This window comes from Pseudomonas viridiflava (assembly GCF_003702045.1).
GTDB classification, from domain to species: Bacteria; Pseudomonadota; Gammaproteobacteria; order Pseudomonadales; family Pseudomonadaceae; genus Aquipseudomonas; species Aquipseudomonas viridiflava_C.
The window spans coordinates 57,672-105,025 of record NZ_RBTP01000043.1 but is presented as its reverse complement, the minus strand read 5'-3'; the positions used below and the strand labels follow the sequence as shown (position 1 = coordinate 105,025).

The 47,354-nt window shown below is 58.0% G+C and carries 46 protein-coding genes and 2 pseudogenes (1 of these 48 only partly in view); 21 read left to right on the top strand and 27 right to left on the bottom strand.

Translation table 11 applies throughout. The features are described from left to right. The 7 genes and pseudogenes from ALP40_RS25665 to ALP40_RS15075 form a co-directional block, all read right to left on the bottom strand. Positions 1-432: pseudogene (locus ALP40_RS25665) on the bottom strand (hypothetical protein); the annotation flags it as partial. After that, positions 422-3,901 (bottom strand): toxin VasX, encoded by a 3,480-nt coding sequence (locus ALP40_RS15100; protein ID WP_122209040.1) that lies wholly within the window; start codon positions 3,899-3,901, stop codon positions 422-424. The gene ALP40_RS15100 and the pseudogene ALP40_RS25665, both read right to left, overlap by 11 nt. Beyond that, the gene (locus ALP40_RS15095; RefSeq protein ID WP_122209039.1) at positions 3,898-4,776 is read right to left on the bottom strand and encodes a DUF4123 domain-containing protein; all 879 of its coding nucleotides are present in this window, start codon (positions 4,774-4,776) and stop codon (positions 3,898-3,900) included. The genes ALP40_RS15100 and ALP40_RS15095 overlap by 4 nt, the downstream gene beginning before the upstream one ends. A gap of 200 nt (positions 4,777-4,976) precedes the next feature. Next, positions 4,977-6,344: an imelysin family protein gene (locus tag ALP40_RS15090; protein WP_122209038.1), complete on the bottom strand. Its 1,368-nt coding sequence runs from the start codon at positions 6,342-6,344 to the stop codon at positions 4,977-4,979. A gap of 192 nt (positions 6,345-6,536) precedes the next feature. Next, on the bottom strand, positions 6,537-8,588 hold the full coding sequence (locus ALP40_RS15085; RefSeq protein ID WP_122209037.1) for a bifunctional diguanylate cyclase/phosphodiesterase: 2,052 nt from the start codon (positions 8,586-8,588) through the stop codon (positions 6,537-6,539). Positions 8,589-8,971: 383 nt separating this feature from the next. Beyond that, on the bottom strand, positions 8,972-9,553 hold the full coding sequence (locus tag ALP40_RS15080) for a superoxide dismutase (protein ID WP_122209036.1): 582 nt from the start codon (positions 9,551-9,553) through the stop codon (positions 8,972-8,974). A 194-nt stretch (positions 9,554-9,747) separates the two neighbouring features. Continuing rightward, positions 9,748-10,350 carry a LysE/ArgO family amino acid transporter gene (locus ALP40_RS15075; RefSeq protein WP_122209045.1) on the bottom strand — a complete coding sequence of 201 codons (603 nt, stop codon included), beginning with the start codon at positions 10,348-10,350 and terminating at the stop codon, positions 9,748-9,750. A 95-nt stretch (positions 10,351-10,445) separates the two neighbouring features. On the opposite strand from ALP40_RS15075, the gene ALP40_RS15070 reads away from it, so the two are divergent. The 4 genes from ALP40_RS15070 (at position 10,446) to ALP40_RS15055 (ending at position 14,202) form a co-directional block, all read left to right on the top strand. Then, positions 10,446-11,345, top strand: a complete 900-nt coding sequence (locus ALP40_RS15070) for a LysR family transcriptional regulator ArgP (RefSeq protein WP_122209035.1) — start codon at positions 10,446-10,448, stop codon at positions 11,343-11,345. Between the two features lie 76 nt (positions 11,346-11,421). Beyond that, the gene (locus tag ALP40_RS15065) at positions 11,422-12,414 is read left to right on the top strand and encodes an NAD(P)-dependent oxidoreductase (RefSeq protein ID WP_122209034.1); all 993 of its coding nucleotides are present in this window, start codon (positions 11,422-11,424) and stop codon (positions 12,412-12,414) included. Between the two features lie 85 nt (positions 12,415-12,499). Next, positions 12,500-13,351: an ATPase gene (locus tag ALP40_RS15060; RefSeq protein ID WP_122209033.1), complete on the top strand. Its 852-nt coding sequence runs from the start codon at positions 12,500-12,502 to the stop codon at positions 13,349-13,351. Positions 13,352-13,497: 146 nt separating this feature from the next. Then, positions 13,498-14,202, top strand: a complete 705-nt coding sequence (locus ALP40_RS15055) for a hypothetical protein (protein ID WP_122209032.1) — start codon at positions 13,498-13,500, stop codon at positions 14,200-14,202. A 72-nt stretch (positions 14,203-14,274) separates the two neighbouring features. Here the strand turns inward: ALP40_RS15055 and ALP40_RS15050 are convergent, their stop codons facing one another. The 3 genes from ALP40_RS15050 to ALP40_RS15040 are packed head-to-tail and all read right to left on the bottom strand — an operon-like array spanning position 14,275 to position 16,856. Next, positions 14,275-15,324 carry an alkene reductase gene (locus ALP40_RS15050; RefSeq protein WP_122209031.1) on the bottom strand — a complete coding sequence of 350 codons (1,050 nt, stop codon included), beginning with the start codon at positions 15,322-15,324 and terminating at the stop codon, positions 14,275-14,277. Between the two features lie 21 nt (positions 15,325-15,345). Then, complete coding sequence (locus ALP40_RS15045) at positions 15,346-16,512, bottom strand: MFS transporter (protein ID WP_122209030.1); 1,167 nt, start codon at positions 16,510-16,512, stop codon at positions 15,346-15,348. 29 nt (positions 16,513-16,541) lie between these two features. Next, positions 16,542-16,856, bottom strand: a complete 315-nt coding sequence (locus tag ALP40_RS15040; protein WP_122209029.1) for a helix-turn-helix transcriptional regulator — start codon at positions 16,854-16,856, stop codon at positions 16,542-16,544. Between the two features lie 164 nt (positions 16,857-17,020). On the opposite strand from ALP40_RS15040, the gene ALP40_RS15035 reads away from it, so the two are divergent. After that, positions 17,021-17,647: an ACP phosphodiesterase gene (locus tag ALP40_RS15035; RefSeq protein WP_122209028.1), complete on the top strand. Its 627-nt coding sequence runs from the start codon at positions 17,021-17,023 to the stop codon at positions 17,645-17,647. Here the strand turns inward: ALP40_RS15035 and ALP40_RS15030 are convergent. Then, positions 17,578-18,369 (bottom strand): lysophospholipid acyltransferase family protein, encoded by a 792-nt coding sequence (locus ALP40_RS15030; RefSeq protein WP_122209027.1) that lies wholly within the window; start codon positions 18,367-18,369, stop codon positions 17,578-17,580. The genes ALP40_RS15035 and ALP40_RS15030 overlap by 70 nt on opposite strands. Beyond that, entirely contained in the window at positions 18,369-19,124 is a 756-nt protein-coding gene (gene olsB, locus ALP40_RS15025; RefSeq protein ID WP_122209026.1) for an L-ornithine N(alpha)-acyltransferase, read from the bottom strand. Before olsB ends, ALP40_RS15030 begins: the two co-directional genes overlap by 1 nt. 292 nt (positions 19,125-19,416) lie before the next feature. On the opposite strand from olsB, the gene ALP40_RS15020 reads away from it, so the two are divergent. The 4 genes from ALP40_RS15020 (at position 19,417) to ALP40_RS15005 (ending at position 22,680) form a co-directional block, all read left to right on the top strand. Further along, positions 19,417-20,523: a serine hydrolase gene (locus ALP40_RS15020; RefSeq protein ID WP_122209025.1), complete on the top strand. Its 1,107-nt coding sequence runs from the start codon at positions 19,417-19,419 to the stop codon at positions 20,521-20,523. Next, positions 20,520-20,858: an amidase gene (locus ALP40_RS15015; protein WP_122209024.1), complete on the top strand. Its 339-nt coding sequence runs from the start codon at positions 20,520-20,522 to the stop codon at positions 20,856-20,858. The genes ALP40_RS15020 and ALP40_RS15015 overlap by 4 nt, the downstream gene beginning before the upstream one ends. A gap of 81 nt (positions 20,859-20,939) precedes the next feature. After that, the gene (locus tag ALP40_RS15010; protein ID WP_122209023.1) at positions 20,940-21,521 is read left to right on the top strand and encodes a YceI family protein; all 582 of its coding nucleotides are present in this window, start codon (positions 20,940-20,942) and stop codon (positions 21,519-21,521) included. Between the two features lies 1 nt (position 21,522). Then, complete coding sequence (locus ALP40_RS15005; protein WP_122209022.1) at positions 21,523-22,680, top strand: phosphatidylserine/phosphatidylglycerophosphate/cardiolipin synthase family protein; 1,158 nt, start codon at positions 21,523-21,525, stop codon at positions 22,678-22,680. Between the two features lie 40 nt (positions 22,681-22,720). Here the strand turns inward: ALP40_RS15005 and ALP40_RS15000 are convergent, their stop codons facing one another. Beyond that, on the bottom strand, positions 22,721-22,954 hold the full coding sequence (locus ALP40_RS15000; RefSeq protein ID WP_122209021.1) for a DUF6124 family protein: 234 nt from the start codon (positions 22,952-22,954) through the stop codon (positions 22,721-22,723). Positions 22,955-23,586: 632 nt separating this feature from the next. Here ALP40_RS15000 and ALP40_RS14995 point away from each other — a divergent pair. Together ALP40_RS14995 and chrA are read left to right on the top strand one after the other, a co-directional pair. Beyond that, positions 23,587-24,531, top strand: a complete 945-nt coding sequence (locus ALP40_RS14995) for a chromate resistance protein ChrB domain-containing protein (RefSeq protein ID WP_122209020.1) — start codon at positions 23,587-23,589, stop codon at positions 24,529-24,531. Continuing rightward, on the top strand, positions 24,524-25,882 hold the full coding sequence (gene chrA / locus ALP40_RS14990) for a chromate efflux transporter (protein WP_122209019.1): 1,359 nt from the start codon (positions 24,524-24,526) through the stop codon (positions 25,880-25,882). The genes ALP40_RS14995 and chrA overlap by 8 nt, the downstream gene beginning before the upstream one ends. A gap of 105 nt (positions 25,883-25,987) precedes the next feature. Here chrA and ALP40_RS14985 read toward each other — a convergent pair whose 3' ends face one another. Continuing rightward, on the bottom strand, positions 25,988-26,140 hold the full coding sequence (locus tag ALP40_RS14985; protein WP_223656464.1) for a YHYH domain-containing protein: 153 nt from the start codon (positions 26,138-26,140) through the stop codon (positions 25,988-25,990). Positions 26,141-26,395: 255 nt separating this feature from the next. Between ALP40_RS14985 and ALP40_RS14980 the strand changes: the two genes are divergently transcribed. Then, the gene (locus ALP40_RS14980; protein WP_122209018.1) at positions 26,396-27,706 is read left to right on the top strand and encodes an MFS transporter; all 1,311 of its coding nucleotides are present in this window, start codon (positions 26,396-26,398) and stop codon (positions 27,704-27,706) included. A 39-nt stretch (positions 27,707-27,745) separates the two neighbouring features. On the opposite strand, the gene ALP40_RS14975 is transcribed toward ALP40_RS14980, so the two are convergent. Genes ALP40_RS14975 through ALP40_RS14960 form a run of 4 tightly spaced genes read right to left on the bottom strand, consistent with a single transcriptional unit; the run spans position 27,746 to position 30,370 of the window. Continuing rightward, positions 27,746-28,492, bottom strand: a complete 747-nt coding sequence (locus ALP40_RS14975) for a conjugal transfer protein TraX (protein WP_259640710.1) — start codon at positions 28,490-28,492, stop codon at positions 27,746-27,748. Further along, positions 28,489-28,926: a YqaA family protein gene (locus ALP40_RS14970; RefSeq protein ID WP_122209017.1), complete on the bottom strand. Its 438-nt coding sequence runs from the start codon at positions 28,924-28,926 to the stop codon at positions 28,489-28,491. The genes ALP40_RS14975 and ALP40_RS14970 overlap by 4 nt, the downstream gene beginning before the upstream one ends. Positions 28,927-28,938: 12 nt before the next feature. Beyond that, positions 28,939-30,069, bottom strand: coding sequence for a nickel/cobalt efflux transporter (locus tag ALP40_RS14965; protein ID WP_122209016.1), 1,131 nt, complete (start codon positions 30,067-30,069; stop codon positions 28,939-28,941). Between the two features lie 7 nt (positions 30,070-30,076). Further along, positions 30,077-30,370 carry a metal-sensing transcriptional repressor gene (locus ALP40_RS14960; RefSeq protein WP_122209015.1) on the bottom strand — a complete coding sequence of 98 codons (294 nt, stop codon included), beginning with the start codon at positions 30,368-30,370 and terminating at the stop codon, positions 30,077-30,079. Between the two features lie 513 nt (positions 30,371-30,883). On the opposite strand from ALP40_RS14960, the gene ALP40_RS14950 reads away from it, so the two are divergent. The 3 genes from ALP40_RS14950 to ALP40_RS25870 all read left to right on the top strand — a co-directional run bounded on the left by ALP40_RS14950 (position 30,884) and on the right by ALP40_RS25870 (position 32,497). Further along, on the top strand, positions 30,884-31,621 hold the full coding sequence (locus ALP40_RS14950) for a HupE/UreJ family protein (protein WP_122209014.1): 738 nt from the start codon (positions 30,884-30,886) through the stop codon (positions 31,619-31,621). 12 nt (positions 31,622-31,633) lie between these two features. Next, entirely contained in the window at positions 31,634-32,275 is a 642-nt protein-coding gene (locus ALP40_RS14945; protein WP_122209013.1) for a transmembrane anchor protein, read from the top strand. Positions 32,276-32,368: 93 nt separating this feature from the next. Then, positions 32,369-32,497, top strand: a complete 129-nt coding sequence (locus tag ALP40_RS25870; protein ID WP_259640709.1) for a hypothetical protein — start codon at positions 32,369-32,371, stop codon at positions 32,495-32,497. A 209-nt stretch (positions 32,498-32,706) separates the two neighbouring features. Here ALP40_RS25870 and ALP40_RS14940 read toward each other — a convergent pair whose 3' ends face one another. Then, complete coding sequence (locus ALP40_RS14940; RefSeq protein WP_122209012.1) at positions 32,707-33,033, bottom strand: barstar family protein; 327 nt, start codon at positions 33,031-33,033, stop codon at positions 32,707-32,709. Positions 33,034-33,514: 481 nt separating this feature from the next. On the opposite strand from ALP40_RS14940, the gene ALP40_RS14930 reads away from it, so the two are divergent. Then, positions 33,515-33,979 carry a hypothetical protein gene (locus ALP40_RS14930; protein ID WP_122209010.1) on the top strand — a complete coding sequence of 155 codons (465 nt, stop codon included), beginning with the start codon at positions 33,515-33,517 and terminating at the stop codon, positions 33,977-33,979. Positions 33,980-34,260: 281 nt separating this feature from the next. Here the strand turns inward: ALP40_RS14930 and ALP40_RS14925 are convergent, their stop codons facing one another. Next, positions 34,261-34,677 carry an Imm50 family immunity protein gene (locus tag ALP40_RS14925; protein ID WP_183136047.1) on the bottom strand — a complete coding sequence of 139 codons (417 nt, stop codon included), beginning with the start codon at positions 34,675-34,677 and terminating at the stop codon, positions 34,261-34,263. A 179-nt stretch (positions 34,678-34,856) separates the two neighbouring features. On the opposite strand from ALP40_RS14925, the pseudogene ALP40_RS14920 reads away from it, so the two are divergent. Then, positions 34,857-35,359, top strand: a pseudogene (locus ALP40_RS14920) (AAA family ATPase); the annotation flags it as partial. Between the two features lie 85 nt (positions 35,360-35,444). On the opposite strand, the gene ALP40_RS14915 reads toward ALP40_RS14920, so the two are convergent. The 3 genes from ALP40_RS14915 to ALP40_RS14905 all read right to left on the bottom strand — a co-directional run bounded on the left by ALP40_RS14915 (position 35,445) and on the right by ALP40_RS14905 (position 38,623). Beyond that, complete coding sequence (locus ALP40_RS14915; protein ID WP_122209008.1) at positions 35,445-36,404, bottom strand: LLM class oxidoreductase; 960 nt, start codon at positions 36,402-36,404, stop codon at positions 35,445-35,447. 162 nt (positions 36,405-36,566) lie between these two features. Next, the gene (locus ALP40_RS14910) at positions 36,567-37,463 is read right to left on the bottom strand and encodes a LysR family transcriptional regulator (protein ID WP_122209007.1); all 897 of its coding nucleotides are present in this window, start codon (positions 37,461-37,463) and stop codon (positions 36,567-36,569) included. Between the two features lie 167 nt (positions 37,464-37,630). Then, positions 37,631-38,623, bottom strand: coding sequence for a zinc-dependent alcohol dehydrogenase family protein (locus tag ALP40_RS14905; RefSeq protein ID WP_122209006.1), 993 nt, complete (start codon positions 38,621-38,623; stop codon positions 37,631-37,633). 902 nt (positions 38,624-39,525) lie between these two features. Here ALP40_RS14905 and ALP40_RS14895 point away from each other — a divergent pair. Then, complete coding sequence (locus ALP40_RS14895) at positions 39,526-40,170, top strand: hypothetical protein (RefSeq protein WP_122209005.1); 645 nt, start codon at positions 39,526-39,528, stop codon at positions 40,168-40,170. A 66-nt stretch (positions 40,171-40,236) separates the two neighbouring features. Here ALP40_RS14895 and ALP40_RS14890 read toward each other — a convergent pair whose 3' ends face one another. Continuing rightward, positions 40,237-41,760 (bottom strand): fumarate hydratase, encoded by a 1,524-nt coding sequence (locus tag ALP40_RS14890; RefSeq protein WP_122209004.1) that lies wholly within the window; start codon positions 41,758-41,760, stop codon positions 40,237-40,239. 179 nt (positions 41,761-41,939) lie between these two features. Here ALP40_RS14890 and ALP40_RS14885 point away from each other — a divergent pair, with 179 nt between their 5' ends. Next, a complete protein-coding gene (locus ALP40_RS14885) occupies positions 41,940-42,878 on the top strand; it encodes an iron-sulfur-binding ferredoxin reductase (protein WP_122209003.1) in 939 nt (312 codons plus the stop codon). A gap of 308 nt (positions 42,879-43,186) precedes the next feature. Here the strand turns inward: ALP40_RS14885 and pyk are convergent, their stop codons facing one another. Continuing rightward, positions 43,187-44,638 carry a pyruvate kinase gene (pyk, locus tag ALP40_RS14880; protein WP_122209002.1) on the bottom strand — a complete coding sequence of 484 codons (1,452 nt, stop codon included), beginning with the start codon at positions 44,636-44,638 and terminating at the stop codon, positions 43,187-43,189. Positions 44,639-44,814: 176 nt separating this feature from the next. On the opposite strand from pyk, the gene ALP40_RS14875 reads away from it, so the two are divergent. Both ALP40_RS14875 and ALP40_RS14870 read left to right on the top strand, forming a co-directional pair. Continuing rightward, positions 44,815-45,189 (top strand): tol-pal system YbgF family protein, encoded by a 375-nt coding sequence (locus tag ALP40_RS14875; protein WP_122209001.1) that lies wholly within the window; start codon positions 44,815-44,817, stop codon positions 45,187-45,189. Between the two features lie 194 nt (positions 45,190-45,383). Beyond that, a complete protein-coding gene (locus ALP40_RS14870; RefSeq protein WP_122209000.1) occupies positions 45,384-45,743 on the top strand; it encodes a PilZ domain-containing protein in 360 nt (119 codons plus the stop codon). Positions 45,744-45,766: 23 nt separating this feature from the next. On the opposite strand, the gene ALP40_RS14865 is transcribed toward ALP40_RS14870, so the two are convergent. Next, entirely contained in the window at positions 45,767-47,110 is a 1,344-nt protein-coding gene (locus ALP40_RS14865) for a DUF58 domain-containing protein (RefSeq protein WP_122208999.1), read from the bottom strand. Beyond that, a protein-coding gene (locus tag ALP40_RS14860; protein ID WP_122208998.1) for a MoxR family ATPase crosses the window boundary here: on the bottom strand, positions 47,107-47,354 show its end. It continues 796 nt past the right edge of the window; 248 of the gene's 1,044 nt are visible here — the last part of the coding sequence; the start codon falls outside the window, past its right edge — the gene reads right to left on this strand; it ends in the stop codon at positions 47,107-47,109. Before ALP40_RS14860 ends, ALP40_RS14865 begins: the two co-directional genes overlap by 4 nt.

The following is a 47,354-nucleotide window of genomic DNA, read 5'->3' as shown; positions in this document are numbered from 1 at the left end:
GCGGTTGAAGCGGGTGGGGGGGATGTTGGAGTGCGGGTAGACGGCTTGAGCGAAACAGTAGATATACATCAGAGCCAAACCACCCACGAACCCCCAAAGATAATAATTTGGCAGAAATAAAGTCAGGAAAATTTCAAAAACGGGTGCTCCAAATCGGAAGTGATCATCAATGCCCAACCCTATTGATATTAGAATAAATAAAATTACGAAGGACATGACCGATCCTATGTAACAGCGCACTGCAAACTCTACTGTTGCGCAACTTAGTCCAAAATCTAGGTAGGTGTCATTAGCATATTGATGAAGACTACGCGAACTGAAGGCTGCTACACCCGTTGGTACTGGCCAAGGTGCGAGGTAAAATACCTCAGTGCCGGGGTCATTCTCCGTATCACCGGCTTTTGGTAGTCGGTCATATTTGTCAGATGTCATTCAAACGTTCCCTTGTAATCTGTGTTGCTGGAAGTTGGCGGTTCTCTGCAGGTTCGTCGGTCGATGCGTTGACAGGTTTGCTCACTATGTCCATGCCAAGCGGAATGCGGTAAGTCAGGTAGCCTTCAGCGGCTTTCAGGTAAGTTGTTACCAATGAAGGTTTGACCGCCAAGCGTAGAAGCAACTGCGCGTGATGGCTTTGCCAGCTGTTCGGAACTTCCAGTGCAAGAATCAAGGGAGATGCCACGACTATCGAGAGCCCTTGGCGGAGGACCTCGCTGACATCCTGTTTATCGGACAGGTTACGCAACTCGGCCGACCATCGTAATGAAGTGTCGTCGAAGCTGGCCCAGGTCAGACCGGGCAATACCAATTGCAGGCTGCGCACAGATTCGCCATCAATCTCGCGACGAATCATGCCCTTGTCGATGAAAGTGGGGCGCAAGTTAGCCTCAGCGAGCTTTTGCGCATGAGCGGGCCAATCCCAGCCCTCAGTTTCCTTGCCCCAGAGAGAGCTGAGCAACCAGCGCTGCTGATCATCCAGGTTGAAATAGTTATAAAGCGATTCACCGCCCAATTGCAGCGCGGTGAAGAGGAGTCCCCACGGATTGGTGCTCATCCAAAAACGCAGAAAGCGTGGGCCTCGTGTTGCCCAAGCCAGGCTGGCGACCAACGTTCGCTCTGCTAAAGGTGCTGCTCTGACTTCTCTAAAGAGGCCATATAGTTCAATGCCGGCATGGCCAGTTAGTATCGAGTTAACAGCGGTAGATCCGATATCGCCTACCAGCGCCATCCCGGCACCGGATTGTTCCCCCGTTGTGCCAAGATCCAGCGCTGTGTTCCATTTTTCCCAGTTGTTCAATGTTGTGCCTACGGCACCCAACAGGCTGAGTGGCGCGATGAAAGCACCCAAACCCAGACCTAGTTTCCCCAGCTGGACCGCAAATAATCCCCCCGCCGTTCCGGCAGGGTTTCGTGCCAGTCCCTGTAATACGTTGTCGACCAACGCGATATGAACTGATTGGTAAACTGAAATCGCTGCTGCTGTGGGGGCTGATAAAGTCCCCGATACTATTGCCAGGTCTCTGATAGACCTATCGCCTCCCGTCCTATGCCAAACAGCCCAAGCCTCCCCCAAATTCCTAATCTGCAACGTCACCGCCAACAACGGAAACCAGCTGCCTTTAAAGGCGTTCCAAGCGGCTCCCGAAGTGCCATAACCTCTAATCGGTCCGGTCCTAAGACGCGCAATCTCATCGTCCAGAACCCGCAACTGCGCATCGCTGATGTTCAACTTCACCCCGATTGACCCATTGATGGGCCTGCCCGTCGGGGTTATGGCGCGCTCGAGTTCATGGCGGACGGCGGCTAGCTCGTTGCGTGTCTGTAGCAACTGCTGCTGGTTGTATTGTCTGTCGTACACAAGCGCGTTGCGTTGGGCGGAAGTCAGTGAGCGTTTGCTGATCAGTTTGCTCAGACGGGTTCGCTCGCGGATCAGATCGTTCTCGGCCGCGATCAGGTGGTTGAGGCGCACGAACGCGTCACGGTATTTCTGTACGTCTGTTTCATTGGCAACGCTCAGCGTGACGGCTTCCTGCTGCATGGCCACCAGCGCGCCCAGGCGTTGCGCCCGATTGTTCTGCTTCGAAAATGTGTTCAGATGCTGACGTACTTCCGTGTCGTTGAGCCTGCTGTGCATTTCCTCCAGCCAGTGGTTCATGCGCAGGGCGATGGAAGGGATGTAGCTGGCGATCACCGCCTGATGCAGCGGCCGTGCAACGGCAGGCAGATTGAGGCTGTTGGTCCAGTGGTAGCCCATGATGTGGCTGACCTTGGTGATACGGTCCTGAGCATCAACGAGGGCAGCGCCAAAGTTTCTGACGTCATCCAGCCACTTGATCAGGTCGCCAGACTTGGAGCGCAGGAAATCCAGATTCAGGCGTCCGTAAAACACCGGCAGGACGTAATGCGGGTTGTCGTGAAAATAGTCGCTGACTTTCTGCAGGCTTTCTTCGGTGCGGCAAAGATCGCGCGTGCAGTTGAGCTCCATCGCCAGTGCGCTTTTCAACTGGTCGGGATGATCCGGGTCGAAGTACCAGGCACTTCGGTAAAACTCGCCCTGAGTGAACAGCCTGCCCCGGTCGTGAGTGATGTCATCCAGTCGTTGCGTCCAGCGCTTGAGGTGCGAACGCTCCTGCGACAGATAGCGTTGCATTTCGTCATGACGAATCAGATCGTTGATGCCCCGTGACCCCAGCCCGACGCCGTTCAACAGGCCCTGGCTGTGTTCATCGAGGGCCTTGATGTCGTCCTCCAGTTCCCCATGCAGTTTGTCGCCCAGCGACGACGCCATTTGCGACTGTTTGTTATCCATGTCCAGTCTGGCAAATCGGGTTTGGGGTCGCTCTTGATAGACGTCGCCTCGCATGGACGAGTACTGGCCGGGTGTGTTGGCGACCTGTTCGGGCCCTAGACTTTTCTCCCGACGCCACTGATTGCGAGCGTTGAGGTAGTCGTAAATGTGCGAGCGCTGTTGTGACGTAGTCTTTTTCAGCAGCGTTGAGTCGGGCTTGACCTGTCGGGCATTGGTGTCGCCCACAGTCATCAGCGTGTCGATATAGGTGGCGGTGAGAAAGCGCGTTTCGTTGTCGTTTCGCTCACGCCATTCTTCAATCCATCCGACGATGGTGTCCTGCTCTTCGGCCAGATCGCGCAGGATGCCGATGCTGTCGTCGAGTACCAAATACAGATGGCTTTTTTCGTAAGTCGCGTTGAGCGCGTGTTTAAGCTCGCCGATGTGGGCTTCCCGAAACAACGGCAAGTGCTCCCAAGCGTAATCGCGCTGCTCTTCGTCGGGCATGTCCGGTATCAAGCATTGCGGTGCAGGCAGTTCTGCCAGCTCGGCGAGCTGTTCGCGGATCTGTTTTTCGACCCGCAGATGAACGCCGCCTTCAAGGCAGTCGGCTTCGGCCAGATCCACTTTCTGCATGAAGTAGAAACGGTCCGCCGCACTGCCCAGTACATGAGCGCATTTGGCGGCGGTCCATTGCAGTTCCGAGTAGGCGACATACAGGGTGGTGTCTTTGGCAAAGATCAGTGCGTGTTCTCCCGTGGTGTTTTGCCGGATGTCCTGAACCACCTCGGGGCCTTGCCAGAGCAGCTTGGTGGGTACGCCTTGCTCGACCCGATACTCGTGCAGATAGCCGCTGCTTTCATCAATGACATACAGGTAACCATCCCGAAGCAAACGCAGGCCCAAAGGGCGCTTGAGGCCTGTGTAAAGCGCCGAGTCGTGCTGACTCTGAAGCCGTTCCACCCGACCGTAACGCAGCGGCAGCAACTGGATGTTGTGGGTTGGGGGCGGGCAGGTGTTGGCGTTACTGCGCGTATCGACATGGCTTTTGTCTCTGGACTCCCAGAAGGCTTTATCCATCGCAGCGAGTCTTTTGGGACTTTCTTCCGGGTTCATTGCGCACCCTCTTCCTGCTCGCGAGTGCGCTGCACCACGAGCCAGTTGGCCTGTTCGATACGCTGCGAAGGGGGGAGCGCAGAGGTGTTTGACAGGAGTGCTCTGATATCGGGATGCGAATCGTCCGGCTGGGTGGCGAGAAAGCCCATTACGTTGGCGTAATGGAAGACGTCGGCTTCGCTTTTAAAACCGTTGTCGTAAGCGGTATTGGCCAACGCGAGCACCTGTTCGTGACGCGATTTCAAGGGCGCGTCAGGCAGGTAGCCCGGGAAAAAACGAAGCAGATGCCGGTCGAGGTTGATGACGACCTGGCGAAAGGCAACATTCCGCAGCGCGTCGATCTGCTCGGTGCTCAAGCGATACGGAACGGTGAATGCAGGAGGCACCGCTTCGCCGCGTCGCGAGTGGGCGTGCCAGCGTTTGGTCGTCTTGTCGGCAGCGTGCAGTTGATCGATTGGACCGAACAGACGGTGGTCAGCGTCGTCCAGACCGAACAGGGCGTTGGCCACCGGCGGGTCTGAAAGGTTCAGGTAACAGGACCTTCCGCTCGGCTGATCGACGAACATCAGCCAGCGCAAATGATGAATGAGCGTCTTTCGGTCGACGTTGCTGAACAGCAGCAGTCCCCATTCATCGCGAGCGTGGGCCAGAAAGTGCGCAAGCATCGGATCGTGAGGACCATCAATCTGGATCAGTGCCGGAGAGCAGTCCAGAAGCCCGCTGAATCGGGTCTGCAGAAACAGCATCGTGCTGGCTTCACTGACCTCCCACTCACAGATTTTCCTCCTCAAGTCGGGGGCGTTGATCGCGTTGAGCAGCAGGTAAGCGTGTTTCGACCACGGCAGACCGTGACGGTCGATTTCAAATTCGAGCATGAGCGCGCCTGGGCGGGGGCAAGAGGCGCGGATAGTCGTCTCTGCCACGAGCCCAATCAATACGCTAAACAGCGTTTAGGAAAGGCCCTACAGGTAGCGCTGAAAAGTCATTGGCAGGCCCCGCTATTCACATCGGCCAGACAAAAAAATGCCGGTCAGTGAGACCGGCATTTCTATCGTGCATCAAACGCAGTCGCGTATCAGAACTCGTGGTCGGCGTTGTCCGGGTTCAGATCGGTGATGCCCAGCTTGCCTGCGGCCTGCTCGATGGCGCCGGTCTGTTTGACCAGTGCGGCGATGGCGTCGCGGACAACCTCGTTGCCAGCGGTATTGCCTGCGGCGATCAACTGATCGAAGTGCTCACCTTTGTTGGCGTGGTCGACGATGGCTTGCAACTTGGCCTGGGTGTCGTCCAGGTCGGCGCGCAGGGTGGCGTCGGTTGCAGGGTCGGCCTTGGCGACCAGCGATGAGAGGCTCGGGCCGCTGATCTTTGTGCCGTCGGTGCGGGTGTACTCGCCCAGGTAAACGTTGCGAATGCCTTTGCCGTTGTAGAAGTGTGAGTTGTGCGTGTTGTCGCTGAAGCAGTCGTGCTCGTCTTCGCTGGAGTTGGCTTCCAGCGCCACTTTCATGCGCTCGCCAGCCAGTTCACCCAACGACAGGCTACCCATGCCAAACAGCATCTTGCGCAGGCCATCCACGCCGGACTCGGCTTCCAGGGTGGCGCGGTAGTTGTCCGCGACACCGGCTTTCCAGTTGCCGGACATCTCTTCAAGATCGCTCACCAGCAGATCGGTAACGGCTTTCAGGTACGCGCGACGACGGTCGTTGTGGCCGCCAGTAGCGCCTGCGCCTTCAAGGTAATCGCTGGCTGGACGATTGCCTGCGCCAGGGCCGGTGCCGTTCAGGTCCTGGCCCCATAGCAGGAATTCGATGGCGTGGTAGCCGGTCGCCACGTTGGCTTCCGAACCGCCCAGTTCGTTCAGGCTGGCGAGTTTCTCGGAGGTGATGTCCTTGACGTCGACCTTGTCTTCGCCGACCTGGATTTCAGTGTTGGCGATGATGTTGGCGGTCGCGCCTGGGTTGCCCAGGGCATGCTGGTAATCCTTGGCGACGTAGTCGATCAGGCCTTCGTCCAGTGGCCAGGCGTTCACCTGTCCTTCCCAGTCGTCGATGATGGTGTTGCCGAAGCGGAACACTTCGCTCTGCATGTAAGGTACGCGTGCAGCGACCCAGGCGTCACGGGCGGCCTTCAGCGTTTCGTCGTTCGGCTTGGCCAGAAACGCATCGACTGCCGTGCTCAGTTTCTTCGCACCGGCCTCGGCATCGCTGAAGACGGCGGAAACCATGTTGGCGTAGTTCGCCACGACCGCTTTGGCCGCTGCGTCGTCAGTCTGGGTCGCTGCAGACGTGGCAGGCGCGGCGGGTGTCGCCGGTGCCGCAGCAGTAGCGGGAGCGGCCGGGGTCGCGGCGGGTGCCGGGGCTGCGGCCTTGTCCTTGCCTTCGCCACAACCGGCGAGAGAGATAGCGATGGCCAGCAGACTGGCGGTAGCCAGAGGCATACGAATCATGACGGAATCCTGCGTCTATAGGGTTTATGGCGGCGAGCGCCCAGAAAATCTGCGACATAATGCGAAAGATTTGCATTCGGTGTAAAGGCAAAACGCCCGTCGCGTCGTGATCAGCTACCCGGCAGCGTGTAACAGTCGGTTTCAAGATCCCCGGCAGGCGGCATTACGAGCTGTACACGCGATAGAAAGGGCTCAATGAATCGCCGCGTGATTGCGCTGGTCCTGCTTCAGGTACGCGAGCAGATCGCGGGCAGGCAGCGGCTTGCTATAGAAGTAGCCTTGGCCTTCATGGCAGCCCTCGGAAATCACGTACGCCTCCTGCTCGACGGTTTCGACACCCTCGGCAATCACCTGCATGCCCAGACTCTTACCCAACTGGATGATGGCGCGCACGATGGTCGCGTCATCGTCGTCGTCGATCAGGTCCTGCACAAAGCTCTTGTCGATCTTGATCTTGTCCAGCGGCAGGCTCTTCAGGTAGCTCAATGAGGAGTAGCCAGTCCCGAAATCATCGATGGCGATCAGCGCGCCGGAGCGACGCAGGCTGAGCAGATGCTGGGCGGCAGTGGTGATGTCTTCCATCAGGCCTGTCTCAGTGACCTCCAGTTCCAGGCTGCGCGGTGGCAGGCGATAGATTTGCAGCAGGTTGTTCACCACCCGTGGCAGCTCGGCGTGGTGCAGCTGCACGGTGGACAGGTTGACGGCCATGCGCAGCTCGGTGAAGCCCTGATCGTGCCATTCACGCAATTGGCGGCAGGCCTGATCCAGCACCCATTCGCCGAGCGTGATGATGGTGCCGTTCTGTTCGGCCAGCGGGATGAACACATCCGGCGGCACCAGACCGTGCTCGGGGTGTTGCCAGCGGATCAAGGCTTCCACGCCCACGATCTGGTTATCGCGATAGCTGATCTGTGGCTGATAGACCAGGTACAGCTGATCGCGGGGCAGCGCCTCGCGCAGGTCTTTCTCCAGCTCGCGGCGTCGACGCATCTCGCAGTCAATACTGGCGACGTAGAACTGATAGCGATTGCGTGAGCGTGCCTTGGCCAGGGTCATGGTCTGTTCGGCTTTCTGCAACAGCTTCTCGGGGCTATCACCGTCTTCCGGGAACAGCGTGATGCCGATGGTGGCGCGCAGCCGAATGGCTTGCCCGTCCAGGTCAAAAGGCGCTTCCAGTTCGTCGAGTATCTTCTGCGCCAACTCCGCGGCTTGGTAAGGCTGCTGAATATCGGCCTGCACCAGCGCGAACTGATCACCGCCCAGGCGCGCCAATGCACCCAGGCGGCCACTGTGGGCGCGTAATCGATCCGCCAGGGCCAGCAGCAGTTGGTCGCCTGCCTGATAGCTGAATTGTTCGTTGATGCCCTTGAAGTCATCCAGGCCGACACACAGCACGGCGACCCGGTGCTGCTGTCGTCCGGCGTTCTCCAGAATGTTGTCCAGGCGCATCTGCAACTGCACACGGTTGGGCAGCCCGGTCAGAAAATCGTACTGCGCCATACGCTGAAGATTGCTTTCCGCTTCATGGCGCAGGTAGGTGTTGCGCTCGATCGAGGCCAGCAGTTGATTGGCAGTGTTGACCCAAATGCCCAGCTCGTTTTTCTCGTGGCCCTTGAGCAGGGGCAACTGGTGTTCACTGGGGCGGTCGGGGTTGATGGCCGTGAGGTGCTCAATGATTTTGGAAAGAGGTTTGGTCAGTAACCAGTGATAGACCAGATACAGCACCAGGCCCATCGCCAGCGCACGCAGCACGCCGGAAATGAAAATGATCACGGCATTGATGATGAAGCCTTCGCCGTAGTTGGCCGTATCCAGCGTGATCCGCAGATCACCGTAGTATTCGCTGTACGGGCTGCGTCCCACCAGTTGCGTGGTAAAGCTGCGCTCTTGACCGAGAATGAGGTCTGTCAGCCAGCGTGTCGATGAGGCCTTGAGCGGTCGGTCTTTTTCGGCCAGCAACGTTTCGTTTGGATGCCCGATGGAGGCCATGCGCACGGCATTGTCCTGAAACAGGCCCTCGATGACCTGCATGCCCATCTCACGGTCCAGGCTGTAGACGGCTTGAGTGGACGGATCCCGGAACATGTCCAGGATGCGTTCGGCATCGCTCGCCACTGCCTGGTGGGTCTTGTAGGCGTCGTAAACGATCTGTGCGCAACTCAATACCACGCCGACGAAAAACGCCGAGAGCAGCACCACGCGCAGCAACTTAACCGACAAGCTGTTCTTGAGTTCCAGCTTCAATGGCCGTTCCTTAATTCAAGTCGCAGACGTATCGCCCAGTCACCCTTGAAAACGGGTGATAAAGACGGCCGTACCCGATTGATCCCTCTTCCCCTGCGCTGCCGCCTGACTGACGGACCTGTGCGATCCCTGTGTGTCGGACGGTTGCGGGTGTTACTTGAGCGCAACGCTGTAAAAGAACTGTTTCGTGATATTAGTCAGCTAACGTTTTCTGGCAATACCACACATTACGGTTATACGTGAAAAACTGCTGCATTCACGCATTTGAGTGGCTTAATGACGAGACGTCGATGGTATTGCGGGTATCAAGCTCCAAGGGCAGAGCGCTTAACGGCGGCAATAAAAAACCCGGCACAGGGCCGGGTTTTTGATGAGGCTGGAAATCAGGCAGCGTATTGCTTGGCCACGAAGTCCCAGTTCACCAGGTTCCAGAACGCTTCTACATACTTCGGACGCAGGTTGCGGTAGTCGATGTAGTAGGCGTGTTCCCAGACGTCGCAGGTCAGCAGAGGCGTGTCACCGCTGGTCATCGGGTTGCCGGCACCGATGGTGCTTGCCAGTGCCAGGGAACCGTCCGCTTTCTTCACCAGCCAGCCCCAGCCGGAGCCGAAGGTGCCGATGGAAGTCTTGCTGAACTCTTCCTTGAATTTGTCGAACGAACCGAACGCAGCATTGATGGCGTCAGCCAGTGCGCCGGTCGGTTGGCCGCCAGCGTTTGGCGCCAGGCATTCCCAGTAGAAGGTGTGGTTCCAGACTTGAGCGGCGTTGTTGAAGATACCGCCCGAGGAGGTCTTGATGATCTCTTCCAGGGTTTTGCCTTCGAACTCGGTGCCAGGCACCAGGTTGTTCAGGTTCACGACGTAGGTGTTGTGGTGCTTGTCGTGGTGATATTCCAGTGTCTCCGCGGAAATGTGCGGTGCCAGAGCGTCTTTGGCGTAGGGCAGTGGCGGCAATTCAAAAGCCATGGTTTATCTCCTTTCAGGTCAATTGCGGTAATCGCACGGCCGATCACGGGCGGCCAGATACAGCATGCACCGGGAGTTTTACTCTTTTGCGGCGCAGACCCCGGACTATAGCACCGGGCCTGCGGCATAACCACGCAACAACTGTGTGGGAAAGAGGTTCCAGCTTTGTTGATCCGATGGTCACCAAAAGCGTTTTATGCACCACGAATCAGCTGGATCGCGACGGCAAACATCATGACGGCGACCATCACGTCCAGCAGGCGCCAAGTGGCAGGGCGGGCCAGCCAGGGCGCCAGCCACGCCGCGCCGATTGCCAGGCTTGAGAACCACAAGAACGAGGCGCTGGCCGCGCCAACCACGTAGGCTTGCGGCACCGCCTGCTGCGCGCCCAGCGAACCGATCAGCAGTACCGTGTCCAGATAGACATGCGGATTGAGCAGCGTCACGGCCAGCGCGCTGAGCAAAACGGCGCGCCGCGAGCGTACGCCGACGACCGCGCTGTTTTCTAGACCTTGCGACGAGCAGGCACGACGCAGCGCTTGAAATCCATACCAGCTCAGAAAGATCACACCCCCCCAGCGCGCAATGGCCAGCAGGGTCGGGTTCTGGGCCAGCACGTTGGCGAGACCGAACACCCCGGCGGCGATCAGTATCGCGTCACAGACGATGCAGAGCAGCGCCACCTGAACGTGATGCTCACGGCGCAGACCTTGTGCCAGCACGAATGCGTTTTGCGTGCCGATGGCCATGATCAATCCCGCTGCTACCAGCAGACCGTTGAGATAGCTTTGCCACATGAAGTGAGCTCCGAAATTCAGGTTCAGGTGGCGATTCTGGGGCTGGACGCTGTATAAGGAAAACCAATAATCCTGATCGCTCATTAGGAAAACTGATGTTTGATTACAAATTGCTCTCGGCACTTGCCGCTGTCATCGAACAGGCCGGGTTCGAGCGCGCAGCCCAAGTGCTGGGGCTGTCCCAGTCGGCTGTCTCGCAACGCATCAAGCTCCTTGAGGCGCGCATTGGTCAGCCGGTGTTGGTGCGCGCAACGCCGCCGAGCCCGACCGATATCGGACGCCGCTTGCTCAACCATGTGCAGCAGGTGCGTCTGCTCGAGCGCGACCTGCAAAGCCAGGTGCCTGCGCTGGACGAGGAGGGCATGCCTGAACGACTGCGCATCGCCTTGAATGCCGACAGCCTTGCGACCTGGTGGGCGAAGGCTGTAGGAGACTTTTGTGCCGCGCATCACTTGTTGCTGGACATGGTTGTCGAAGATCAGGATGTCGGGCTCAAGCGCATGCGGGCAGGTGAGGTGGCTGCATGTCTGTGCGGCAGCGAAAGGCCGGTGGCCGGGGCGCGTAGTCAGGCGCTGGGCGCCATGCGCTATCGTGCGCTGGCGTCGCCGTCATTTATCGAGCGGCATTTTGCCGAGGGTGTAACCCCTGAGAAACTGGCGCGCTCGGCGGCGCTGGTGTTCGGGCCGGATGACTTCCTCCAGCATCGCTATCTGGCGCTGTTTGGTGTGGATGGTGGTTTCAAGTACCACCTGTGCCCCTCCTCGGAAGGCTTCATGCGCATGATCGAGGCAGGGCTTGGTTGGGGGCTTGTGCCGGAGTTGCAGGTTTCGGAGCAGCTACGCAGTGGCACATTGCGTGAACTGGTGCCTGAGCGCTATATCGATGTGCCGCTGTACTGGCACCATTGGCGCAACGGCGGTCAGTTGCTAAACCGGCTGACCGAGCACCTGGCGCAAAAGTCAGGTCGTTGGCTCGTGCCGCCTGGCGGCAAGTGAGCGTCAGTACATTCATCTATGAATTCAATGCGGGTAGGGTTCATCCTGTCTCGCAGATGCGTCAATGGAGCGGTAAATGAAGATTCTGGTTACCGGCGCAAGCGGCTTTATTGGTGGACGCTTCGCGCGTTTCGCCTTGGAGCAGGGAATGAGCGTCCGGATCAATGGCCGCCGTGCCGAAGGCGTTGAACACCTCGTCAGACGCGGTGCCGAGTTCGTGCAGGGCGACCTGAGTGACCCGCAGCTGGTCAGAGCGCTGTGTGATGACGTAGAGGCTGTTGTGCACTGCGCAGGCTCTGTCGGTGTGTGGGGCCGACGTCAGGATTTCGTGCAGGGCAACGTGCAAGTGACCGAGAACATTGTCGAGGGCTGCCTGAAACAAAGGGTGCGAAGGCTGGTCCATCTTTCGTCGCCTTCCATCTATTTCGATGGGCGTTCACACCGGGGTATCAAGGAAGAGCAGGTGCCCAAGCGTTTTCACAACCATTACGCGGCGACCAAATACCTGGCTGAACAAAAGGTGTTTGGAGCAGAGGAGTTCGGGCTGGAAGTGATTGCCCTGCGCCCGCGTTTCGTCACCGGCGCAGGCGACAACAGCATTTTTCCACGCCTGCTGAACATGCAGCGCAAGAAACGCCTGTCGATTGTCGGCAACGGTTTGAATGTCGTGGATTTCACCAGCATGCAGAACCTTAACGAAGCCATGTTAAGCAGTCTGCTGGCTGCAGGGGCTGCGCTGGGCAAGGCGTACAACATCAGCAATGGCACGCCGGTCCCGCTGTGGGATGCCATCAATTATGTGATGCGGCAGATGCAATTGCCTCAGGTTACTCGTTACCGTTCCTACGGCCTTGCGTATACGGCGGCGGCGATCAACGAAGGCGCCTGCATGCTGTGGCCGGGTCGACCTGAACCCACGCTGTCGCGTCTCGGGATGCAGGTCATGAATAAGGACTTCACGCTTGATATCAGCCGTGCCATGCATTATTTGGATTACCAGCCTCGCGTCAGTGTCTGGGCGGCGCTGGATGAGTTTTGCGGCTGGTGGAAAGCCCAACAATCGAGCTGAGTCAGTGATGGCGCATTGAAATTAACTCAGGCGCCATTGGTATACTGACCAGCTTTGGTTTCAACAGCTTCTTGAAGGGTTGCTCATGCGTAACGATCCATACGATGACGTCGATGACGTCCCCAACCTCAGCGCCAAGGACGACGATGATGATTTCGTCCCGGTCAAAGGGGCACGTGAACGCACGACGGTCTATTCGCGCACGACGCCTGTCGTCAAGGTGAAAGGCCCGAGCACCGGACCGCTTTGGGCGCTGGTCGGCGCACTGTTCATCGCCTTCTGCGGCCTTGGATGGTGGAGCTTTCAACAGGTGTCGCTGATGGAGCAGCAATTGGTTGCGACGCAGGAAAGCTTCGCGCGCATCAGTGAGGAAGCGGCAGGGCGCCTGCAGGATATTTCCGGCAAGGTCGTAGCTAATGAATCGCTGTCCAGCGATGGCGAAGCGCTCAAGCAGCGGATCAAACTGCTGGAAGCGCAACTGGAAGACCAGGACAAACAGCGTGAGGGCGTTGCAGGCCAGCAAAGCAGTCTCGACAAGCGACTGGAGCAGATGGCTGCGCAAACCACGCAGCAACAGACGGAAAGCGCTCAGTTGCAGGAGCAGCTCAAAGGCGTGGTGACTGAACTGACCGCCCTGAAAGCAGCCCTACCTGATCTGAAAACCGCGCAGACCGAGCAGGGCAAGCTGGACACTCAGCTCAAGAGTCTGGCAGCGGACGTTGCGACCTTGAAGAAGCAGCCCAATCCATCGGCGGCCATCGAGCGCCTGGAACAGGATTTGATCGTGCTCAAGAGCGAGCAGGAAAATCGTCCGGCTCCATCGGCGGGTGGCAACACGGCCGAGTTCGACGCGTTTCGCGCTCAGGTCACACGCAACATCAATACCCTGACCAGCCAGATCCAGAACCTCTCGCAACAGCTCAACGCTCGCCGTTGAAGCCATGCGCCACCGGCCGCAGTATGAGCGGTCGATGGTGCTCTTATTCTTCCTTACAAAAGATCCCGCTCCCTAAATAAATATGGCATCGCCAGCAAGAGGACCGGATACCCTCGCCTTTCTATTGATTACATGGAGTTTTAGCAATGAAAGGAATCGACACGACACGCCCGGTCACGATAGCGACTAATGAGGCACTCGATGAGGCTGCATTAACCTCTTGTGCAACACCGAGCGACGAACTGGTAGGGGCGCCCCACATGCCAGTGATCAAGCCGCCAGCAAAGCCACCGGTCAAGCGGCCAGTAAAGCCACCGGTCAAGCCCCCGGTCGAGCGGCCAGTAAGACCACCGGTCAAGCCTCCTGTAAAGCCCCCAGTTGTGCGGCCTGTAAAGCCGCCAGTCAAACCTCCCGTCAAACCACCTATAAAGCCGACCGAAAAACCACCCGTTGAAATGAAGGTGCCTGCCGACCCGGCACCGCCTTCGCGACTGGATAAACTACTGAGCATCGTCAATACCGCGACCGGCGTGCTGCAACTCATTCATCCGCTCAACAGTGTCTTCAACCCGGACGGCACTGTCAGCTATCCGGACGGCAGTATTGCCGATACCAGCAACCAATCCGTCACCCGTCCTGACGGCACCGTGCAGAGTATCGACGGCACAACGGTGCATGCTGATGGAAGCACCGAACACCCTGATGGCAGCGTTCTGCACAAGGACGGTACGTGGGTATTTGCCGACGGCTCGGTCAACTATCCCGATGGCCGCTGGAGGCATGTAGATGGCACTGTCACTGACGCAGAAGGCAATGTGCTAGGTGTCACGGAGCCTGTCGCTTCCAAGTGACCGGATCGGTTCTTTAAGGCAATAAAAAACCCTGACGCGTGTGCGTCAGGGTTCTTGTACTGCAAACGCTGATTACATGCGCGGGTAATCGATGTAACCCACAGGGCCTTTGGCGTAGAAGGTTTCAGGGTGCGGCTCGTTCAGAGGCGCGTCGCTTGCCAGACGCTCAGGCAGGTCCGGGTTGGCGATGTAAGGCACGCCCCATGCGACCGCATCTGCCTTGCCTTCGGCCAGCCAGGCGTTAGCGCTTTCCTTGGTGAATTTCTCGTTGGCGATGTAGACGCCGCCAAAGTCTTTCTTCAGTTGTGGGCCGATGCTGTCGCTGGCGTCGCGCTCACGGGCACAGATGAACGCGATACCGCGCTTGCCCAGCTCCTTTGCCACGTAGCTGAAGGTTTCAGCCAGGTTGTCGTCGCCCATGTCGTGCAGGTCGGCGCGCGGCGACAGGTGTACGCCCACACGACCCGCGCCCCAGACGTCAATGGCCGCGTCAGTCACTTCCAGCAACAGGCGAGCGCGGTTTTCCAGGGAGCCGCCGTACTGGTCGTTGCGCTGGTTGGTACTGGTTTGCAGGAACTGGTCGAGCAGGTAACCATTGGCGCCGTGAATTTCCACACCGTCAAAACCGGCTGCCTTGGCGTTTTCCGCACCGACACGGTAGGCGTCGACGATGTCACCGATTTCTGCCTGCTCCAGTGCGCGAGGCGTCGGGAACGAGGTGATTGGGCGCACCAGGCTCACGTGGCCTTCGGGCTGAATGGCGCTTGGGGCGACTGGCGTTTCGTCGTTCAGGTAGAGCGGGTGGGAGATACGGCCCACGTGCCACAGCTGCAGGACGATACGACCGCCAGCGTTGTGTACCGCCTTGGTGATGTTGCTCCAGCCACGCACCTGGTCATTGGACCAAATGCCGGGAGTGTCCGGGTAGCCCACGCCCATTGGCGTTACGGAGGTGGCTTCGCTGATGATCAGGCCGGCCGACGCACGCTGAACGTAGTACTCGGCCATCATCGCGTTGGGTACGCGGCCTTCATCGGCGCGGCAGCGTGTCAGCGGCGCCATGATGATGCGGTTGGGCAGTTGCAGGTCGCCAATGGTGATCGGGTCAAAGATAGTCGTCATGTGTCGAATCCTCGTCAGTATTTAATGGGTAGCCGGAGCCAGATCGGGGTTGCCAGTCTGGCGAAAAGTAATCAGGGTGATCAGCAGCGCGAGCACTGCCAGCACGGCCGCGGCCAGTGGCACGCGGGTCAGGCCAAGGCCGTGGGCGATAACGCTGCCGCCGACCCAGGCGCCCAATGCGTTGCCGACGTTGAACGCTCCGATGTTCAGGGTCGACACCAGGTTGGGCGCGGCCTTGCCGAAGGTCACCACGTTGATCTGCAACGCAGGCACGGCGGCAAAGGCGGCGACGGCCCACAGAAAGAGTGTGATCTCGGTCGGGATCAGCGCAGCGCTGGTCCAGCTCAGCGCCGTTGAGATCACCGCCATCGAGATGAACACGGCAATCAGCGTCGACGACACCTTGCGGTCAGCCATCTTGCCGCCGATCACGTTGCCCAGCGTCAGGCCGAGTCCGATCAGCAACAAGGTCCAGGTCACACCCTGAGGCGAGACGCCTGTCACATCGCCCAGCAGCGGCGCGACGTAGGTGAACAAGGTGAACATGGACGCCGAAAACAGCGCCGTCATGGTCAACGACAACCAGATGCCCGCGCCCTTGAGCGCGGCCAGTTCGGCGCGCATGTCGAGCTTTTCTTCGTCACGATTGGTGGGCAGAAAGCGAATCAGGCCGATCAGGGCAATCACGCCGATCACGGTCACGGCCCAAAACGTCGAACGCCAGCCTGCGTACTGACCCAGCGCCGTTCCCAGCGGTACGCCCAGCACGTTGGCCAGTGTCAGGCCGGTGAACATCAAGGCCACGGCAGACGCGCGACGATTGGCAGGCACCAGGCCTGCGGCGACCACCGAGCCGATGCCAAAGAACGCGCCGTGACACAGGGCCGTCACGACCCGCGCAAACATCAGCACGTCATAGTCGCTGGCAAGCGCACAGAGCAAGTTGCCGACGATGAAGATCCCCATCAGCGTGACCAGTGCGGCCTTGCGGGGCAGTTTGGCGGTGGCCATCGCCATGAACGGTGCGCCAATGGCAACGCCCAGCGCATAGCCGGTCACCAGCCAGCCAGCGCCGGGAATGGACACCCCAAGGTCAGCCGCCACATCGGGTAACAGACCCATGATGACGAACTCGGTAGTGCCGATAGCGAAGGCGCTCAGGGCCAGAATGAGTAGCGAAAGAGGCACGGGGGCGGCTCCTTTGAAAGTGGGGAATATCAGGTCGGATTGTTCAGTTCTTGAACCAGCGCCTGCACGAACGCCTGGATGGTTTCTTCATTACGTCTGAAGAAATGCCACTGGCCTACCTTTTTGCTGCTGATCAGGCCAGCCCGTTGCAGGGTCGCCAGATGCGCAGACACGGTGGACTGGGAAAGGCCGGCACGCTGGTCGATCTGCCCGGCGCAGACGCCGTGTTCAATCGAGTGCTCCTGCGACGCAAACGTGGTGCGCGGGTCCTTGAGCCAGTTCAGAATTTCTCGGCGCACTGGGTGAGCCAGGGCTTTTATGATGTCGTCGAGGTCGATAGGCATGTCGTTCTCACAGGCGGTGTAGCGATATATCGCGATGGGGCGAACTTTATATCTGTATTTCGCGATATACCAATATGATTTTGGTCTGAGCCTATCGCGAATCGGTATATCGAGTTATATCGATATATAGACCTGGCCCGGTAAAGCGGCGTACGCTTGGGCCCATGAATTATCTGGCACACCTCCATCTCGGCGGCCATCGACCCGCTCAATTGCTCGGCAGCCTGTACGGCGACTTTGTCAAAGGTCCGCTGCCGGGGCGTTTTCCTGCGGAACTTGAAGCAGCTATTCAGTTGCATCGCAGCATTGATGCGTTCACCGACAGCCACCCGTTGATCAAGGCGTCGATCGCCCGCTTCCCGGCGCAGCGTCGGCGCTATGCGGGCATCATGCTCGACGTGTTTTTCGACCATTGTCTGGCGCGTGACTGGCATCACTATGCCGATGTTCCATTGCAGGCGTTCACGCGCAAGGTGTACGGCGTATTGGCTGCCGAGCCGCAGTTGCCGGAAAGGCTGGCGCAGATCGCACCGCGCATGGCGGCGCAGGACTGGCTGGGTTCGTATCGGGAGTTCGGCGTGCTGGAACAGGTGCTGGGCGGTATATCACGGCGTCTTTCACGACCCGAGGGGCTGGCAGGCGGCATGCAGGAGCTGCAAGCGCTTTACCAACCCCTCAGTGCCGACTTCGCTGAGTTCTATCCGCAGTTGCAGGACTTCGCTCAGGCCGCTTTGGCAGGGCGCGAAACCACTTCCTTGGGCTCAACGCTTTCGCCAAACAGTGCGACGTGAACCGCTTGCTGCGCCTTGAACGCCAAGGCGGCACGTTCCTGATCGGCGGTTTGAATCGGGGCGAGCAGGTGGATATGCACGTCGCTTTGTTCGTTGGCAAACAGACGGCGCAGGTGCGACAGCAGGTCATCGTCACCAATGAACGGCGCAATCGGATCCGGTTTGCCGTCGCGAGAGTAGCCTATCGCGACCGGCTGAATGGCCACTCCCGCTTCAATGGCGCTTGAAAGCAGGCGGCCGTGGAAGGTGCGCAGGCCCTTGCCATCGGTGGTGGTGCCTTCAGGGAAAATCAGCAGCGCGTTGCCTTGCTGCAAGTGGTTGCACATCTGCTTCTGAATCAGACGGCTGTCGCCCGAACCGCGACGGATGAACAGGGTGCCGGCTTTCAATGCCAGCCAGCCTGCGACCGGCCAGGTACGCACTTCGGCCTTGGACAGAAACGACAGCGGCGCAAGCATGCCCAGCAGCGCAATGTCCGTCCATGACACGTGGTTGCTGACCCACAGCATTGGCTGGCGCGGCAACTTGCCAGTGACGGTCACCCGAAACGGCAGGGCGCTGCTCAGGCGCGCCATGAACCAGCGGCTCCAGCGCTGACGACGCTGCATGGAACTGCCGACTTTCAAGCGCTCCAGTACGGCGAAGGCCCCGGCAATGGTCAGCCCGAGCGCTACTACCAGCAGTACTCGGACAACGCGGGCATAGCCGCGGACCCGACTCATCACACCGCCGCCTTGAAGTGACGCGCGTAGCGCGGGCACAGGTCGTCGCGCTTGAGCAGGATGAACACGTCGGCCACCTGGAAATCTTCATCCCAGCACGGCTCGCCGCAGATCTTCGCACCCAGGCGCATGTAGGCCTTGAGCAGAGGCGGCATCTCGCAGATGACGTTGTTGGGGAGATCGAGCGTCGGCAGCGGATTTTTTGGCTCGGCGCGCAGATGCTCGTTGCACAGATACCGTTCGCGCAGGCGCTGCATGATCGCGTGAGCCTGAATGCCGCCGTCCTGCATCGGAATGCTCGCGCAGCCCATCAGGTAGCTGTAACTGCCTTCGTTCAGGACTTCCGCCAGCTCGCTCCACAACACCGCGATAGTGCCGCCGTTGCGGTAGGCCGGATCCACGCAGGTGCGGCCCAGTTCCAGAATCGGGCCTTGCAGATGCACCAGACCGTGCAGGCTGAATTCTTCTTCACTGTAGAAGCGACCCAGGGTGGTCGCCGCCTTGTGATCGAGCAACCGCGTGGTCGCCACCAGGCGGCCGGTGTTCAGGTCACGGACCCCGATGTGCGAGCAGTGCACGTCGTAGTCGTCGATGTCCAGACCTTGTTCTGCACCGTTGAGACGGGCATTGAACTCCTCGCTGAACACGCTGAAACGCAGAGCCTGTGCTTCCTGCAAGGCTCGCGTTCCAATCAGGCGTTCGGCCTGAAGACGGCGTTCAGCGGTGTTTTCACGAATGCGGGCGATCTGGGTCATACGAATCTCCATGAGCCAGCCATGCAACAACGGCCGGTCGACTGATTTGTCCAAGCGCTTTGCTGTACGTGCAGGCTAGGGAGATGGCGTGTCATGCCCATGAAGCTTTGGTGATGGTTGTGTGACGGCCGCGGCGGGCGGTAATTCTTCCCACGCTCCGCGTCCGCTGTTGATGTGACGCAGAGCATCACCGGCCGCATGCCCATGCGGAGCAAGGGCCCGTCAGGCATTCATCTGCACGCCTGTCATAAACCCCTGCTACTGTGCGCGGATCATTTTGCGAGGACTCGTCATGCTGTCTCGGTTGGCTCGCCTGTTTCTCTTCGTTGTCCTGGGTGCTACTGCACTAAACGCACTGGCCGAAACCTGGCCTGGCGAGCAGTGGTCTTCACAGCCCACTCCTCAGAGCCCCGCCCTTGAAGCGCTGGAAACCTATGCCTTCCCACCCCGCGACGAAGCCACTCGCAACGGCGTGCGCACTGACGCCTTGCTGGTGATCCACGACGGCGAAATCGTGTACGAACGCTATTCAGGCGTGACCAGAGCGCAGACCCCACACCTGACCTGGTCCATTAGCAAAAGCATCATGGCCACCGTGCTGGGCGTCGCCTTCGAACAGGGCCGTTATCAATTGGACGATCCGGTGGTGAAATTCTACGAACCGTTCAAGGCTCATCCCGATATCGCAATCAAGGACCTGATGCACTGGGCCTCCGGGCTGGATTGGCAGGAAGACTATGAGTACGCGCCGCTCAATTCGTCTGTAGTAGCGATGCTTTACACCCTGGGGCGCGAGGACATGGCCCGCTTTACCGCCAGCCATAAAGCCGCCACCACACCCGGCAGCCGCTACCTGTACTCCAGTGGCGACAGCAACGTACTGGCCGCCGCCTTGAAAACAATGGTGGGTGATCAGGCCTACCCGAATTACCCGTGGACCGCCGTGTTCGACCCCCTCGGCATCCGCAGCGCCATCTGGGAAACCGACGCCAGTGGTACTTTCGTCGGTTCTTCCTATGCCTACATGACCGCCCGGGACCTGGCACGCATCGGCCTGCTGATGCAGCGTGGCGGGCAATGGCAAGACAAACCACTGCTCAACAAGGCCTGGATGGACTTCGTCCTGACGCCGTTCAAGGGTGAGCAAGTGCAGGCGAACGTCGAAGTCCCCGGCGGACAGTGGTGGCTCAACCGCACCGCCGACGGTGGCAACGGACCCTGGCCCGACGCACCCCCTGACACCTTCGCCGCACTGGGCCATTGGGGCCAGGCCCTGTACGTGATCCCCAGCCAGAAACTGGTCATCGTGCGTTATGCCGACGACCGAGACGGCAGCTACGACCATGACCAGATGCTCAAACGCGTCCAGGCAGCATTCGGCAAGGAGAACGGGCAATGAGTAATCGTCGACTGTTCATCCTGCGCCGTCCCTTCACCAGCCTGCTGTTGCTGATACTCGCCGTGCTCGCTGTACTCATCTGGCAATACCGCGTGGCGCTGCAGGCGTTTCCGACCATCATCAGTGCCTACACCGCCAAGGAATACTGCTCGTGCCGCTACGTGGTGAATAACCCCGAGGACTATTGCCGCGCCTACATCAAGCAGTACCTGCCCAGCACGTTGATCGACCAGCCGGAGCTGAAACGAGTGGTCGCCAGTGGCCTGGGACGCTCCAGCAGCGCCGCGTGGCAAGGGCCGCGTGAAGGCTGTCGCCTGTTGCCCGACAAGCCCTGACCGGCAGCGGACGAACGGAGCGGTTTGCCAGTGGTCTGACAGGCGGATAAGGTGCTCCTCAATTGCCTGCCTGGAGTCTGCATGCTCAACACTATTCGCCTGCTGCTGGTCATGCTGGCCGCAGTGGCGCTTCCTGCCCACGCAAACTGGTACCTGGATAACGAGTCATCACGCCTGTCCTTCACCTCCACCAAGAACGCCGACATTGCCGAAGTGCATCGCTTCCTGGTGTTGCACGGCAAGGTCGACCAAAAAGGTCTGGCCGAGGTGGAAGTGGAGCTGGAGTCGGTCAGCACCGGCATCGCTCAGCGTGATGAGCGTTTGCGTGATCAGATGTTCCAGGTGCATAAATTCCCCGCTGCACAGATCAACGCCCGGCTCGACATGCGCCCCATCAACGCACTGGCGCCCGGCGCACAGCTGGAGCTGCGCCTGCCATTGACCGTCAGCCTGCGCGGCAAGACCCACACCTACAACGCCGAATTGCTGGCGACGCGTCTGGATGACCGACGCTTTCAAGTGGTCACCCTGGAGCCGCTGGTGGTCCATGCCCAGGACTTCGATCTGGTGCCGGATTTCAGCGCCTTGCGTGGCAACGCAGGTTTAACGGCGATCAGCCTGTCGGTCCCTGTCGGGGCCGTGCTGATCTTCACGGCGCGCTGACATGAGCGGAGCGATCTTTCCCTGGCGTGAAAACAACCAATTCCGACTGCTCATCGACGGGCCGGCATTCTTCCCCCGCATGATCGCCGCCATCGACCGCGCCGAGCAGCAGGTCGATCTGGAACTGTATCTGGTCGAAGCGGGTGACTGCGCCGATGCAATCGTGAGGGCGCTGGTGGATGCAGGCCGGCGCGGCGTGATCGTACGGTGCCTGTTCGACGATTTCGGCTCGCAAGCTTTCGATGCCGGGCTGCGCAAACAGCTGACCGATGCTGGCGTTATCCTGCGCTTCTACAACGCGATTCACTGGCGACGCGGCCTGCGCAACCTCTACCGGGACCATCGCAAAATACTGGTGGTGGACAAGGCCTTGGCGGTGGTCGGCGGCACCGGCGTGACCGATGAATTCTGGGAGCCGGACAAGGACGTCAGCCAATGGCATGAGGTGATGGTGGAAATCACTGGACCCTTGGTGATGGACTGGCAGGCGTTGTTCGACCGACAGTTTCACGTCAACCCACGCCGCACCGCATGGCGCCCCAAAGAGAACTTTGGCCTGACGCACCTGCCCAGCGTGCCAGAGGCCGGGCAAGGGCTGGGCCGCGTGGCCTACGCCGATTCACGCCAGCACCGCGACATTCTGCAATCGCTGGTGCGCGCCCTGAACACCGGCCAGAAACGCATCTGGCTGGCGACGCCGTACTTCCTGCCGACCTGGAAAGTACGCCGTGCCCTGCGCAAAGCGTCGGGTAGAGGTGTCGATGTACGCTTGCTGTTGACCGGCCCGCGCACCGATCACCCGTCCGTGCGCTACGCAGGCCATCGTTACTACCCGCGTCTGTTACGTGCCGGTGTGAAAATCTTCGAATACCAGCCGTGCTTCCTGCACCTGAAGATGGTCCTGATCGACGACTGGGTGAGCATCGGCTCGTGCAACTTCGACCACTGGAACCTGCGCTTCAATCTTGAAGCCAATGTCGAAGCCCTCGACCCGACGCTGACGAAAGACGTGGTCGCCAGCTTCGAAAAAGACTTTGCCCTGAGCGCCGAAACCACCCTGGCCGACTGGAAAGCCCGGCCACTGTGGCGGCGGGTTAAACAGCGCCTCTGGGGCTGGATCGACCGGTTGGTGGTCAACCTGCTGGACCGGCGCAACTGACACGCCAAAGGGGCCAGTCCCGGCCCCGGGTCTTTTTCGGCTAAACGATATGGTCGAGCGAGCGATCCACCATCGCTTTGGCCAATTCCGCCATGTGCAACACCGCAAACACCAGATCCCGGCTCGTGCCCTCGGCGTTATCGCCTGATTCGTAAGCGGTGGTGATGATGCAACGCAACAGGTCCGAGGCGTAGTTGAGCGCTTCTTCTTGGGAGACGGATGGGTTGATGGTGTAGAGGGTGGCGGGTGGATCGGGGATGGTTCTTTCAAGCATTTCGGATACTCCAGCAGCAGATGAAGGAGCCGTCATTTATCGCTACCAAACGATAAGGTGGCGGCCGTGTGCAAGTTGGTAGACCGGCTGCTGGCACCCGGTGCATCCGAAGATGCCATGCGCACGGCCACCATAAATGCAGGACGAAAAAACTCGCCTCGCAGAGGTGACACGTTGCGCCAGCAAAGACAGGTCTACCAAACCTGATCGCTGATTTTGCAGCGACCGGGCAAGCCTAGAAACCGGAGTAAGCAGGCGCAAGGGGTTGGGATTCTCTCGGAAATTTCACTCAACGGATAGAGAGGCATCCTGCTATTGGGCGCTGGAGGGTGGTGTTGAGGTAGCTGCCTTGCGAGTTTTTGAATGTAGACCGAATTCTTTTTTGCCGTCTGTCATGGCGAAGGGCTTGACTGCCTTCGGCCAGAAGCGGCCCTTCACCTTTAAAATCTAAAGCGCATGAAAGAAGCATTTCTGTCGCTGACCACATCGCGCAGCTCATAACGCCCTTATTTGCGCACGACCACTCATCCTCCAGTCGGACTCACCAATACTTGTGTTTCGAGGCGCGGCTTTCCAAGTGCCAAAATCTAGATTAATGTAATAGTCATTACAATATACATAGCTAACTCTACATGACTCATTGGCTAGCTCTGATTCTTGGCTTACCCACTGCCAATGCCACCGAACGCATGCGCGCCTGGCGTGCATTAAAAGCTTCCGGTGCTGCGGTTCTGCGCGATGGCGCGTATCTGCTGCCAGACACTGGCGCCTGCCGTGAAGCACTGACGTCTGTCGAGCGCGATATCCTCGCCATCAATGGCACAGCCTACGTTCTTCCGATCGTCGACCCCAGCGGTGAGCGCTTCGTCGAGTTGTTCGACCGTAGCGATGACTACGGCAAGCTTGGTGCAGAGATCGAAGAATGCCGTGGACAGCTGAGTATTGAAAACGCGCTGGCGACGACCAAACAGCTTCGTAAGCTGCGCAAAGCCTACGATCAACTGGTCAGCATCGATTACTTCCCAGGTAAGCCAAAGCAGCAGATCGATTCGGCGTTGCGGGAGCTAGAGACGGCGGTAAGTAGAGCTCTGTCGCCGGATGAGCCACACAGCAGCAACCAACCAATAACGGCACTCAATCTCGACGACTATCAGGGCCGTATTTGGGCAACACGTAAACGTCCCTGGGTCGACCGGCTGGCGTGTGCCTGGTTAATCTGCCGCTTCATTGACCCCCGCGCTCAGATTCTCTGGCTGAACACGCCACAGGACTGCCCGGTAAATGCACTGGGTTTCGACTTCGATGATGCGACCTTCAGCCATGTTGGCAACCGCGTGACTTTCGAAACCCTGCAAGCCAGCTTTGAACTTCAGGAGCCAGGCCTAAACCGGATTGCCGCATTGGTGCACTACCTCGATATCGGCGGTATTCAGCCAGTGGAGGCTGCCGGCGTTGAGCGGGTGCTGGCTGGGCTGCGCGAAACCATTACCGATGACGATCATTTGCTGGCTGCTGCGAGCGCTATTTTCGACGGCTTGCTCGCCGGGTTTGTGAAAGAGGAACAGCCCAATGAGTAAAGTTCTGGCACCAGACGTTGAAGCGGATCTGTTGAGGCCTGAACAAATTAGTCTGTGTGAGGCTTTCTGGTTCTGGTTGAAGCTCGGTTTCATTAGCTTCGGCGGGCCTGCGGGTCAGATCTCGATCATGCACCAGGAGTTGGTGAAGCGGCGACGCTGGATTTCAGAACGCAGATTTCTGCATGCCCTCAATTACTGCATGTTGTTGCCAGGGCCCGAGGCTCAGCAACTGGCGACTTACATTGGTTGGCTGATGCATCGAACGTGGGGAGGCGTGATCGCCGGCGCGCTGTTTGTGCTGCCCTCACTATTCATCCTGATCGCGCTGTCGTGGATGTATATCGCGTTCGGCAAAGTACCCGTGGTAGCCGGACTCTTCTACGGCATCAAGCCCGCCGTGACGGCCATCGTGGTGCAGGCGGCGCATAGAATCGGCTCTCGGGCACTGAAGAATAATTGGCTGTGGGCGATAGCAGCGGCTTCATTTGCCGCGATCTTTGCATTCAATGTTCCGTTCCCGCTGATCGTCTTAGGGGCAGCATTGATTGGATATCTCGGCGGGCGATTGGCACCTGAGAAGTTCATAGCCGGTGGCCATAGCGCCGCCAAAAAATCCTTCGGCTCGGCCTTAATCGATGACGACACGCCGTCCCCTGAACATGCTCGGTTCAGCTGGTTGAAATTGGCCTCACTCGCACTGATTGGTGCCGTGCTATGGGCTTTGCCGATGGGTGTTTTGACCGCGCTCTTTGGGTGGGAAGGAACCCTGACCCAGATGTGCTGGTTCTTTACCAAAGCTGCATTGCTGACCTTTGGCGGGGCTTATGCCGTACTGCCGTATGTCTATCAAGGCGCAGTCGGTCATTATGGCTGGCTAACCCCGACACAGATGATCGACGGTCTTGCGCTGGGGGAAACCACGCCAGGGCCGCTGATCATGGTGGTGGCTTTCGTCGGCTTCGTCGGGGCCTATGTCTCGCAAGTGTTCGGGGCTGATCAGGTGTTTCTGGCCGGAGCTGTCGCCGCCTCCCTGGTGACCTGGTTCACCTTTTTACCCTCGTTCCTGTTCATCCTTGCGGGTGGCCCTTTGGTTGAGTCGACTCACAACGAACTTAAGTTCACGGCACCGCTTACCGCCATCACCGCCGCCGTAGTTGGGGTGATCCTCAATCTGGCGTGCTTCTTCGGGTATCACGTGCTTTGGCCGAAAGGCTTCAGCGGTAACCTCGACTGGCCCTCTGCATTGATCGCCATCGCAGCCGCAATAGCATTGTTCCGCTTCAAGCGCGGCGTCATTCAGGTACTGATGGCCTGTGCGCTCGCTGGTCTAGCAGTACATCTGTTGCGCTAGCTATCACGAGCGGATTAAACAGCCTCCGTCAGACACCAAGGCCCTTTCATATCTGAAGTGACCAGCTCACACCAAAGCCCAGCCTGACGCTGGGCTTTCTGCCATTTAATGGCAGTGGTAGTCGTTGGTTTTATGGTTGCGATGGCAACCTTTTGAATCAGTGCCGCCGCTGTGCGCGAAGGCAGCAACGGACGTAATCGAAAGTAAAGCGGCGATCAAAATGGCGGACAGTTTCATCAGGGCTTGCTCCTTGCTCATATTTTTATATCCGTGAGAGGTCTCACGTCCGGCAGCGTATGGCTAAGTGCCTTCACTGAGCAAGCTACTTCTCCGGAGTTTCGATCAAAGGTCGAATGCTTATTTCTTGAGCTACTTCTGGCTCTGGTTTAGGATGAATTCATATCCCCCTAGGGGGGATGCAAAATCATCTGAAAACGAGAAACTCGTAGTTCTTCTATCTTCGGGAAATCTCAGTGACCAGATAGGCGCACGCGTTTCCTTTTGAGATTTCTCATGCTGAAAATCCTAGCCAACCGATCCTATCGCCATCTTTTCCTGGCTCAAGTGATTGCACTCGTAGGGACTGGCCTTGCCACCGTCGCGCTCGGTTTACTGGCGTTCGATCTAGCAGGCGCCCAAGCAGGTGCCGTTCTCGGCACGGCGTTGGCGATCAAAATGACGGCCTACATTGGCGTTGCGCCCATTGCAGCGGCTTTTGCAGAGCGCCTGCCTCGCCGAGCCATGCTGGTCTCTCTGGATCTGGTGCGGGCCGTGGTAGCGCTGGCTCTCCCGTTTGTGACCGAGGTTTGGCAAATCTACGTGCTGATTTTCGTCCTTCAGTCCGCATCGGCAGCGTTCACTCCAACGTTCCAAGCGACCATTCCAGACATCCTGCCGGATGAAGACGACTACACGCGTGCGCTGTCGTTATCGCGCCTAGCCTACGATCTTGAAAGTGTCGCGAGCCCAATGCTCGCAGCCGCGCTCCTGACGGTGATCAGCTTCCACAACCTTTTCGCCGGCACAGTCATCGGCTTCCTCGCTTCTGCCGCCCTAGTCGCCACGGTGTTGTTGCCAAAGGCGAAGCAAGTACCACGACGCAGCATCTATGAACGAACTACCCGTGGCATGCGCATATTCCTAGCGACGCCCCGCCTGCGAGGGCTGCTGGCTCTCAACCTGACGGTAGCGGCTGCCAGTGCCATGGTCATCGTCAACACCGTGGTGCTGGTTCAGTCACGCTTCGCTCTGCCCCAAAGCTCAACGGCATTGGCGCTGGCTGCGTTTGGTGGTGGTTCCATGATCTCGGCCCTGGTCTTGCCTCGCCTGCTGAAAAACATCAAAGACCGAACGGCCATGTTGTTTGGCGGAGGAATACTGGTCGTAGGCTTGGCCGTCGGCATCAACCTGACCACCTACAACTTCCTGCTGCCGCTGTGGATGGTGCTCGGGGTGGGCTATTCGCTGGCCCAGACTCCGAGCGGTCGCCTGTTGCGTCGCTCGGCACATGCCGAAGATCGCCCGGCGTTGTTTGCCGCCCAATTTGCGCTGTCCCATGCTTGCTGGTTGATTACTTACCCACTGGCGGGATGGCTGGGAGCCAACATCAGCCTCACGGCGTCGTTTGTTGGCCTCGCCGTGGTGGCAGGCAGTGCACTACTGGTCAGCATCGTGATCTGGCGCCCAGCTCATGATCAGGAGTCGATCAAACACACCCATGAGAATCTGCCGGGCGATCACGCGCACATCGACGGCCAGGACGGTGTGGATCACGAACATCCATACGTGATCGATGATCAGCATCGCCAATGGCCCAGCAGGTGATCGCGAGTTCCTAGATTTGCTAAAGCTGGTGACCGGTATTCAGCCAAGCAACCGTAGCGCTTGCAAAGCGGCAAGGTGGCCCGGATAAAACCAGTATCCCCATTGCCTGACCGGCCAAATCTTAGAGGTGACGGTCTGCCGCAGAAGGCAGAGCCCGATTAGAGGAGCCGTAAAAGCCGTGCTCAAAACAAGCAGTGAATAGACATCCAAGTTCATCGCCTTGTTCACGATAGTGCCGCTACGTGTATTGATCAACAAGCATAGCGCCGCTGGCAAAAACCAAACTAAACCCGGCCTCTTGATCGCCAACAAGGCCGCCGCTGGAACGAGCGTTCCATAGAAGCCGTACATCAGCGGATCTTTTAGCACGTAAGCAACAGCTATGGCCATCAGCGCCATCGCGCCACTTAGCAGCGTGCGATGCTGCCATCCCAAGGCGATCACCAAACCGAAGGCCAGGGTAACCAGCACGTTGAATGTTCCCGACGAGGGGCTGAGGTAACGATAAGGCACTTCTGAAATGGCAGCGAACAACAGCATCAATGCAAGGTATCGACCGTTCGCCGCCGTCAGCAACTCACCCTGTTTGGAGCGCGCCACGTTGGCTGCAATTGCGACACAGAACAACGGAAAGGAAAGTCTTCCCGGAATGAACAGGTTGCTCATCTCCGGCCACACCAACCGCAAGTGATCGATAACCATGGTCAACATCGCTAGCCACTTGATCAGATCCAGGCTACTGCTTCGGCTGTTGAGTGGAGAAAGCGGGACAGTACGCATGGTCATGCCCACCCCATTGTGACGGCGGTCAGCACGAGATAACGCACGCCCTTGGCCAAGGTGACAATCAGCAGGAAACTCCAGAGTGGTTCGCGCATGACTCCAGCGACGACTGTCAGCGGGTCGCCAATGATTGGCACCCAGCTCATCAGCAGCGACCAGCGCCCGTAGCGCAGATAGGAATGCTGGGCTTTCTCTAACTTGCTCTCGCTCACGGGAAACCAGCGCTTGTGGCGGAATCGCTCAACGGAACGGCCCAGAAGCCAGTTCAGTGCGGAGCCAAGCACGTTGCCAACAGTGGCTACCGCCAATAGCGTAGAAACGACGTACCGGTCGGAGAGCAACATTCCGACCAGCACGGCTTCAGACTGCATCGGCAATAACGTCGCAGCACCGAACGCCGCCACGAACAGCCCAATATAGCTCGTGAGTTCAAACACGAAAGACTTGCCTCAAGCGTTCAGGCCGATCCAGCCATGGAAGCCCACGTACAGACCAACACCAATGATCAGCACGCTGGACAGGTAAGGAAAACGACGAGCCACGGCGCCCAGCCAAGGCCAACGGTTGGAGGCCTGCTTAGCACCAATTGCCGCCGCAGCACCTACAGTGACCAAGGTGAGCGCCAATCCGATGCTGAAACACAGGACAAGCATGCCTCCCAGCGCGACTTCTTTAACCTGAAGACATAGCAACAGAACGGTGATGGCTGCCGGACAAGGAATCAGACCGCCAGTCAAACCGAACATGACGATTTGACCCGTGGTGACCTCGCGATTGGTGAAGCGCTTGCGGATATCGTTGGCATGCGCACGTTCATGCGCATCCTGGTAGCCATCAATCGACAACTCTAAGCCTTCCAATTCGGAATGAGCATGCCCGTGATCGTGTTCCTGATACTGGAGATCGTAATCATGGGAGTGGCCTGCATGCCCAAGACTCAAGCGAGCACTGAACTCATGTGGTTCTGGAATATCGACCGTCGACTCCAGAAAGCCGTCGCGCTCAACGAAAGAGAACGATTGGCTGCTACCGTCCGGACGAGCAGTCATGAGGCGAACATCTGAGGCAGCCCAAGCGTGCCCGGTCAGTGTCTTCAGGCGCCAGTGCGGTGGCATGCCTTCCTCGAAGATCGACAGCTCGATGCGGCCATGGCCGGTATCGATTCGATGGGTCTCATCATGATGACCATGGTCGTGCTCGCCGTGGTGATGATCATCACCTTGCTCGAACTTGAACATCTGCTCGCCGCGCCAAGTACGCCAGAGCATCCATAGCGCGATCACGATAATCAGTGCAGAAGAGGCAAGCTGGAAGTACGGCTCAGTGGTTTGCGCATCCAGGCCTTTGCCAAGGTACATGCCGCCGATGGCGACCAACCACACCACTGCGGTATGCGACAACGTTGCGGCCAAGCCCAACAAAACGGCCTGTTTGACCGAACCACGGATGGCCACGATGAAGGCCGCCATCATGGTTTTGGAATGTCCCGGCTCCAGGCCATGCAAGGCGCCGAGCAGGATCGCGCTCGGGAAATACAGCCAGGCGTGAGCCCCGCCTTGTTGCAGCAATTCATTGGGCATGACAGACCTAGAGGTACTTGGTGATTTGCTTGAAAGCTTCCAGTGGTGCGCGCTCGCCATTGCCTAGCGCAGAAACGGTGTCCTCCAGGCAGTGATCAATGTGATCCTGGATGAGCGTACGTTTGGCCTGGCACACTGCTTTTTCAACCGCATGCAGCTGCTGGGCGATGTCCACGCACTCACGACCCTCTTCGATCATGGTGATGATGCCGCGTAAATGCCCATCCGCCCGTTTGAGACGTTTGATGATCGCCTCATGACTTTGGTGGGTGTGGGGATGGCTGTGTTCGTGCTCACTCATGACTTGAGCCTCAGGCCTCAATGAATTACGCTGGCATCCTATCCCCCCTAGGGGGATGTGGTCAAACGCGTAAAAGCCCTATAAACCGAGTTGAAACCCTAACGCCATGTTCAGCAGAACACTGACAACTACGGTGGTAATCGCGCTGGCTCTCGCCATGTTGGTGGCTTGGGCCGGGCATACCTATTCGTTATCAGTGGCGTCGAAACAGCCAGCCTGGGAGATCACGCAAGACGCCCATCACTCCCACGGCGAAGAGGCTTCATCCAGCTATTCGAGTCTTTCAGATCACTACCATTCGCCATTGACCCCTGATCACCAGCACGAAACACCACAACTCACAGCGGCGTTGATGCTGGCGACATCCCCGATGCTATCCATCCGGGTCGATGCGCTTCGACACTCTGTTCCCCTGCCGCCGATATTCTTGATCGAGCGTCCACCCCGTCCTTCGTTCGCATCTTGACCTTGGCCGCACTGCGGCCTTCGATCTCTGCAACGTAGGATTGATCTATGCATTCGTACTCGATGAGCGGCGTCGGCGCGTTTACTGCGCCTTTGCACCGCCCCGTATTGCTGTTGTTTTTACTTGTCGCTGTACTTTTCCTGGGAATGCCCGAGGCGATGGCTCACGCCGTCGCGGAAGGTGACAAGGGCTTCATCCAGGAAAGCTCCGGCGTCATGTTGCTGCCCTTCATCTACATGGGCGCCAAGCACATGATGACCGGGTACGACCACCTGCTGTTTCTGTTCGGGGTGATCTTCTTCCTCTATCGCCTGAAAGACGTGGGGCTCTACGTCACGCTGTTCGCTGTAGGCCATTCGGTCACGCTGCTGCTTGGCGTACTTACAGAGGTCAGCATCAGCTCGTACATCATCGACGCCATCATTGGCTTCTCGGTGGTGTACAAGGCGCTCGACAACCTGGGCGCATTCCAGCGCTGGTTCGGTTTCCAACCCAACACCAAAGTGGCCACGCTGATCTTTGGCTTGCTCCACGGTTTTGGTCTGGCGACGAAGATCCAGGAATACGAGATCTCACCTGATGGACTGATTCCGAACCTGATCGCCTTCAACGTTGGTGTTGAGATCGGCCAGCTGCTGGCCCTCAGCGCGATTCTCATTCTGATGGGGTATTGGCGGCGCGCCGGCAGTTTCTGGCGCCACGCCTATACCACCAACGTTGCCATGATGAGTGCCGGTTTCCTCCTGATCGGTTACCAGATCACCGGCCTGTTTGTCTCCGCGTAAGGAATTCTGACCATGTTCAATACTCCGCTTCCAACTGTTAATGAATTGCCAAGCACTCGCAAGCTGGTGCGCTCCACTGTGATTGCCCTGCTGACTGCGGTCGGCTTGTTGGTGACAGTGGTCATGCCTTCGGAATATGCCGTTGACCCTACGGGTGTGGGCCGCGCGCTGGGACTGACCCAAATGGGCGAACTGAAGATCATCCTAGCTCAGGAAGCTTTGGCGGATGCCGCGCCACCGCAAGCTGCTGCTCCAGCTCCAGCTCCGCAGGTTGCGCAAGTCCAGCCTATTGCGAAACCTGTTGCTCAGCCGGCGCCCACACCCACTTCAGCTTTGAAGACTAATCAAATGAGCGTCACGCTCAAGCCCGGTGAAGGGGCGGAAATAAAGCTCGAAGTCTTGAAGGGCAAGTCTGTCAGTTACGAATGGACTGCGGTTGGTGGGCCTGTGAACTTCGATACCCATGGCGAACCCTACAACGGTGAGAAGGGTTACTTCCACAGCTACAGCAAGGGCAAGCAAGTCAAAAGTGACAAGGGTGAATTTACCGCCATTTTTGACGGCACTCATGGTTGGTTTTGGCGTAATCGCAGCAACAGCGACGTGACCATCGCACTGAAAGCGACCGGCGATTACTTGAGCGTCAAACAGTAATTCAAAACAGCGATGGCTGTCCTGTTGCCGAAAATTCAACGTTCAGCCAGCCCCCAAGACCATTTATTTCGCCAATATTTGAAGAGTCCTACCATGAAAACCCCAACCACTCTATTTCGTTCGATGCTCCTGATCTGCTTCCTCGGCCTGATGACGGCATGCGGCGGTGGTGAGAAAGGCGCTACTTCCGACAACGCTGAGCACGGACATTCCCACGAATAACCCCCTAAAAACAAGGCCGCAAATGCGGCCTTGTTTTTTCTGCGTGACGAAAAATTTTGGCCTGACATCTTGCAAAAAAATGACTGTTTTGGGTCGATTGCTGGTAGTCACGTATGGCAGCTAATGGCCGATAACAGTCTGTCCGGATTGTAACCTTAGCCCAATCGTATTCGTTGATGACACCCCTGTCGATTGAGGTGGGTGAGCACTTAAACGTTGAAAGCAAGTGCCAAGAGCGGGGTGCCGCCAGCAACCACGATTCGCCAGTTCACAAAAGCTGCACATTCCACAAGCGCTTTAAATTGTTCAGGACAGCGGCGCTTGAAGCTTTGAGCATTATCGATGACTAATGAAAGCGTTTGTCCGTTTTGAACGTGGATAGACGACATTCCTGCGCTGGGGTCATCAAGGTAAGAAAGACAATCAACCCAGGCGTCCATATTGCGACCGTAGAAGCCAGGAAAGCCGAACTGTTTTGCGAAAACACTGTGGAATGTTTGCCAGTCAGAAATCAGGTTTGCGTCCACTTGTACCATTGTCAGAATAACCTTCGTCACGTTGAAAAATCAGATATGGCGGTCTCGCTAGGTGAAGTCAATTGCTGGCTGCATATTTGCGCATCCAGGTCCCAATCCTCTACCAACGACGTTGCAATGAACGCTTCTGCCCGAAAGCCATCTTTCGGGAGCGTCATATATCGGCTGAAAGTGGACAGAACGGCACGCTTAACCAGCTTCCTTCAACAGATAATCCCCCTACACCGAACGGTTGTGTACCATGGAGCGCTGCAATAGGAGACCCAAGGCAGCGGCGTATGAATATACCCGCAGTAACCCATGAGCTTGCGCTGCGATGCCGCGAGCCGAAGTTCGCAAAGGCGAATCTGGACATCGGTTGGTGGATCATTTCCGCACTTAGATGCCGTGCGCTCACCGAAATACTGGTTCCCGCAGTAGCAAGCGCCTCACCGTGCTGTGATCTGCACATTATTTAACACCATTAGGATGGAGTGCATAAATGGAGCTGAGCAGCAAAAACCTCTATGAGACGGTTGATGGATTTTTGGCGCTTCCAGATAAAATCGAGATAGTATCCGAGGAATGCTTTCGTAAAGTTTATGGTTCTGGCTCGGCCAAAAAAACAAAGAATATCGTTTATCTATTTCGAAGCGAAAAGAATGTCCGTCGTTTAAAGGGTGAGAGTAATATACTGTATATTGGCCAGACCAAACATAGTTTTGGCAACAGGTACTACCCATTTGCCAGCCTGCATGCTACTTCTAAAGCAAATCGAATGAAGTTCGAGCATATTATTGACGAATACGGTGCAATCAGCATATCGTTTCACGATTTCTCTCCGTTCGGAGAGACCTTAATTCAAGCTGAGGGTCAGTTATTATGGTGGTATTTTCAAAACCACTGTGAGTACCCGCCTATCAATTACACCAAAACCAGCGTCAGAAACGATATTTTGCATATATGACTAATCGCTATGGGGCGGTCTTCGTAGATGACGGTTTTTATGCTGCTGCAATAGGGGTACGCCATTCGTAAGACGTTATGGGAGCGAAAGCTGCCGCCCCCTATGGCCGATATCGACCTAAAGCCGACCTTCACCTAGCCTGCTAACACCGAGAAGCTGAATCAATGTAGACACTCAGCGCCAAGGGAAAAATGGCCGGGGCATGCTCCACCTCAAGCCGCACCGGTCCATGGCGACCCTCCATAAAATGTAAAGCTGGTACAAAGTAGAGCAGACCAGCATCAGGGCAGAAGGTTGGTTACCGCTCCGACGGCTACATGGTTGCAACGGATTGTTCCGCCAATTCCCCAGATCGAGACGATATCCACAAGAATCGATAAGTCTTGTGATCGCTTTAGATCAATTGATTCGAGCACGTTTTGTGGATTGAAATCCGTCAGTGAAAGGTCGTGGATCTCACTGAATATCAGCTCAACCAGTAAACTTTTCTGGCAAACGTATTCAAAGTCCGCCGTCCCAACGCCAACCGCATCATGCTCACGGTAGTGAATGCAGAGCTTGGCGACCGTAGCCGAACCTTGGTCTGGAAGTGCGCGCGATACCGAAAAAGAGATCACCTCTGCGTCGTGAAACGATGGCCAGAAGCCAATGGCTTCAATCACAAGCTCTGCGCTATTTATGAGTTCTTCGGGTTTCACGGCCGACTTCCAAGATGCCATCATCGACTGATATACGGTAGATACGCATCAATCAGCAAGCATTTTGCAACGACTGCATCTCACTCTGAGTCTGTGGACGCTAAACCGTTCGGTGAGGTCGCACAGTCTTTTCGCCATGCGAGGCCAATATTATGGTAATCCAAGTCCAAGGACAGATAATGCTATTCGTATTCAGCGGCCTTCCGGGCACCGGGAAAACCACTATCGCAAAGGGGCTCGTCGATACATTAGGCGCTCTCTACCTGCGGATCGATACGATTGAGCAAGCGATACGAAACCTAGGTGCACTGGCGCAAGATGTAGCGCGCAGTGGCTACATGGTCGCTAGTGAGGTTGCGCTGAGTAGTCTGAATCTAGGGCGTACAGTCATCGTTGACTGTGTAAATCCAGTGATCGAAAGACGAATCGCCTGGAGCGACATCGCCTTAAGGGCCGGCGTTCGGTTGATGAAATTGAAGTGATTTGCTCGGATAAAAAGGAACATCAGCGCCGTGTAGAAACAAGGTTAGGTGATATTCAGGGGCTGACTCCACCGACCTGGCAATCTGTGTTGGATCACGAATATGAGACATGGGCCGATGCCCCGTTTTCGATAGACACGGCCCTGACTTTGCCGGTGCAAGCCGTATCGATGATCACCAAACATCTGCTGCCCACTGAAGTCTGGTCGGACAGCAGAACAGGACACGTTATTGTCGGAGCAGACGACGGCCAGAAGCTGACACACAGCCAGTTTTAACATGTCCTTAGGCAAAGAGCGGGAGCACGTACTCAGCCAACTCTTGGACACTGTCTTTCACTGAGCGGTGCGACACCCTCATATTCAAAGCAATATGCGACACACCTTGGTCACTCTGCCGCTGCCAAAGGCTGATGAGCGCATTTCGCCCGCCGCGTAGCCCTCGTCCCCAGCGGATTGGGGCATTGGGGTCTGGGTCCAGCTCAAAGAACGTTCCATAGCCGTAAGGCTTGAACGTCTGCGCGCCGCATGCGGACTGCCAGCGACTGATCAATGAAGGTAACAGCTCAAGGTCGCTCTGGTGCCAGATCCAGCCATCCATATGCTCTGCCAGCCAGGCGATTTCCTGGCCGCAGCGTCCTACAGCTATCGTCGGTAGCCGGGCATCAAATGCCTTGGGAATCAGATCCAGAGTTCCGTCCAGACGGCCGTAGTAGCTCGACTGGTGAACCGGAAAGGACTGGTTCATAACCTTACGGATCACAGCATAGGCATCACGAAAGCGTGCTTCTCGGTTGTCGAACTCAACACCGAACGACGGATATTCGGAGGGGCGATCTCCTGTCGATACACCCAGCACGAAACGCCCTTGGGAGAGTTGATCGACTGAAAGCGCTTGCTTGGCCACTGCAATAGGGTCTCGCAAAGGCAGGATCACTCCGGCCGTACCAATTGCGATACGCCGGGTCGCCGCAGCCAGCCATGCCGCGTACACCATAGGGTCGAACACTTGGGCCACGTCGCCAAAGGACGGGTCACGCAGCGGCACATCTCGCAGCCAGAGCGCGGCAAACCCCAGATCGTCGGCCAGCGTGGCGAGCGCGGTATGTTCCACCATGGTTGGGGTATCGCTCAGGGGATGACCCTCCAGTGGCGTGAGCAGGCCGAACGTCAGCTTTCCAGGGACAAAGACCCTGGAAAAAATGCTCTCAGCCAGCCCATTCGGGGGCACTCTTTTCTCCGACATTATCTTCCTCTCCCTTTAAAAGGCTTGGGTACCGGGATGGCCGCGCCCTGACCGATTGGCGCCATATTCGGGTGTAGAGAGAAAGGTACGTGTAGACGGAGGAGGGATAAATCCATTAACGAGTCATGAACTGTTATTCAATTAATACCAATAGGCCGCGTGCTAACGCATTTTCTCTTGGAACAAAGCACTTACCCACTCGACGAATACCCGCACATTGGGTGAAAGATGACGTCGATCTGGAAACAATACGGAAACGGTCTTCGGCTCGACTGGAACATCCGGCAATACCTCCACCAGACGTCCGCTGTCGATGTATCGCTGCAACGCCGGTCGCAGTCCCTGCACCATCCCGATCCCCGCCAAAGCGCAGTAAAGCAACGCCTCGGCGTTGTCGACGACAATGCCGCTATGCACCTTCACATTGATAGTTTTACCGTTGGCCTTGAAGCGCCAGGGCATGATCTGGCGGCGCTGCTCAACCATGAAATTGACTGCCAGGTGAGCCTGCAAATCATCCAGCGTGTCGGGTAAGCCATGTTTCTTTATGTAGGCGGGAGCCGCGCAGGTCACCAACGCTACCTCGCCGATACGTTTGGCAATCAGGCTTGAATCATCCAGATCACCGAGCCGCACGGAACAATCGATGCCGTCCGCAATAAGGTCGTTCAAATTATCGGAGGCCCCCAAGGATATTTCCAGGCCAGGGTAGCGTTCCATGAACTCGGGCAGCCGAGGGATGATCACCGCGTGACCGAGTACGGTCTGCATGTCGATCCTGAGCTTGCCTCGCGGCGGACGAGTCGGCGAAAACAATTCCAGTGTTTCCGCTAGTTCACTGAGTAATTTAAGGCTGCGTTCGTAGAACTCGTCGCCAGCGGGTGTGGTGTTCACTCTGCGCGTGGTGCGGTGTAAAAGCTGCACGCCGAGTTCGTGCTCAAGATTCTGGATGAGCTTGGAGAGTGCCGGACGATGCACATTGAGCGCCTCAGCCGCTTTGGTGTAGCTGCCATGGTCAACCACGGCCACGAACATTTGCATGGCTTCAATCAAGTTCATCGCCGTCCTCCAGTTAACTGTGCATCGGGCCACACGTACTCTGCACTGAGGACGACAGCGAAGTCAGGATTGCCTCTCTCAGACACCAACGCAAAATAAGCCACCACTGCTTGGGGAGCAAACATCGATGGCGTACGGCAGCCAATCTGGCTGCCGTAGCATTTTACTCAGTCAACCACGACGACGATCTTGCCGATCTGCGCATTCGACTCCATTCGGCGGTGTGCTGCCGCGATGTCAGTAAGCGGGAAGACCTGGTCGATGACGGGCTTGAGTTGACCGCCTGCCAAGCCTTTGGCAACGAACGCCTTGGCATTGGCCAGCTTTTGCATATCCATCGTGATTTCGAATAGCTCGTAGCCGCGCACGGTCAGGTGCTTGCCAAGAATGTCAAAGACGGGAACCGGGATATCGCGATGATCCAGAGCGCCATACTGGAAGAAGATCCCGGTATTGGCCATGGACTTGATCAGCTTGGCTGCCTCGGGGCCACCCACGGGGTCGAAAACGATGCGCGCACCTTTGCCATCGGTGATCGTTGCCACCTTGGCAATCAGATCCTCTTCCTGGGTGGCAATGACATATTTTGCACCCGCATCCAGCAATGCCTGACGCTTGGCACTTGTGCGGGTCAGGGCTACCGGGATGGCGCCCTGCATATTGGCGATCTGGATCGCTGCAAGCCCGACACTGCTCGACGCAGCCGGGATGAGCACGGTTTCACCCGCCTGTAGATTTCCATACTCAATCAAGGCGCCGTATGCAGTGACAAACATCATCCAGCTGGCCGCTGCTTCCACGAAGCTGAGATTGGACGGATGCTTGACGACAGCATGCGCAGGCGCATTGACCACTTCACCATACATGCCGTAATCAGCGAAGGAGAACGCCGGCACGACACTGACTACGTCACCGGGAACAACGTCGCGGACGTCACTGCCAACCGCGCGAACAATCCCGGCCGCTTCGTAGCCCAGCTTCGCCGGGAACCGGGGCTCGATCACATACTGCCCGGTGCGGTACATGATTTCAGCACGGTTCAGGCCGATGGCTTTGACTTCGATCTGAACCTCGTCGCTCTCCGGCGCCGGTACAGCGACTTCATCGAGAGTCAGAACATCAGCGTCACCCGTACGGTGAAAGTGGACAACCTTGGACATGGCACACCTCATTAATGGCTACTTCTGAAAAGTTATGCCAAGGCTACTGACCTTCTTGCCTGCGAAAGAGCGCTGATCGGCTCATAGATTGGTATTCGAAAAGAACCAATCCCTGGCTGGTAGGGAAGTGAAAAGACCACGGGGATACCGTGGCCTTTTCACTACGCGGGCGTCCACCGCGATGGTTATCTACGGATGCGGCGATTGCACAGAATGCACATGCACAATGTCGCCCCAAAGCAGCATGTGGCGCCGTGTCCATCGACCCGCCCGACCATTGCCCCGTCATGCTGCGAATCCTCCCGCTGGCCGACGACCTGTTTTGCCGCAGGCCAGGCAGGAGATCTGTTTTTTCAAAAGAGTCGCCCTATCGAAGATGACAGATCAGCCTCCGCTGGTTGGTTGGCCATGGATCTAGGCGTCAGAATCTTTTTTTGCCAGGCTGATGCTGTAGTCATAGGCGGGACGGCGTGGGCTTTGTACCAATGTTTCGTTGCGGCAATGGTGACGTCAGCTGTCGTACGGCCAACCCGGGATCAGATCCACGCGCAGCCATCCACCGGTTTATCGGGCTAGTCAATCCGCAACCCGCTGGCCTTTTCGAAGACGTGGATGTGCTCGCAGCGGCCACGCAGGTGCACCAGATCCCCCAGGTCTAAAGAGTCCCGCCGCGACAACGCTGCGACAATAACGGTGCGGACGATTTCGTATTCAACGCCATCACGGACAGCGTTCACGCCACTTCAGGCATCAAGACACGGGACCTGATTACCGATTTCAACGCGGCTCAGGCCGACATCATCGACCTGGCCGGTCTGAACTTCACGGGGCTGGGCAATGGCTATAACGGCACTTTGAAAGTCGAACTCAATGCCGTAGGCACTCAGACAATCTTGAAATCAATGGAAACGGATGCCGCAGGTAATCGATTTGAAGTGTTGTTCAATGGCGATCTCACCTCCGATCTGAATCGCAACGCCTTCGACTTCGGTAATCCCACCGGGCCGAAAGTGGTCAACACCCTCACGCGGGACAATCTGGATGTGGTCGGCACCGTCGGAAATGACACGCTCAATGGCGGTGACTACGACGATCAGTTGGTCGGTTTTCAAGGTAATGACCGGATCAACGCCGGTGCTGGGGACGATGTGATGGTGGGCGGTTACGGCAAGGACACCATCAGTGGCGGAGAAGGGCGGGACATTTTCCTTTATTACAACGTTGAGGACAGTTACCGGACGGCAGATGGCAGCTATTCAGGCCTGATTACCGACTTCGAAGACGGCGACGCCTTTTATATCCTCGATATTGGTTTGGAGCGTGACGGCAACGGTTACAACGGTACATTGAAGATTGAATACAACGAGGACCAGGACCGTACTTACTTGCGCTCCTTTGAAAGCAACGCCAAGGGCCAGCAGTTCCAGGTGGCGCTCAGTGGCAATCATCAGAACATTCCTTTTCTGTTTGATGGGTTGTACCTGGATGAGTCGCCCATTCATATCATCGGGGTCAATCCGGCGAAGCCTCTGGATGTGTTCGTCTGAGCTACAAGGCTTATAAAAAACCCGGCTTTCGCCGGGTTTTTCATGTCTTGCTGTGCACGGTATGACTTACTGCACTTCCACCGCCAGGCTGTCGCTGATCTTCTTCTGCCAGATCGCGGGGCCGGTGATGTGGACGGACTCGCCGCTGCTGTCTACGGCAACGGTCACCGGCATGTCCTTGACCTCGAACTCGTAGATCGCTTCCATGCCCAGTTCGGCGAAGGCAACGACCTTGGATTTCTTGATCGCCTGGGCGACGAGGTAGGCGGCGCCGCCGACGGCCATGAGGTAGACGGCTTTGTGGTCACGAATGGCTTCGATGGCGGTCGGGCCGCGCTCGGATTTGCCGATCATGCCCAAGAGGCCTGTCTGGTCGAGGATTTGACGGGTGAATTTGTCCATGCGCGTGGCCGTCGTCGGACCCGCTGGGCCAACGACTTCTTCGCGCACTGGATCAACCGGACCGACGTAGTAGATGAAGCGACCTTTGAGGTCGACCGGCAGGGTTTCGCCCTTGTTGAGCATTTCGACCATGCGCTTGTGCGCGGCGTCGCGGCCGGTGAGCATTTTGCCGTTGAGCAGGACGGTTTCGCCCGGCTTCCAGCTCTGCACGTCTTCCGGGGTCAGGGTGTCGAGGTTGACGCGGCGGGCAGATGGGCCGGCTTCCCAGACGATTTCCGGGTAAGCGTCCAGCGATGGCGCTTCCAGTGAGGCCGGGCCGGTGCCGTCGAGCACGAAGTGCGCGTGGCGCGTGGCGGCGCAGTTGGGGATCATGCACACCGGCAGCGAGGCGGCGTGGGTCGGGTAGTCCATAATCTTGACGTCGAGCACGGTGGTCAGACCGCCCAGGCCCTGAGCGCCGATGCCCAGTTGGTTGACCTTCTCGAACAGCTCCAGGCGCATCTCTTCGATGCGATTCTGTGGGCCGCGTGCCTTGAGCTCATGAATGTCGATGGACTCCATCAACACTTCCTTGGCCATGACTGCTGCCTTCTCGGCGGTGCCGCCGATGCCGATGCCGAGCATGCCCGGTGGGCACCAGCCCGCGCCCATTGTCGGCACGGTTTTCAGGACCCAGTCGACGATCGAGTCGGACGGGTTGAGCATCGCCATCTTCGATTTGTTTTCCGAGCCGCCGCCCTTGGCCGCCACGTCCACTTCCACGGTGTTACCCGGGACGATGGAGTAGTGAATGACCGCGGGGGTGTTGTCCTTGGTATTCTTGCGAGCACCGGCCGGGTCGGCCAGGATCGAGGCGCGCAGTACGTTTTCAGGCAGGTTGTAGGCGCGACGCACGCCTTCGTTGATCATGTCGTCCAGGCCCATCGTTGCGCCATCCCAGCGTACGTCCATGCCGACGCGTACGAAAACGGTGACGATGCCGGTGTCCTGGCAGATCGGGCGATGACCGGTCGCGCACATGCGCGAGTTGATCAGGATCTGGGCGATGGAGTCGCGGGCGGCAGGCGACTCTTCACGCAGATACGCCTCGTGCATGGCCTGGATGAAATCTACGGGGTGGTAGTAGGAAATGAATTGCAGGGCGTCTGCAACGCTCTGAATCAGGTCGTCTTGCTTGATCACGGTCATGCGGCGCGCTCCTCTGTAAGGACGGGAACATTCAATTACGCTATCGGCGACAGTCGGGGACTGCGGCTTGAACCAGAGCTGTCAGGGTAGCCGTAGCGGGCGCAAAAAGGCGCGGCAGTATAACCCGCCCGACAGGCCAGTCTGTACAATCGCCGTTATTTTCTGCACGGGGCGCTTTGATGCCGCATTTGCACGTCGGTGACCGCAGTTGGGCGGTGGCCGAAGCCAGTAACCTGCTCGACGCCTTGAATCAGGCCGGTGTTCGTGTGCCTTACAGTTGCCGTGCGGGCAGCTGCCATGCCTGTCTGGTGCGCTGCGTGAAAGGCGATCCGCTGGACGCGCTGCCGACCGCTCTGCCCGCCGAGAAGCGTCAGCAGGGCTGGCGGCTGGCGTGTCAGTGCAAGGTGGTTCAGGACTTGACGGTCGAGGTGTACGACCCGCTGCTGGACGGTTTGCCTGCCACGGTGCAGAGCTGCGACTGGCTCAGCCCCACGGTGATGCGTTTGCGTCTGGAACCGGGCAAGCCGCTGCGGTATCGCGCCGGGCAGCATCAGGTGCTGTGGACGGAGCAGGGCGTGGCGCGGCCTTACTCGCTGGCGAGCCTGCCGGGCGATGACGGGTTTCTGGAGTTTCATCTCGACTGCCGGCACCCCGGCGCTTTTTGCGACCATGCGCGTCAGTTGAAGGTAGGCGATGGTTTAAGGCTGGGCGAACTGCGCGGCGGAGCGCTGCGTTACGACCCGGACTGGCAGGACAAACCGCTTTTGTTGTTGGCCGCCGGTACTGGGCTGGGACCGTTATGGGGCGTCTTGCGTGAGGCTTTACGGCAGGAGCATCAGGGCGCAATTCGCTTGATTCATCTGGCGCATGACGCTCAGGAACACTACCTGGCCTCTGAACTGCAGGCACTGGCAGCGGTTCACCCGCTGTTGCAGGTTCAGCTCATTACGCAAGAGACGCTTCAGGATGCGCTGGCCGAGCTGCGCCTGCTGTCGCGTCAGGCGATGGCGTTGGTGTGTGGCAGTCCGGAGAGTGTCGAGGTGTTTGCCAAGCGTTTGTATCTGGCAGGGTTGCCGCGTAATCAGTTGCTGGCGGATGTGTTCGTTCGCCGAGAGTAGTATGAGGCGAGCTGTCGGTATGCAGTTCGTTGGAGAACGCTCTGCCTTCGCAACTGGGCGATGAGTGGAATGTGTGGCTTGTACTGTTTTCGCGAGCAAGCTCGCCCACGTTGATATGCGGACTCCCGTGGGAGCGAGCTTGCTCGCGAAAACCCCGGTTTAGACGATGCTGAGCTTTCGTTATATGGAAGTCGGTTTCGCGGACAAGCGCAGCGCCGCCCGGTCCGCTCCCCCAAGACAGGCATGCCACGAGTCACAAAAAAGCCCCGGCTCTCGCGAGTCGGGGCTTTTGCGTGGTGCGCTGGACGTCAGACCAATGGATCGCCGACGTGCAGGATCTTCATGCCGTTGGTGCCACCGATGGTGTGGTAGCTGTCGCCCTTGGTCAGGATGACCCAGTCGCCTTGCTCGACCAGACCGCGCTTGAGCAGCTCGTCGACGGCTGCCTGGCTGACCTGACCTGGCGGCAGGGCTGCCGGGTCGAACGGTACGGTGTAGACGCCACGGAACATCGCCGCGCGGGCCTGAGTGCCACGGTGCGGGGAGAACGCGTAGATCGGCACCGAGGAGCGAATGCGCGACATGATCAGCGGGGTGTAGCCGCTTTCAGTCAATGCAATGATCGCTTTCACGCCTGGGAAGTGGTTGGCGGTGTACATGGCCGCCAGCGCGATGCTTTCGTCACAGCGCGTGAACGAGTGACCGATGCGGTGGCTGGAGGTCTTGCCGGTCGGGTGCTTTTCAGCGCCGACGCAGATGCGCGCCATCGCCTGAACCGCTTCGATCGGGTAGGAACCGGCCGCACTTTCAGCCGACAGCATGACGGCGTCGGTGTAGTCGAGCACGGCGTTGGCCACGTCGGACACTTCTGCGCGGGTCGGCATGGGGCTTGAAATCATCGACTCCATCATCTGCGTTGCCACGATCACCGCTTTGTTGTGGCGACGTGCGTGCAGGATGATGCGTTTCTGAACGCCGACCAGTTCGGCGTCGCCGATCTCGACACCCAGGTCGCCGCGGGCAACCATGACCGCGTCACTGGCGCGAATCAGTTCGTCGAGCACTTCGTCGTTGGCAACGGCTTCGGCGCGTTCGATCTTCGCCACCAGCCAGGCGGTGCCGCCGGACTCGTCACGCAGTTTGCGGGCGTATTCCATGTCGGCAGCGTCGCGCGGGAAGGAAACGGCCAGGTAGTCCAGGTCCATTTCGGCAGCGAGCTTGATGTCCAGCTTGTCTTTTTCAGTCAGCGCAGGCGCTGTCAGGCCACCGCCGCGACGGTTGATGCCTTTGTGGTCCGACAACGGGCCACCGATCAACACGGTGCAGTGCAGTTCGTCAGCGGTCTGAGTGTCGACGCGCATGACCACGCGACCGTCGTCGAGCAACAGCTCGTCGCCTACGCCGCAATCCTTGACCAGATCCGGGTAGTCGATGCCCACGATCTGCTGGTTGCCACTGGTCAGCGGGTGAGCGGTGGAGAAGGTGAACTTGTCACCTACTTTCAGCTCGATCCGCTTGTCTGTGAACTTGGCGATACGAATCTTGGGGCCTTGCAGGTCGCCCAGCAGAGCGACGAAGCGCCCGTGTCTGGCGGCGATTTCACGGATCAGCTTGGCGCGAGCCTTGTGCTCATCCGGCGTGCCGTGGGAGAAGTTCAAGCGAGCAACATCAAGACCCGAAAGGATCAGTTGTTCGATGACTTCCGGCGAGTTACTGGCAGGGCCAAGGGTGGCGACGATTTTGGTGCGACGAACGGTCATGCACAAACTCCTTAATTGAAGCGCAGCGAGAGGCTACTCCTGTCTGTGTGTTTAGTCATTGTTCCTTTGCACTACCTCGCTGCACGAGGGCAGGGCAATCGGCTGACGGCCGGTGCTCGATTGACCTGAAGAAATTGGATATCGAGCCGATAAATGGCAGAGAACAGGAGAGTCCCATGCGTATTGTAACGATTGTTGTATTACTGGCTGCGGTCAGCGGTTGCACCCGTTGGGCAATGAACTCCAATCTGGATCATGCCTACCGCGCCTATCAGGAAGGTGACTGTGATCGAGTGATGCTCGATCTGTCCAAGGTCGAACGTCAGAGCCGCGAGCGGCGCTATGTGCAGCCTGAGGTGTCGATGTTGCGTGGACAGTGCCTGGAGCGCCAGAAGCTTTACGTCGATGCGGCCCAGACGTACCAATTTCTGATGACTCAGTATCCGGCCAGTGAATATGCGTATCGTGCCAAGGCGCGTCTGGACACACTGGCCCAACTGGGCCACTACCCGCCAGTACAGCGCGCGCGGCCGATACCCGCTTCAAAATAATTACACCCGATTGGATGACCGGTGTCGTATTCGGGTGGATCTTGGAAGGATTTGCGCTAGGCTGACTGTCAAGGGAATGAAAGGGCCTCAAGGCTCTAGTCTAGGGAGTTCCTGCGGCATCGGAATTTTGATGTACGGCTGCGGGAGCAGAGTTCTATGTGACCATGTTCAATGGTCTCTGAAGGTGGCCTGCCATGCTTAAAGATCGAAAAATCGAACGACACCAATTGCAGGAGTATCTTCAGGTTTTCAATCGTCACACCGACCGTCCACTCGGTTGTCTGGGTAATGTTTCCGAGGAAGGTTTGATGTTGATCAGCAGTATTCCTCTGTTGGTAGGTGCCAGATTTGATCTGCGTGTCAAAATGCCTCGCAGTGACGGGCTTAAAATGATTGATGTCAGCGCGACGTGCTTGTGGTGCCATGAAGATGAAACGCCCGGTTGCTACGATTCCGGTTTTGAGCTTGCCGAGGCGTCGGAAGACTATCTGGGTCTGGTGTTGATCCTGCGGCGGTACTTTTGTTTCTACCCGACGCTTGAAGCGTCGGCGTGAAATGTTTCGGTTGGGGAAGCTGGTCAGAGCGTTCCAGCTTTCTTCCAGCCGAGGTAGCGAGTGACCAACTGTGCGCCCAATTCTCCCGGGCGCACGTCCAACACATTGATGCCATGCGCGACCATCCGGTCATGCAACGTTGCACGCGCATTTAGAAAGTTCACGGTCCCGCAATAGCTCAGCGCCTCGTCGTACGTCTGTATCGGTGAGTGCCGGAGGCTGTCCAGTACTTCTTCTCTGAGGCTTGCCACCAGCACGCGGTGTCGACGACCGAGCCGATTGACGGCCGCGAGCAGCTCTTCATCGTCTTCGTCGCGCAGGTTGGTGACCAGCACCACCAAGGCTCGTCTTTTCTGGCGAATCAGCAGTTGATTGACGGCTGCACTGTAATCGGCAGGTCGCTGAGTCGTCTGCAGGTCATAGACGCTGTTGAGCAGCAGGTTCAACTGGCTGTGGCCTTTAACCGGGGACAGGTAACGGTTCTGCTCGCCTGCAAACGTCATCAAGCCCACTGAATCCCCTTGACGCAAGGCAACGTAGCTAAGGAGCAGGCAGGCATTGAGTGCGTGATCGAAGTGGGAAAGGTCGCCGTCCTGGCTGCGCATGCGGCGCCCGCAGTCCAGCATGAACACGATCTGCTGATCCCGCTCGTCCTGATATTCGCGGGCGATGGGCGCGCGTTGCCGGGCGGTTGCTTTCCAGTCGATCTGGCGCAGGCTGTCGCCTTCGCGAAACTCTCGCAACTGGTTGAATTCCAGCCCCAGGCCGCGGCGTTGCGAGTGGCGCACCCCGATCTGGCTGAGCCAGTTTTCCACCGCCAGCAACTGGCCGTCATACAGACGAGCGAAGTCAGGATAAACGCGTGTGCTGCCTTGCAGAGGGAGGCGACGCCGTGCTGACCATAGGCGCAGACCGCTTTGCAGATTCAGTTCGCATTGCTCGAACGTGAAGTGACCGCGTTTGAGGGGGCGCACCCGGTAACCCATTTGAGCTTTACCCCGACTGGCGACCTCAAGGGTCTGCGGCAGGTTCTCGGACGTCAGGCCAGCTGGCAGATGATCAATGACGCTGATGTTCAGCGGGACGGCACTGTCATGTTCGACGTCCAGCCGTACTTCGTTCCAGCGGTTCAGCGCCAGACTGCCTGGCAGATGGCGCGAGAGGCGCGGGGAGGGCAGGCGTGTCAGGCGAAATCCGTCAAATAGACACACCCCGGTCAGCGCCAGCATCGCGCTCCAATAAAGGGTATCGACCTGCCGGGGATAATCGATCCCCAACGCATTGAGCACGCCGAGCAGCACGGCAACGCCCAGCAATGCGCCAAGCCAGCGTAGGAGCAGGGTTGAGGGTTTAAGGACCTGATTCAAAGGCGTGGCGCCGGAACCTGATCAAGGATCTGCCTGAGCACCTGGTCCACCGAAAGGCCCTCGATATCCAGCTCAGGGGATAACCTCACGCGATGGCGCAACACGGCTAGCGCACACCCTTTGACGTCGTCCGGGATCACGAACTCGCCACCGCGCAGCAGAGCCCGGGCGCGAGCGCCACGCACCAGCGCGATAGACGCTCGTGGGCCTGCACCCAGGCTCAGGCCCGGCCAGGTCCGGGTGC

Bases quoted from the DNA above. Each gene is read 5' to 3' on its own strand.
- ALP40_RS15015 (WP_122209024.1), top strand. From the start codon at position 20,520: ATGAGTAATCGTCGACTGTTCATCCTGCGCCGTCCCTTCACCAGCCTG.
- ALP40_RS14945 (WP_122209013.1), top strand. From the start codon at position 31,634: ATGTTCAATACTCCGCTTCCAACTGTTAATGAATTGCCAAGCACTCGC.
- ALP40_RS14910 (WP_122209007.1), bottom strand. From the start codon at position 37,463: ATGAACTTGATTGAAGCCATGCAAATGTTCGTGGCCGTGGTTGACCAT.
- ALP40_RS15060 (WP_122209033.1), top strand. From the start codon at position 12,500: ATGCGTAACGATCCATACGATGACGTCGATGACGTCCCCAACCTCAGC.
- ALP40_RS14965 (WP_122209016.1), bottom strand. From the start codon at position 30,069: ATGCCCAATGAATTGCTGCAACAAGGCGGGGCTCACGCCTGGCTGTAT.
- ALP40_RS15080 (WP_122209036.1), bottom strand. From the start codon at position 9,553: ATGGCTTTTGAATTGCCGCCACTGCCCTACGCCAAAGACGCTCTGGCA.
- ALP40_RS14895 (WP_122209005.1), top strand. From the start codon at position 39,526: ATGGAAACGGATGCCGCAGGTAATCGATTTGAAGTGTTGTTCAATGGC.
- ALP40_RS14890 (WP_122209004.1), bottom strand. From the start codon at position 41,760: ATGACCGTGATCAAGCAAGACGACCTGATTCAGAGCGTTGCAGACGCC.
- ALP40_RS15040 (WP_122209029.1), bottom strand. From the start codon at position 16,856: ATGCCTATCGACCTCGACGACATCATAAAAGCCCTGGCTCACCCAGTG.
- ALP40_RS15055 (WP_122209032.1), top strand. From the start codon at position 13,498: ATGAAAGGAATCGACACGACACGCCCGGTCACGATAGCGACTAATGAG.
- ALP40_RS15070 (WP_122209035.1), top strand. From the start codon at position 10,446: ATGTTTGATTACAAATTGCTCTCGGCACTTGCCGCTGTCATCGAACAG.
- ALP40_RS15035 (WP_122209028.1), top strand. From the start codon at position 17,021: ATGAATTATCTGGCACACCTCCATCTCGGCGGCCATCGACCCGCTCAA.
- ALP40_RS15005 (WP_122209022.1), top strand. From the start codon at position 21,523: ATGAGCGGAGCGATCTTTCCCTGGCGTGAAAACAACCAATTCCGACTG.
- ALP40_RS15065 (WP_122209034.1), top strand. From the start codon at position 11,422: ATGAAGATTCTGGTTACCGGCGCAAGCGGCTTTATTGGTGGACGCTTC.
- ALP40_RS25870 (WP_259640709.1), top strand. From the start codon at position 32,369: ATGAAAACCCCAACCACTCTATTTCGTTCGATGCTCCTGATCTGCTTC.
- olsB (WP_122209026.1), bottom strand. From the start codon at position 19,124: ATGACCCAGATCGCCCGCATTCGTGAAAACACCGCTGAACGCCGTCTT.
- ALP40_RS15020 (WP_122209025.1), top strand. From the start codon at position 19,417: ATGCTGTCTCGGTTGGCTCGCCTGTTTCTCTTCGTTGTCCTGGGTGCT.
- chrA (WP_122209019.1), top strand. From the start codon at position 24,524: ATGAGTAAAGTTCTGGCACCAGACGTTGAAGCGGATCTGTTGAGGCCT.
- ALP40_RS14885 (WP_122209003.1), top strand. From the start codon at position 41,940: ATGCCGCATTTGCACGTCGGTGACCGCAGTTGGGCGGTGGCCGAAGCC.
- ALP40_RS15010 (WP_122209023.1), top strand. From the start codon at position 20,940: ATGCTCAACACTATTCGCCTGCTGCTGGTCATGCTGGCCGCAGTGGCG.
- ALP40_RS14875 (WP_122209001.1), top strand. From the start codon at position 44,815: ATGCGTATTGTAACGATTGTTGTATTACTGGCTGCGGTCAGCGGTTGC.
- ALP40_RS14950 (WP_122209014.1), top strand. From the start codon at position 30,884: ATGCATTCGTACTCGATGAGCGGCGTCGGCGCGTTTACTGCGCCTTTG.
- pyk (WP_122209002.1), bottom strand. From the start codon at position 44,638: ATGACCGTTCGTCGCACCAAAATCGTCGCCACCCTTGGCCCTGCCAGT.
- ALP40_RS14985 (WP_223656464.1), bottom strand. From the start codon at position 26,140: ATGAGCAAGGAGCAAGCCCTGATGAAACTGTCCGCCATTTTGATCGCC.
- ALP40_RS15000 (WP_122209021.1), bottom strand. From the start codon at position 22,954: ATGCTTGAAAGAACCATCCCCGATCCACCCGCCACCCTCTACACCATC.
- ALP40_RS15090 (WP_122209038.1), bottom strand. From the start codon at position 6,344: ATGATTCGTATGCCTCTGGCTACCGCCAGTCTGCTGGCCATCGCTATC.
- ALP40_RS14905 (WP_122209006.1), bottom strand. From the start codon at position 38,623: ATGTCCAAGGTTGTCCACTTTCACCGTACGGGTGACGCTGATGTTCTG.
- ALP40_RS14930 (WP_122209010.1), top strand. From the start codon at position 33,515: ATGGAGCTGAGCAGCAAAAACCTCTATGAGACGGTTGATGGATTTTTG.
- ALP40_RS14975 (WP_259640710.1), bottom strand. From the start codon at position 28,492: ATGACCATGCGTACTGTCCCGCTTTCTCCACTCAACAGCCGAAGCAGT.
- ALP40_RS15050 (WP_122209031.1), bottom strand. From the start codon at position 15,324: ATGACGACTATCTTTGACCCGATCACCATTGGCGACCTGCAACTGCCC.
- ALP40_RS15030 (WP_122209027.1), bottom strand. From the start codon at position 18,369: ATGAGTCGGGTCCGCGGCTATGCCCGCGTTGTCCGAGTACTGCTGGTA.
- ALP40_RS14870 (WP_122209000.1), top strand. From the start codon at position 45,384: ATGCTTAAAGATCGAAAAATCGAACGACACCAATTGCAGGAGTATCTT.
- ALP40_RS15100 (WP_122209040.1), bottom strand. From the start codon at position 3,901: ATGAACCCGGAAGAAAGTCCCAAAAGACTCGCTGCGATGGATAAAGCC.
- ALP40_RS14940 (WP_122209012.1), bottom strand. From the start codon at position 33,033: ATGGTACAAGTGGACGCAAACCTGATTTCTGACTGGCAAACATTCCAC.
- ALP40_RS15095 (WP_122209039.1), bottom strand. From the start codon at position 4,776: ATGCTCGAATTTGAAATCGACCGTCACGGTCTGCCGTGGTCGAAACAC.
- ALP40_RS15075 (WP_122209045.1), bottom strand. From the start codon at position 10,350: ATGTGGCAAAGCTATCTCAACGGTCTGCTGGTAGCAGCGGGATTGATC.
- ALP40_RS14980 (WP_122209018.1), top strand. From the start codon at position 26,396: ATGCTGAAAATCCTAGCCAACCGATCCTATCGCCATCTTTTCCTGGCT.
- ALP40_RS14915 (WP_122209008.1), bottom strand. From the start codon at position 36,404: ATGTCGGAGAAAAGAGTGCCCCCGAATGGGCTGGCTGAGAGCATTTTT.
- ALP40_RS14995 (WP_122209020.1), top strand. From the start codon at position 23,587: ATGACTCATTGGCTAGCTCTGATTCTTGGCTTACCCACTGCCAATGCC.
- ALP40_RS14960 (WP_122209015.1), bottom strand. From the start codon at position 30,370: ATGAGTGAGCACGAACACAGCCATCCCCACACCCACCAAAGTCATGAG.